The organism is Achromobacter sp. UBA4530 (assembly GCF_002388205.1).
Taxonomy (GTDB): domain Bacteria; phylum Pseudomonadota; class Gammaproteobacteria; order Burkholderiales; family Burkholderiaceae_B; genus Achromobacter; species Achromobacter animicus.
In genome coordinates this window covers 497-57813 of sequence record NZ_DGMA01000026.1, presented here as the reverse complement: position 1 = coordinate 57813, position 57317 = coordinate 497, and the positions used below count along the sequence as shown (strand labels likewise).

Genomic DNA, 57317 nt, shown 5'->3' with positions numbered 1-57317 from the left:
GGCTCCGGACCGCAATCGTGGCCCCGCGCGCCCCGGGCCGCCACCGTGCCGGACGCCTCAAGAACTCAACGCCCAGGCCCCACCGACCCAGACGCCTCACCGGCGTCAGACACCCAGCATCACCGCGCCACCGGCCGCCAAAAATCCCCCCCTCCCTTGCCCAACAAGCAACCGACCCATCCAAAAAGCCCCCCAGCATTGCCCCATACGCAAAAGAATCCTGATTCAGCAATCAACGTTTCTCTCCTTTGCTTCACGGGTCTTTCACGTTCGATCGCCACCATGTCGCCCAGCGTAAGACCCCCTTCATGAAAAAGAGAAGAGAAGCAATGCAGACATTGAATTGGAGAAGATGGTGCGCCATGTTGCTGGCGACCAGCGCGTTGGCCGGCTGTGGCGGCGGCGATGATGATGACGACGAGGCCCCAGTGGAACCTCCGACCCAGCCCCCCGTGACAACGCCCGGCGAGGCGCGCGTCGACAAAGTGCTGTTCGTCGGCGTTGACGGCCTCACTTACGACGCGCTTCGTCGCGGCGCAGCCGACAACACGCTTCCCAACCTGAGCCAACTGACCGTCACCCGCGCCTGGACCGGCGGCGTCACCGGCACCGTGACCCAACAGCCCACGCTCACCGCACCCGGCTGGGCCACCTTGCTCACCGGGCAATGGGCCGACGTCCACGGCGTGCGCTCCAACGCACAAGGCCAGGGCATGAAAGCCCCCAGCCTCTTCCAGCGCATCAAAACCGCGCAGCCAGAAGCGCGCGCCGCCGGCGCCTTCAACTCGCCGCTGCTGGCCGACCTCTTAAGCACCGACCGCGACGCCGGCTATGTCCAGACGCTGACCGACTGCGCCGGCCAAGACGACTGCGTCGCCTCCCAGGCCCGCGACCGCATCGCCGAAGGCTACGACGTCGTCGTCGCCCAATTCGCCGCGCCCGAACGCGCCGCCGCCGAAAACGGCTTCGGCACCACCTACGAAGCCGTCATCCGCCAAACCGACGCCGCCCTGGGTGTCCTGACCAAGCAACTGGCCGACCGCCGCGCCGCCCATCCCAACGAAAACTGGCTCATGGTCGTCGCGTCCAGCCACGGCCTCGACAAGACCGGCGGCAGCGACGGCCTGCCGTTCTCCTCCAACAAAACCATCCTCCTAGCCGCCAATCAACCGTCCCTGCTCGGCGGCAGCGCCGATGACGCTTCGTTTGACGGCGTCTGGGACACCATTTGGTACGCGCTGCCCAGCGCCGCCGACGTCGCGCCCACCGTCCTCTCGCACCTGGCTGCATTACCCCAAGCGGACGCCTACGACATGGCCGGCACCGCGCTCTCCGAACCGCTTGCGCTGCGCCGCGTCGCCACCCGCACCGCCATGGACAACAAGAGCGTCACCGTCAGTTGGGTGCGCGTCGGCGAACCCGCCGGCGACATCGTCGTCAGCCGCGACGGCAAAGAAGTCGCGCGCCTGCCCGGCACCGCCACCGAATACGTCGACACCGGCTTCACCTTCGACACCGAAGGCCTGCACGAGCTGGCATACAGCGTCTCCGCCGGCCGCGCTGTCAGCGCCGCGCGCGCCTCGGTCGTCTACGCCAAACCGGTCCCACTGCTCGCCTCGCTGCGCACTGGCCTGACCATGTTCTTCCCCTTCGAAGGCGACGTGACCGACAAGGCCGCGGGCGGCGGCGCAATCACCCCGTTCGACGGTGCGCAGGCCCCGGCCTACGCCGACCCCGGCGTGTACGGCAAAAGCTTCCGGAACGAACGCGGCACGGCGGCCCTGGGCGCCTTCAAGCTCGACTACCCCGCAGGCCTCATGGACAGCGTCCAGGCCTTCACCATCGGCTTCTGGTATCAGTCCGACGGCACCGCCAACGACCGATCCATCGTAGGCAACAAAGACTACAACTCCGGCGGTAACCCCGGCATCACCATCGCCCAGTGGGCCGGCCCCGAGCTGCGCTTCAACGTCGCCGGCGGCGGCAAACGCGCCGACATCAACGGCGTCAAGTTCACGGCCAACAAGCCCGTCTACATCGCCATGACCATCGACAAGACGGCCCGCACGATGACCGCCTACCGCTACGACAGCGAACTGGGTTTCGTGCGCAACGTCACGTCCACCGCCAACCCGGGCGTCGACCTGACCCAGATCGCCGGCATCTTCGGACCGCATATCGGCCTGAACGAAGACGGCAAGGGCACCTACGGCATCTGCTGCGCCGGCACCAAGGGCCCGTACACCATGATTTTTGACGACCTCGCCTTCTGGTCGCGCGCGTTGACCGAGGAAGAAGTGAAATCCCTCGCCCTGTCCGGCAAGTCCGTCTCCGAACTGTTTCCCTGATGTCCCAAGGATAGATACCCCATGAGCAAGTCCATGATTTTGCGCGGTTTCCTGCGCGCCGGCGCGGTGCTGATGCTGACCGCCACCCTGGCCGCCTGCGGTGGCGGCGACGACGATGACGACGCCGGCACCCCCACCGACCCGGGCACTCCCACCCAGCCCGAGACGCCCGCGCCGCCGCCGCCCGCCAAGCCCGAACTGCGTTGCGCGCCCTGAGCCGCGCTTCTTGTAGACCCATAGGAAAAGCATCCGTGAAGTCCGAAAAAGACACGATCCACGCCGGCAAGCGCCGGTTCCTGCGCAACGCCGCCGCCTCCACTGCCGGGCTGACCGCGCTGTCGATGTTCCCGCCCGCCATCCGCCGCGCGCTGGCCATCCCCGCCAACAACCGCACCGGCACCATCAACGACGTCGAGCACGTGGTCATCCTCATGCAGGAAAACCGCTCGTTCGACATGTACTTCGGCACGTTCAAGGGCGTGCGCGGCTTTGGTGACCGCATCACCATTCCGCTGCCGCAGAACCGCTCCGTCTGGGAACAGACCAACGGCACGCGCGTCGTCATGCCGTATCACCTGGACAGCACCCAGGGCAACGCCCAGCGCGTGGCCGGCACGCCCCACGACTATGTCGACGCCCAGATGGCCTGGGACGGCGGCCGCATGGACCAATGGCCGCGCTACAAGCAGAACCAGTCCATGGGCTACTACCGCGAAAAGGAAGTGGAGTTCCAGTTCGCGCTGGCCGACGCCTTCACCCTGTGTGATGCCTACCACTGTTCGACGCACGGCGGCACCAACACCAACCGCCTGTTCCACTGGACCGGCACCAACGACCCGCTGGCGCAGGGCAATGGCCCGTCCACCCGCAACCAGTGGGACAGCCTGGGCGCCTCGAACATCGGCTGGACCTGGAAGACGTATCCCGAACGCCTGCAGGAAAACGGCGTCACCTGGAAGGTCTACCAAAACCTGCCCGAAAACTTCGGCGACAACCCCCTGGCAGGTTTTCAGCAGTACCGCCGCGCCAACGAACTGGCCGGCAACGGCAGCAACGGTGCGCCGTACCCGGCCTGGACGCCCAGCATGGACGCGGCCAACCCGCTCTACAAGGGCACGGCCAACACCATGCCCGACGGCGGCTTCCTGCAGGCCCTGCGCGATGACGCCCTGAACGGCACGCTGCCGCAGGTCTCCTGGATCGTCGCGCCTGCCAATTATTCAGAACACCCCGGCCCGTCCAGCCCCGTCCAGGGCGCCTGGTACATCCAGGAAACGCTGAACGCGCTGACTGCCAACCCGGACGTCTGGAGCAAGACCGTTCTGCTCATCAACTTCGACGAGAACGATGGCTACTTCGACCACGTGCCGCCGCCCGCTGCGCCGTCGCTGAACGCCGACGGTTCGATGGCCGGCGCTTCCACTGTCAACACCGACCTGGAACGCCACACGCACGCGTCCGCCCAGGACGCCGCCGACAATCGCGTCTACGGCCCCGGCCCGCGCGTGCCGATGTACGTCGTGTCGCCGTGGAGCCGTGGCGGCTGGGTCAATTCCCAGGCATTCGACCACACGTCCGTGCTGCGCTTCCTGGAAGCCCGCTTCGGCGTCAAGGAAGAGAACATCAGCCCGTGGCGCCGCGCCGTGCTGGGCGACCTGACCTCGGCTTTCAACTTCGCGACGCCGAACGACGAGAAGCTGTCGGGCCTCGACATCCTGACCCGCTCGGAGGCAGACCAGGAGCGCGCCGCCCAGCAGGCGCTGACGGCCGTGCCGCTGCCGGATCCGTCCACGCAGGCCAAGGGCATCCAGGAAAAGGGCGTGCGCAACTCCCGCGCCTTGCCGTACGAACTGCACACCAGCGGCCGCAGCCAGCCGGGCACCGGCAACATGTGGCTGGTGTTCTCGAACACGGGAAAGCAGGCCGCGGTGTTCCACGTCTACGACCGCCTGCATCTGGATCGCCTGCCGCGCCGCTACACGGTGGAGCCTGACAAGCAGTTGGAAGGCAGCTGGGACACGGCGGCCGACGGCGGCAAGTACGACCTGTGGGTGTTGGGTCCCAACGGCTGGCACCGCCATTTCGCGGGGGATCTGGCGCACGACCGCACGGCGCAGCAGGATGCCGAGATCCGCGTCTGCTACGACATCGCCAACGGCGACGCCTACGTCAGCTTCATCAACGCCGGCAAGACGCCTTGCACCTTTGAGGTGACGCCCAACGCCTATTACGCCAACCACGAGCGCTGGACGTTCACGGTCCCGGCGGGCGGGCAGGTCGAGCAGCACTGGGCGCTGGCTGCCAGCCATGCCTGGTACGACTTCACGGTGCGCCTGACCGAGGATCCGTCGTGGCTGCGCCGCTTTGCAGGCCGCATCGAGACGGGCAAGGCGTCCGTCACGGACCCGGCCATGGCCGAGTAAGCCTCATGCGGCGGTCTGCGGTTCGCGTGCGCGGAAAGCCTGCGCGCACGCCTCGCAGATCGCCGCCGTGATGCCCTGGCGGGCGTGCTCGCGGCGTTCCAGCATGCCGATGGAGCGCGACAGGGGCCCGAGGTCTTCGGGCAGGTGAAAAATCCGCAGCTCCGGGCTGTGCTGCCAGTTCGCACCGTTGATCAGCGGCAGCAGCGTCACGCCGACCTCCTGGCGCACCAGTTCCACCAGTGTCTCGATCGCGTTCAGTTCCAGGAAGTCGTTGACCGGCACCGCCATGCGCCGCAGCAGGCGGTCGATCTGCAGCCCGGTGCGCTGGGTCCGGTCAAAGCGCAGGAAGGGATTGCCCGCCAGCACCTCGCGGGCATCCTTGCCGGCCGCCGAACGCGGGGCGATCACCACCATCTGTTCTTGATAAAGCGGGGTCCAGCGCGTGCTGGCCATCTTGCGGCCCGCCTCCACCAAAAACGCGGCGTCCAGCTCGCCGTCTTCCACCTTGCCCGCCAGTTCACTGGCCTTGCCCGACAGGATGCGCACGTCGAGCTTGGGATGGGCCTTCTTCAGCCCCGAGATGACCTTGGACAGCGTGCCCATGCAGGACACGATGCTGCCCACCGACACCGATCCGGCCAATTCGCCGGGCGCCGTGCTCGGGCGCCTCAGTCTGTCGTATAAATCCAGCAAGTGCTTGATTTCGGGAAGCAATTCGCGCCCGGCCGCGTTCAGGATGGCCAGGCGCCCGCTGCGGTCAAAGAGCTCCCGCCCCAGTTCGGCCTCCAGTGAGCGCATCTGAAAGCTCACGGCCGCCTGCGTCAGGGCGACCTGCTCGGCGGCCTCGGAGAAGGAACCGTGGTGCGCGATCGCCAGGAACGTGCGCAGAAATCGGATCGTACTCATAAAAAATTCTTTTATGACGGAACAAAAAATCAAATTGATTTAATTAAAGCACGAGAGTAACTTCGCCCGCTTAACCGTTAAGAGACCCGCCACATGAAAACCTTCGACTGGGCCAACCCGTATCCTTCCGTTCGCATCCCGCTGTTCGCCCGCAACGTGGTCTCCACGTCGCACCCGCTGGCGGCCCAGGCGGGGCTGCGCATGCTGCTCAAGGGCGGCAACGCCGTGGACGCCGCCATCGCGGCCGCGGCCACGATCGTCCTGGTCGAACCGGTTTCCTGCGGCCTGGGCGGTGACTGCTTTGCCATCGTGTGGGACGGCAAGGAGCTGCACGGCCTGAACTCGTCGGGCGTCGCGCCCGCCGCCTGGAACACCGAATACTTCAAGCGCAAGTACGGCACGGGCGACAACGGCCTGGCCATCCAGCCCAAGCGCGGCTGGGACTCGGTCACGGTTCCCGGCGTGGTGGCCGGCTGGGCCGCGCTGCATGAAAAGCTGGGCAAGCTTCCGTTCGAACAACTGTTCGAGCCCGCCATCGAGATCGCCGAGCGCGGCTACGCCGTGCCGCCCGTGGTGGCGCACAAGTGGGCCGCTGCCGCCGAAGAACTGAAATCGCAGCCCGGCTACGCCCAGGCCTTCCTGCCCGAGGGCCGCGCGCCCAAGGTCGGCGAGCACTTCCGTTTCCCCGACGCCGCCAACACGCTGCGCCGCATCGCCGAATCCAAGGGCCGCGACTTCTACGAAGGCGAGCTGGCCGAGCGCATCGCCGCCTTCAGCAAGGAATGCGGCGGCGCGATGACGCTGGAAGACCTGCGCGGCTACCGTCCGGAATGGGTCAAGCCCATTTCCAAGTCGTACCGTGGCTACGAGCTGCATGAAATCCCGCCGAACGGGCAGGGCATCGCCGCGCTGATCGCGCTGGGCATCGTCGAACGCTTCGATATGGCCGACATTCCCGTGGATTCGGTGCAATCGCAGCACATCCAGATCGAAGCCATGAAGCTGGCCTTCGCCGATCTGTACAAGTACGTGGCCGACCCGCGCGCCATGCAGGTCACGCCCGAACAGATGCTGTCGGACGCCTACCTGGACAGCCGCGCCAAGCTGATCCGCCTGGACCAGGCCACCCATTTCGAAGCCGGCCGTCCGCACGCGGGCGGCACCATCTACCTGACCGCCGCCGACGAAAACGGCATGATGATCTCGTTCATCCAGTCCAACTACATGGGCTTCGGATCGGGCGTGGTCGTGCCGGGCACCGGCATCAGCATGCAGAACCGCGGCGTGGGTTTCTCGATGGATCCCAAGTCGGCCAACGTGGTCGAAGGCGGCAAGCGCCCGTTCCACACCATCATCCCGGGCTTCCTGACGCGCGGCGGCAAGCCGGTCATGAGCTTTGGCGTCATGGGCGGCGACATGCAGCCCCAGGGCCACATGCAGACGGTCGTCCGCATGATCGACTACCACCAGAACCCGCAAGCCGCCTGCTGCGCCCCGCGCTGGAAGGTCAACCGCGACTTCACGCTGGATATCGAGACCAATATGAAGGCCTCGACGATTGCAGGTCTGAAGGATCTGGGCCATGCTCTGAAATCCGTTGACGATCCCTACATGGACTTCGGCGCTGGCCAGTTCATCTGGCGCATGGCCGAAAGCGACAACGAACTGGGCTACGTCGCCGCCAGCGACAGCCGTCGCGACGGCCAGGCGGTGGGTTTCTAAAGCGGTTCCTGATACCGGCAAATGCAGCAACAAGGGGAATAAACACAATGAAACGCTTGACCATGACCTTCGGCGCCAGCCTGCTGGCGCTGGCCGCCGGCGCCGCCAGCGCCCAGAACATCCGGATCGGCCTGCAAGAAGATCCCGATGTCCTGGATCCGCACCGCGCCCGCACCTACGTGGGCCGCATCGTGTTCACGTCGCTGTGCGACAAGCTGGTGGACATCGATCCCAAACTGCACTTCGTGCCGCAACTGGCCACCTCGTGGTCGTTCAGCGACGACAACAAGGTGCTGACCTTCAAGCTGCGCGACGACGCGCTGTTCCACGACGGCACCAAGTTCGACGCGGCCGCGGCCAAGGCCAACCTGGACCGCGCCATGAGCCTGCCGGACAGCCTGCGCAAGGGCGAACTGCGCTCGGTGGCCAAGGTTGACGCGCCCGACGCCACCACGCTGGTGCTGACCCTGAAGGAACCGGACGCCACGCTGCTCGCGCAACTGTCCGACCGCGCCGGCATGATGCTGTCGCCCAAGACCTTCTCGGACGACGTCGCCGCCGTGGGCCGCAAGCCCATCTGCTCGGGCCCGTACAAATTCGTCGAACGCATTCAGAACGACCGCATCGTCCTGGAAAAATTCGACCAGTACTACGGCGCCAAGGACTACGCGTTCAAGCGCGTGACCTTCCTGCCCATCCCGGACACCACCGTGCGCCTGTCCAACCTGCGCGCCGGCGACCTGGACATGCTCGAACGCCTGAATCCGTCCGACGCGCCGCAGGTCAAGAACGACGCCAGCCTGACGTTCGCGCCGGTCGCGGGCCTGGGCTTCCAGCAGTTCATGTTCAACGTGGGCAACGGCAAGCGCGCCGAAGACAACCCGTTCAAGAACAAGCTGGTGCGCCAGGCGTTCCAGTACGCCATCGACCGCAACGCCATTAACGAAGTGGCCGGCGGCGGCATCTTCGAACCGGCCCAGCAGCCGTTCCCGCCCGCCAGCCCCTATCACAGCGACAAATTCCCGGTCACCCAGCGCGACGTGGCCAAGGCCAAGAGCCTGCTCAAGCAGGCCGGCGTTGACCGCGTGAAGGCCGAGCTGGTGTTTGGCAACAACACCACCACCTCGTCCATCGCGGAAATCGTCCAGGCGATGGCTGCCGAGGCGGGCTTTGACCTGTCGCTGCGCCCGACCGAATACGCGGCGCTGCAAAAGGAAGCCTCGGGCGGCAACTTCCAGATCGTCATGCTGGGGTGGTCCGGCCGGGTCGATCCCGACGGCAACATCCACGCGTTCGTCACCTGCAAGGGCGCACTGAACGACGGCCACTACTGCAATCCGGAAGTCGACAAGCTGCTGAACCAGGCCCGCACGGTGCCGGACGAAGCCAAGCGCAAGGCCATTTACGACCAGGCGCAGGCCATCATCCAGGACGAACTGCCCGGCGTGTACAACTACTACCAGCCGTGGCCCTTCGTGATGGGCAAGAAGGTCCAGGGCTTCACGCCCTATCCGGACGGTATGATCCGGCTCAAGGGCGTGACGTTCGCGCAGAAGTAATGTTGGGGCGGCGAATGCCCGCCGCGCCCGCCGGACGCGCCTTGCGCGTCCGGTTGTCGTTTGCGGCGGACGCGCATCGGGCCCTGTCCGGCCGGCGCCGTCCGTCGTTCCTGTCTTACGGTTTTCCACATGCTTAAACTCATCTTGCGCCGCGTGATCGTCGCGATCCCGACACTGATACTGGTGTCGATGATCGTGTTCATGCTGCAGAAAATCCTGCCCGGCGATCCGGTGCTGACCCTGGCCGGCGAAGAGCGCGACCCGGCCGTCCTGGACTACCTGCGCGACAAATACCGCCTGAACGACCCGTTGCCGATGCAGTACGCGGCCTGGGCCGGGCAAGTTCTGCAAGGCGATCTGGGCAAGTCCCTGCGCACCGACGTGCCCGTCACGACGCTGATCGCGCAAAAGCTGCCCGTCACCCTGCAACTGGCGGCCATGGCGATGTTCTTCGCGCTGCTGGTGGGCATCCCCATGGGCATCATCGCCGCGGTGCGTAAAGGCAAGCCCGTCGAAATGGGCGCCAACATCGCGGCGTTATCCGGCATGTCCATTCCCAATTTCTGGCTGGGCATCATCCTCATCATGGTGGTGTCGGTGCAGTGGAAGCTGCTGCCGGCCTCGGGCTACGTGTCGCCGTCTGAAGACTTCTGGCTGTCGATCAAGACGATGCTGATGCCGTCGCTGGTGCTGTCCACGGCGATCGCGGCGTATCTGATGCGGCATACGCGGTCTTCCATGTTGGAAGCGCTGTCGGCGGATTACGTGCGCACCGCCCGCGCCAAGGGCGTGTCGCCGCGCAGCGTGGTGCTGCGCCATGCGCTGCGCAATGCGCTGATGCCGATCGTCACGCTGGTGACGCTGCTGTTCGGCGAACTGCTGGCGGGCGCCGTGCTGACTGAGCAGGTCTTCACGATCCCGGGCTTCGGCAAGCTGGTGGTCGATGCGGTGTTCACCCGCGACTACGCGGTGGTGCAGGGCGTGGTGCTCTGCGTGGCGGTGGGCTTCATCCTGATGAACCTGCTGGCCGACATCCTGTACATCCTGGTCAATCCCCGCCTGAGGCACTCATGAGCGCAATTCCTGCAACGGCCGCAGCCGTCACGCCGCCCCGCAGCCGCAATCGCGCGTGGGCCAAATTCAAACGCAACCGCATCGCGATGCTCGGCCTGGGCATCGTGCTGTTCTTCGTGCTGGTGGCCATCCTGGCACCGTTCATCGTCAGCCAGGATCCCCTGCAGACCAGCTTCACCACCATCCGCAAGGCGCCGTCCGCGGCGCATTGGCTGGGTACGGACGAGCTGGGCCGGGACATCTACAGCCGCATGGTGTACGGCGCACGCGCCTCGCTGATGGCGGGCCTGGTGTCGGTGCTGATCGCGCTGATCGTGGGCGTGCCGTTCGGCCTGGCCGCGGGCTACTTCGGCGGCTGGACGGACAGCTTCATCTCGCGCGCCACCGAGGCGCTCCTGGCCATTCCCTTCCTGATCCTCGCGATTGCGCTGGCCGCCTTTTTGGGACCCAGCCTGACCAACGCGATGATCGCCATCGGCGTGTCCGCCGCGCCCAAGTTCATCCGGCTGACGCGCGGGCAGGTGCTGGCGGTCAAGAACGAGGACTACGTGCAGAGCGCCCGCGCGCTGGGCGCGTCCGACCTGCGCATCATCGGCCGGCACGTGTTCCCCAACGTGATGCCGCCGCTGATCGTGCAGGCCACCATCACGATCGCCACGGCCATCATCGCCGAGGCCAGCCTGTCCTTCCTGGGCCTGGGCCTGCAGCCGCCGACGCCGTCGTGGGGCTCGATGTTGAACACGGCCAAGAACTTCATGACCCAGGCGCCCTGGATGTCGATCTTTCCCGGATCGGCCATTTTCCTGGTGGTGCTGGGCTTCAATCTGCTGGGTGACGGGCTGCGTGACGCGCTCGATCCGCGTCAGGAAAAGTAATCGATATGGCAACCATGGATTCCAACCGTGTCGCACAGGTCAATGACCTGACGGTGCGGTTCAAAACGCCCGAACGCACCGTGGAAGCGGTGCGCAATGTTTCCTTTCACGTGAACCGCGGCGAGACGCTGGCCATCGTGGGCGAGTCGGGCTCCGGCAAGTCGGTGACGTCGCTGGCGCTGATGCGGCTGGTCGAGTATGGCGGCGGGCACATCGCCAATGGCGGGATGCTGCTGCGCCGGCGTAGCGGCGAGGTGCTGGATCTGGTCAGCGCGCCCGATTCGACGCTGCAGCGCGTGCGCGGCGCGGACGTGGCGATGATCTTCCAGGAGCCGATGACGTCGCTGAACCCCAGCTTTACGGCGGGCAATCAGATCGCCGAGGCCCTGCAGCTGCATCAGGGGCTGGACGCGGCGGCGGCGCGGGCGGAAACGCTGCGCATGCTGGAGCGGGTGCGCATCCCGGAGGCGCGCGCCATCCTGGATCGCTATCCGCACCAGTTGTCGGGCGGGATGCGCCAGCGCGTGATGATCGCGATGGCGCTGTCGTGCAAGCCGCAATTGCTGATCGCCGACGAGCCGACGACTGCGCTCGACGTCACCATCCAGGCGCAGATCCTGCAACTGATCCGCCAGCTCCAGGAAGAAATGGACATGGGCGTGATCTTCATCACGCACGACATGGGCGTGGTGGCGGAAGTGGCGGACCGGGTGCTGGTGATGTACCGGGGCGACAAGGTGGAAGAGGGCGGTTCGGACGAGATCTTTGCGCGTCCGCAGCATGCCTACACGCGGGCGCTGCTGTCGGCGGTGCCGCGGCTGGGGGCGATGCAGGGCACGGACGAGCCGGCGCCGTTTCCGCTGTTGAAAGTGGACGAGGCGGTGCGGGTGCCGGATCCGGTCAGGCTGGTGGACACACCGGTGGCGGCGCCGTCTACGGTGCGGCGCGAGAATGGTCCTGTGCTGAAGGTGCGGGATCTGACGACGAGCTTTGACATTACCGGCGGCATTCTGGGCCGGGTGCAGAAGCGGGTGCATGCGGTCGAGAAGGTCAGCTTCGACCTGTATCCGGGCGAGACGCTGTCGCTGGTGGGCGAGTCTGGGTGCGGGAAGACGACGACTGGCCGTTCATTGCTGCAGCTGGTCAAGAGCAAGAGCGGGTCTATTGAATTCGACGGCAAGAATATCGGGGCGTTGCGGGGCAGTGCGATGCAGACGCTGCGCCAGCATATCCAGTTCATCTTCCAGGATCCGTTTGCGTCGCTGGATCCGCGGATGACGGTGGGCTATTCGATCATGGAGCCGCTGCTGATCCACAAGGTGGCGCGCGGTAAAGAGGCGCAGGAGCGGGTGCGCTGGCTGATGGATAAATGCGGGCTGCTGCCTGAGATGATCGATCGCTATCCGCACGAGTTCTCGGGTGGGCAGCGGCAGCGGATCTGCATCGCGCGGGCATTGGCGTTGAATCCGAAGGTGGTGATTGCGGATGAGTCGGTGTCGGCGCTGGATGTGTCGATTCAGGCGCAGATCGTGAATCTGCTGCTGGATTTGCAGCGTGAGTTGGGTGTTTCGTTTTTGTTTATCTCGCATGACATGGCGGTGGTGGAGCGGGTCAGCCATCGGGTCGCGGTGATGTATCTGGGGCAGATCGTGGAGATCGGGCCTCGGCGGGCTATCTTTGAAAATCCGCAGCATCCTTATACGAAGAAGCTGATGGCGGCGGTGCCGATCGCGGATCCGCAGCGGCGGCATCGGGAGCGGTCGCTGCTGGTGGATGAGATTCCTAGTCCGATGCGTCGGGTGGGGGATGAGCCGTTGGTGGAGCCGTTGGTTGCCGTGGGGGATGGGCATTTTGTGGCTCGGCATGCGATTGGGGTTTATTGAGGCGGCGGTTTTTGCTGCTGCTGCTGCTGCTGCTGCTGCTGCTGCTGCTGCTGCTGCTGTTATTGCTGTTGCTGCTTGCGGCGGTCGGGGTTCTTGAGACGCGGCCGGCGCCGGGCCGGGTGCGAGCGAGGGGCCACGATTGCGGTCCGGAGCCTTCGCTCCGGACGGCCCCTGCGTCATCCTCGTTGGCGCCCTTCGGCGCCTGCCTTCGGATTCCCTTGGGCGCATCGACGCCCCTCGCGCGCACCCGTCCCGTCACCAGCCGCTCCGTGAGTTGCCGGCGTTGGGTGGCGGGGCGGGTGGAGTTCTTGCGTTTTTGCCTCGGGCGGGGTGGGGCGAAGGTCTTGCGGGGCCGCCAAAATCGGCCGCGCGGGCGGCCTTATTTGGCGTTGGGGTGTCTTGCGTCGTGGTGATGACGCTGCGCGCTGGTGGCGGGGTGTTTGTCGTTAGACGCCTGTGCGCGCCCGCGCCGCTCTCAGGTGTCTGACACCCCTACGAGATGGGCGTGGTATTGCAGCTGGCCTTCCCGGGTGTCTCCCGCGCCGCTCTCAGGTGTCTGACACCCCTACGAGATGGGCGTGGTATTGCAGTTGGCCTTCCCGGGTGTCTGACACCCATCGAAGCGCCAGCGTCGCTTCAAGCCTTTGAATCAGCGTTTCTCCAGCGCCAACCTCAACCCAAACGCAATGAACACCGCCCCGGTCACACGGTCCAGGCCGCGGGTGACTGCGGGGCGGGAAAGCCAGCGCGCCAGAGGCCGGGTGGCGGCTACCAGAAGGACGAACCACAGCATTCCGACGATCGCGTGGACCGTGGCGAGCAGCAGGCTGAAGCGAAGGACGTCGGCGCCGGCGGGGATGAATTGCGGCAGGAACGTGATGTAGAACACGCCGACCTTGGGGTTCAGGGCGTTGGTAAGGCAGCCGCGCACGAACCAGCCGGTGGCGGATGTGCTGGGGCGGGCGGGGGTGGCCAGGATGCCGGAGGGCGACGCCGTCGCGGCTTTGCGGCGGGAGCGGGTGCTCCACAGCAGCTTGACGCCCAGATAGAACAGGTAGATCGCAGCGCAGATGCGCAAGGTGTCGTAAGCCAACGTGGACACGGCCAGCAGCGAGCCGAGGCCGAATGCCGCGATGGCGCCCCATAGCAGGCAGCCGGCGCTGATGCCCAATCCGGCCATGAGGGCGCGGCGGCTGCCTTCGACGGCGGCGGTGCGTAGCACCAGGGCGTTGTCCAGGCCGGGCGTGATGGTGAGGATGGCGGCGGCCAGGGTGAAGGCTAGGAGGGCGGCTGTGGCGGTCATGGCGGGCGGGTCTTGAGGGCGTTGCCGGCTGGGGTTGCGGGCGCCCGGCAAGTGTAATGCCGGTCGCGGCGCCTGACTGCTATGAGGTCGGGGGGATGCCGACTCGGCACAGCCGCCTTGACGCCCGCACCGCCCGGTTATCATGGCGGCCTTCCTGCAATTCGCTTTTGAACGGACCTACGCCATGGCCCTGCGCGCCACCATCTACAAGGCCGACCTGAACGTCGCCGATACCGATCGCCACTACTACGGCAGCCACGGGCTTACCGTGGCGCGTCATCCGTCCGAGACGGACGAGCGCATGATGGTGCGGCTCTTGGCGTTTGCGATGCACGCGCAGGAGGAACTGGCGTTCACGAAGGGGCTGAGCGATACCGACGAGCCGGATCTTTGGGTGAAGGATCTGACCGGGGAGATCAAGCTGTGGATCGAAGTGGGCCAGCCTGAAGAGCGGCGGATTCTGCGTGCCTGTGGCCGCGCCGATGAGGTGATCGTGTATTGCTATGGCGGGTCGGCCAGCAAGATCTGGTGGGACGGGGTGCGCAATAAGCTGGAGCGCACGCGCAATCTGAAGGTGGTGAATCTGCCTTCGGAGCAGTCGAAGGCGTTGGGCAAGCTGGCCGAGCGCACGATGCAGCTGAACGCCAATATCTCGGACGGCGTGGTGTATTTCTCGGCGGAAAAGGGCGAAGTGACCATCGAGCCGGAAGCTTGGCGCTGAAAACGGGGCCGGGGCTTGCAAGCTGGAATATTGCGAGCGTAATATGACGATCATCATATTTTGGTGTTGCGATCATGTCCGCCTCCCGCAAGGAACAATCCCACGAACGCATTGTTGATGCAGCCGCCCGCGCAATCCGGCGCGCGGGGTATTCGGGGGTGGGCGTCGCGGACGTCATGAAAGAAGCCGGGCTGACGCACGGCGGCTTCTATGCGCATTTCCCGTCGCGCGACGCGTTGCTGGCGGCGGCGATGGAGCGTGCGGGGCAGGATGGCGCGGCGCGGTTGTCTCAGAGCATGGCGCGGCGCCGCGCCGAGGGCGCCAGTCCGTTGCGCGCCTGGGTGGAAGCCTATCTCAGTGATGCGCATCTGACCGGCTGCGAACGGGGGTGCCCGGTGGCGGCGTTGGCGTCAGAGATTCCCCGCCAGTCGGACGACGTGCGCGAGGCGGCCGCCGGCCGGGTGCAGCGGTTGCTGGAAGCGGTGCAACAGGTGCTGCCGGCTCAGGCGGGTGAACACGCGGCGGCGGCGGTGCTCAGCACGTTGGTGGGCGCATTGCAGCTGGCCCGGGCGTTGGGCGATAACCCGAGCGGACGCGCAGTCCTGGCGTCTGCCCGCCACGCCGTTCTGGCGCAGTACGACCACGAGGGCGCCGCAGTCTCCCACTGAATGATTTTTTGGCCGCGTTGCGCGGCCATTTTGCTGTCCTTAAATATGATGGTCATCATATTTTAGTCGTGCCGACGCTGACTCATACCCAAACATCACTTTTAGGAATACCGATCATGGAACTCAAGAACGCCGTTGTTTTCATCACCGGGGCCAATCGCGGCCTGGGTCTGACTTTTGCCCGCGAGGCGCTGGCCCGCGGGGCCCGCAAGGTGTACGCCGCCGCGCGTGATCCGTCTTCGATCACGCTGGAAGGCGTGGTGCCGGTCAAGCTGGACGTGACGCGCGCGCAGGACGTGGCGGCTGCTGCGGAGTTGGCGAAGGACGTGACGCTGGTGATCAACAACGCGGGTATCGCGGACTTCGGCGGATTTCTGACGCCGGGCAGCGTGGAGTCGGCACGCCGGCATCTGGACGTGAATCTGTTTGGGCCGCTGCTGGTGTCGCAGGCGTTTGCACCGGCGCTGGCCGCGAATGGCGGCGGGGCGATCCTGAATGTCCTGTCGATCGCGAGCTGGGTGAACAACCCGGTGCTGGGGGTGTACGGGATGAGCAAGTCCGCAGCCTGGGCGCTGACGAACGGGCTGCGCCAGGAGCTGCGGGGCCAGAACACGCAGGTGCTTGGACTGCACATGGGGTTCGTGGACACCGACCTGACCAAGGGCATCGATGCCCCCAAGTCCACGCCACAGGCCATCGTGAGCCAGGCGTTTGATGCGCTGGAAGCCGGCGAGCAGGAAGTGCTGGCCGACGAGCGGACCCGCCAGGTCAAGCAGGGGCTGACTGCCACCCCGGCGGTCTATCTGTAAGCGCGAGGGCCAGGCCGACATGCGTAACCACTCCACTTCAGCCCGCGCTTCCGAAGCAGGCTCGGGCGCCGCATTGGGCGGTGCAGACTTGCGAGCTGACGCCGTTAACGCCGGCGCGGCTGCCGCAACCGGCCCCGTCCCGGCGACCGCGCCCGGGCACGCCGCAACCGGCCCCGGCCCGGCGGCCGCGCCCGGGCACGCCGCCAGCGCCCCGCACGCATCCCCCTGGCCCATTTTCTGGATCGCCAGCATCGCCGTCTTCCTGGTGTCGCTGGACAGCACGATGCTGTTCGCGGCGTTCGGCGCGCTGCGCGAAGGATTCCCGACGGCCTCAGCCGCGGACATGTCCTGGGTGCTCAATGCCTACACGGTGGTCTTTGCCGCCATGCTGATCCCGTCGGGCGGACTGGCAGACACGCATGGCCGCAAGCGCATGTTCATGGGCGGGGTGCTGCTGTTTCTGGCGGCGTCGGCGGCTTGCGGGCTGGCGGCGACGGAACAGTGGCTGATCGCCGCGCGGGTGCTGCAGGCGGTGGGCGCGGCACTCTTGACGCCGGCGTCGCTGTCGATCGTGTTGGCAGCCTTTCCGGCGTCGAAGCGGTCGGTCGCGGTCAGCCTGTGGGGCGCGGTGGGCGGATTGGCGGCGGCGGTGGGTCCCAGCCTGGGCGCGTTCGTGGTGGATGTGGCGGGTTGGCCATGGGCGTTCTACATCAACCTGCCGCTGGGCGCGGTGTCGCTGTGGTTCGGCGCGGGGATGCTGAAGGAGTCGGTGAAACCGGACGCGCGCCGCCGGGTGGACGGCGTGGGCATGGCGCTGCTGATGGTGGGCGTGGGGGCAGTGGCCCTGGCCATCGTGCAATCGGAATCGCCGACGTGGCAGCGCAGCGAACTGGCGATCGCGGCGGCGGTGGGCGTGATGGCGCTGATCGCCTTTGTGGCCTGGGCGCGCGTGACGCCGCATCCGCTTGTGGATCTGGCGCTGTTCAAGCACCGGACGTACCGCTACGTGAACCTGGCGACGCTGAGCTTCGGCATTGCCTTTGCCATGATGTTCTTCGCGTTCTTCTTCTACATGACGGGCGTGTGGCATTACAGCCTGCCGCGCGCCGGGCTGGCGGTAACGCCGGGTCCGCTGCTCGTGATGCCGACGGCGATCATCACCGGCCGGCTGGCGGCGCGGATGGGGCATCGGCCCTTTCTGGTGGGCGGCGCGCTGGTGTACGCGGCAAGCGGGCTGTGGTTTCTTCTGGTGCCGGGCGCGGAGCCCGCCTATCTGACTGAATGGCTGCCCGGTCTGCTGCTGAGCGGCATCGGCGTGGGCATGGTGCTGCCGTCGCTGTCGGGGGCGGCGGTGAACCGGCTGCCGGCGCAGCATTACGCGGTGGGCAGCGCGGTGAACCAGGCGACGCGCCAGGTGGGCGGCGTGCTGGGCGTGGCGATCACGGTGCTGCTGCTGGGGCACGGCGTCGCCAGTCACGCGGATTTCTCGCCGATCTACACCGCGCACGTGGGGCTGGCGCTGTTGACGGCGCTGCTGTGCCTGCCGGTGGATACCCGGCCCAGGACCGCGTAACACGCGATGGCGCCAGGCAGGCGCGGCCAGCGTTCCGTGACGGACGCTCCGCGCCTGCGGTTTACAGGCAGGCGTCCCGCGACACGTTCGCGGGGTCCGTGCATGCCCGCCACGTCGCGGCCGGCACGGCCGGCACCAGGACCAGCCGGCTCATCGGGTCGGTGTACCAGAGAATCCGCCCGGGCTCGTCCTGCATGGCCTTCCAGACCTTTTGCTGCGCGGCGGGATCGAGCGCACATTGACCCTGGTCGCCGGTCACGCCCTCGGCCAGCACCGTCTGGCTGCCTGGATCCCAAGACACCATGTCATCGTCGTCCAAAGCGATGTCTTCCTGAAGGCGCACGATGCGCCATGCACTGCCGGCCACGTCGGTCGACAACCGCGACAGCGCGTCGCGCTCGATCACGTGCAGACGGTCCCGCAGGGCCACGGGTTCCGCATACGCCCCGGGATCGTCGTGGCCATCCGGCGACGTGAATGGAGACTGCCGCCGCACATAGCGCGCGGCGGGCCGGCCTTGTTCATCATAGGTTTGCACCGCGACGGATTCGTTGGCGGCGGCGTCGATGACACGCAGCAGCCTGCCGGCTGCATCGCGCACGTAGCGCCGCCCGGGGGCCGCGTCCAACGCCTCGTTGCAGGGCCCGGCGATAAATGCCTGCAGCGCGCCGTGCGCATCGCGCCGCAGGCAGACCTGGCCGACGAGCGTGTAGGCCGCGCCCTGCGTGCGCGTGTACTCGGCCACGCGCAACAGGGACCCGTCAGCGCCGTACTCGAACGCATGGCCGCCGGATACCGTCGGCGTCCCCAAAGCCCGCGGGTCCAGGTGCTGGACCCGGCAAAGCCGGCCGTCGGCGTCGAAAAGCAGTTGCGCGTGGGCCGCACCCTCGCCGTCGCCCACGCGATAGGCGGTCCAGTCCACCTTGTCCATCCAGGTGCGCGGGTGCGGATCGCCGGACGCGGTCAGCCAGACCGGTTGCGGCTGCGTGGCGACGCGTTCGCCCTGACGGTCCAGCAGGACGCGCGATTGCGTCACATCGACGGAAACGCGAACCGCCGTCAAAGCGCCGGATTCGGAAAACCCTGCGTCCGCAGGACCGCAGGCCGCCACGGCCGGGTCGGCCTGCATGACCGAGGCCGAGGCCAACGCAGCGCCAAATGCGATGCGGCCAAGACGATCACGCATATTGCAGCGCGTCCATGAATGTCACGAGATCCCAGAATTCCCTGGATACGCCGCCCAGGCGCAGTTTTCCATCGCGTTCCTCGAACAGCAGGAACGGATACGCGTTGCGGGCGAAAACGCCCGGTGCCGGCAGCCGGTAGGGCTTGAAGACCTCGGGGTCGTTGAAGTAGCGTTCCAGGCGCCCGCCACCGTCCACATGTACGTACCGCACGCGTAGCGCAGGGTGCTGAAACGCCGGTTGCGTTTCGGGATAGATCCCGCCGTCGCCCGCCACGACGGCGTCGGACAGCGCGGCCAGGAAGACGCGCCGGATGCCCACGAAATGGATTTCGCCGGATGTCCCGCCCGGCTGGGCTGCCGCCAGTTTTTCCAGCAACGCCGCGGCGCGCGAGCCGGGCACGACCGTTCCGGCAAACAGGGCGTCGATGTCCCCCGGCTGCCCACCGGCCGATGGCCGCAGCCGGCGCAGATCTTCCCGGAAATCGCTCAGCCATTGCTGGTAGCGCACGTTTTCCGCGTGGCGATCGAAGGGCTGCGCAGCCGCGATGGCGGACTGGAAAGCCATCAGCGCCGCTGCGGCGGCAAGCCATAGCGGATACGTCAGCGCGGCCTTCCAGCGAGGCCGCCAGCACGGCAACGTTACGGAAATAAGGGGTCTCATAGGCCCGCGATCATATCTGCCGAAATGATGCATTTTTGGTGCGAACCGTGACAGAATGTCAGCCACGTTGCGCCAGGCTGTACCGATGAATGTCGTATTGATCAGGTTCTGACATGCCCGCTACCGGTGATGTGTCCCCAACCCCATCGCCGGTCGATGCCGCCGGCGTCGCGCATCGCGATCCGGACGGCCCGCTGGACAAGCTGGCGCGCCTGGCCTGCCGCATGTTTGACGTGGATTTGGCCGTCATTGTTTGCACCGATGCGGATGGCGTGTGGCAGGCGGCAGCCGGCCCGGCCTGCGCCGGTGCCCGAAGTTCGTGGTCGTTCGAACTTCCGGTGCGCGCCGCAGATGGGCGCCTCCTCGGCGTCTTCCGTCTCGGGCACGGGCAGGCGCGCGAATTCTCAGATGAAGACTGCAAGGCTCTGCAGGATCTCGCCAGCCTGGCGGCCACAGCCGTCGAAAAGCGCCACGCGCTGGCGTGCGAACGCGCCGACGAAGACACCTGGCGCGATGAGGCCCGCAAGCTGTCGCTGGCTATCGCGGGCAGCGGTACGGGGGTGTGGGACCGCAATGTGGTGACCGGGGAGATCACTTATTCGCCCGGCTGGAAGGCTTTGCTGGGCTATGGCGAATCCGAACTCACCACACGCATCGAGGACGCCTATACCCGCTTGCACCCGGACGACCTGGTCTATGTGCGGGCCGCGATGCAGGATCACTTCGACGGCAAGACCGACAGCTACGAAGTCGAACACCGCATCCGGTGCAAGGATGGCAGCTACAAATGGATCTGCAGCCGCGGCAAGGTGGTCAGCCGCGACGAATCGGGCAGGGCGCTGCGCATGATGGGCACCACGACCGACATCAGCGCCGTGCGCGCCATGTCCGAAAGGCTCCAACGCACGGCAGACCTTGTCGTCAACCTGACTGACGCGGTGCCCGGTCTGGTCTTTCAATGCCGGCCGTTGCCCGAGGGCGGATCGCGTTTCTCGTACGTCAGCGCGGGCATCTGGGACATGTTCGAACTCACCGCAGACGACGTGCGGGCCAGCACGACCGCCGTCGAACAGCGGATCCATCCGGAAGACTTGCCTGTCTACCGCGCATCCCTGCAGGCCGCGGCGGCGGCGCGAACCCCCTGGCATGTGGAGTTCCGCGTGTGCCTGCCGCTGCAGGGCGTGCGCTGGCGGCAGGGCGACGCGAGTCCTAGGCGGGACGCAGACAGCGGCGTGGTCTGGCACGGCTTCGTCACCGACATCACCGACCGCAAGCGGGCCGAGCTCGAACTGCGCGAGCTGGCCGCGACCGACGCGCTGACAACCCTGCCCAACCGCCGCCATTTCATGTCGCGCATCGCCGCGGAGCTGGCGCGGATCAAGGGTCACGGCGGGCTGGGATCGGCCGTACTGATGTGCGACCTGGATCATTTCAAGCACATCAACGACACCTGGGGCCACGCCATCGGCGATGGTGTGCTGCAGCATTTTGCGAGCATGCTGCGCACGCAGTTGCGCGAGATCGACCTGGTGGGGCGCATCGGCGGAGAAGAATTCGCCGTTGTGCTGCCCGATACCGACATCGAACGCGCCCGCGTCTTTGCCCGCAACGTGCAGCGCCGCATCGCCGATACGCCCTATCTGTCGGAAGGGCGGCACATTCCGCTGACCGTCAGCATCGGTATTTCCGCCCTCCACACCAAGGACGACGACGCCGAGCTGGCGCTCAGCCGCAGCGACCGCGCGCTGTATTACGCCAAGCAGCGGGGACGCAATCGGATCGAGTCGGTGTTTTCCCGATAGAACAACCCGTCCAGCCATTTGTTCCATTGACCGTACATTAGGACACCCCTAGAGTTCCCGTCATGGGAACCTCATTACCACTTCCGAAGTACCACCAGATCTATCTCGTCCTGCGCGAGCAATTGCAGGAGGGGCGGTTCGATCAGGATGGCGTGCCCGGAGAGCATGCGCTGGCGGACCAGTTCGACGTGGCGCGCATCACCATCCGCAAGGCAATGGAGATGCTGGTCGCGGACGGGTTGGTGACGCGCCGGCCCGGCCTGGGCACCTGGCCCCTGCGCGGCGCACCCAGCGCCCACGCCGCGGCGGCCCCCAGCGCGCAACAGAAGGCGCACCTGACCGGCCTTCTGGAAAACATCGTCAACATGGGCCTGCGCACGTCCGTGCAGGTGCTGGACAGCACGCTGGTGTTTGCGCCGCCCACGGTGGCCGAGGCGCTGCACATTCCGTCCGGCACGCCCGTGCACAAGAGCCTGCGGGTGCGCAGCACCGACGCGGGGCCGCTGTCCCACATCACCACCTACGTGCCGCAGTCCGTGGCCGATTTCACGCGTGAAGACCTCGAGCGCGAGCCGCTGCTGATGCTGCTGGAAGCGGCCGGCGTGGAGTTCGGCGGCGCCACGCAGACCATTTCCGCACGCCTGGCAGATGCGCAGGTCGCGCGCCATCTGGACGTGTCGGTGGGCTCGGCCTTGCTGGCCGTCACGCGCCTGGTGCGCGATGTCGGCGACCGGCCCGTGCAATTGCTGCAGGGCCTGTACCGGCCCGATCGCTACCAATATCAGTTGCAGCTATCGCGCGTCGGCAGCATCGACGCCAAGGTCTGGGTCAGCGAAGAACTGTCGGCCCAATTCCATTGAACCCTTCGGAGATTCGCCCCATGAATTCGCGCCGCACTTTCCTCTACCAATCCGCCGCCGCCGCGGCCCTCGTGTCCGCCCCGTGGGTGGCCCGATCGCAGGGCGCCGCGCCCATCAAGGTCGGCGTGCTGCACCCGGTGACCGGCGCGCTGGCGTATTCGGGCCAGCAATGCCGCCTGGGCGCGCTGCTGGGCATCGAGGACATCAACAAGGCGGGCGGTATCAAGTCGATGGGCGGCGCGCCGCTGCAGGCGGTGCTGGGCGATGCGCAGTCGCGTCCCGAGGCGGGTTCGGCCGAAGTCGAGAAGATGAACGAGGCAGGCGTGTCGGCCATCGTGGGCGCGTATGCATCGGCGATCTGCCTGGCGACCACGCAGACGGCCGCCAAGTACAACCTGCCGCATGTGGTGGACGTGGGCGTGGCCGACCAGATCGTCGAGCGCGGCTTGAAGAACACGTTCCGCTTTGGCCCGGGGTATCGCGCCTGTAGCGAACGCGCCATCCTGGACCTGGCCGCGCTGAACGACGCCGCCGGCAAGCCGGCCAAGACCGTCATGATCGTGCACGAGGACTCGCTGTTCGGCACGGGCACGGCGGCGCTGCTGGCCAAGTCGCTGCCGCAGCACGGCTTCGAGGTCAAAGAGATCGTCAAGCACCCGAACCCCACGCGCGACTTCAACAACATCGTGCTGCGCATGCGCTCGGTGAACCCGGACATCGTGATTCCGGCCAACTACTACAACGAATACGCCTTGCTGCTGCGCGCGATGAAGCAGCAGAAGGTGCAGCCCAAGGCCATCTACTCCGTGCTGGGCGGGGCGGCATCCAGCTACAAGTTCCTGAAGGAATTCCCGGACATCGCCAACGGCATCATCGACTGCAACCACTGGTTCAACCCCAAGGACGCGCGCGTTGCGCCTCTGAAGGCCCGCGTGGAAGAGAAGGGCGCGTACTTCAGCTACGAGGTCTTCATGACCTACACCGCGATGCTGCTGCTGGCCGACGCGCTGGAACGCGCCAAGTCCGCCGACCGCGCCGCGATCATCGACGCGCTGGCGGCCAGCACCTTCCAGGACAACCTGATGCCCTACGGCCCGACCAAGTTCGTCAACGGCCAGAACACCGGCGCGCAGCCGCTGCTGACGCAGGTGATCGGGGGCGACATCAAGGTGATCTTCCCGGCCGAATACCGCCAGGCCGACGCCGTGTTTCCGCTGAAGGCCTGACCAGACCCATGCTCGATCCCGCCATCCTCTTTTCCTCGGTGCTGAACGGCCTGACGACGGGCGCGGTCTACGCGCTCATCGCGCTGGGCCTGACCCTGATCTACGGGGTGCTGCACATCATCAACTTCGCCCACGGCGCGGCGCTCATGGTGGCGCTGTACGCCGTCTACCTGCTCAAGGACCGGCTGGGCATCGACCCCTACGCCGCCTTGCCGCTGGTGGTGGCCGGCATGTTCGTGCTGGGCTACGCCTTGCAGCGCCTCGTCATCAATCGCGCCAGCCACGGCAAGGACGAGAACATCCTGCTGGTCACGCTGGGCCTGGCGATCGTGCTGGAGAACCTGGCGCTGGTCTGGTTCAAGTCCGACACGCGCAGCATCGACACGGCGTACACGCTGTCCACGGTAGAGATTGGCCCGGCCATGATTGCGCTGCCCAAGGTCATCGCGTTCTGCGGCGCGCTGGCGGTGGCGGCGGTGCTGTTCTGGATCATCCGCAGCACCGACCTGGGCCGCGCGATCCGCGCCGTCGCCCGGGAAAAGCAGGGCGCCAAGCTCATGGGCATCGACGTTGAAAAGGTCTACGCCCTGTCGTTCGGCATCGGCATGGCGTGCCTGGGCGCGGCGGCGTGTTTCCTCTTGCCCGCTTACTACGTCAATCCGCAGGTGGGCAGCGGCTTCGTGCTGGTCGCCTTCACCATCGTGGTGCTGGGCGGCATGGGCAGTTTCGTGGGGGCGCTGGTGGGCGGACTGCTGATCGGCGTGGTGGAGTCCATCGGAGGCCTGTTCCTGGGCGACTCGCTGGGCCAGATGGGCATCTTCGCGATCTTCATCGCGGTGCTGCTGTTTCGCCCGCAGGGGCTGTTCGGGGCGAGGGGCTGACGATGAAACGGGATCTTTGCGCAATCGCGCTGTTCGGGGTGGTGCTGGTGGCCGTGGCCGCGCTGTCCCAATCGGGCGTGCTGCTGACGTTCGTGATGATGTCGCTGTACGCGGCCCTGCTGTCGCAGGCCTGGAACATTCTGGGCGGGTATGGCGGTCAGTTGTCGTTCGGCCATGCGCTGTTCTTCGGTGTCGGCGCGTATGCGCAGGCGCTGGGCCAGCTCAACCTGGGCCTGAATCCGTGGCTGGTGCTGCCCGGGGCCATCGCGCTGGGCGCGCTGGTCGGCGTGGCGGTGGGCGGGCTGACGTTCCGTTACGGGCTGAAGGGCTCGTACTTCGCGCTGGTCACGCTGGCATTCGCTGAAGTCTTCCGCATTCTGGCGCTGTCGGCGTCGTTCACGGGCGGCGGCGTGGGACTGATGGTGCCGCTGCAGGAAGGCGTGGCCAACATGCAGTTCGGTTCGCGCCGCGGCTACATCTATCTGCTGCTCGCCTTCGTGCTGCTGGCGCTGCTGGTGACCGCGTGGCTGCGCCATTCACGCTTCGGCGCCTACTTGCAGGCCGTGCGCGACAACGAGGACGCGGCGCGCGCCATCGGCGTGAATCCGCTGCGCGTGAAGCTGGGCGGCATCGCGCTGTCGGCGGCCTTCATGAGCGTGGCCGGCGCCTTCTACGTGCAGGTCTTCCAATACATCGATCCGGGCATTGCTTTCGGCTCGGCCGTGTCGGTGGAGGCGCTGGTCGGCGCCATCGTCGGGGGCATGGGCACGCTGTGGGGCCCATTGCTGGGCGCGGTGACGCTGCATGCGCTGGCCGACCTGACCCGCAACCTGTTCGGCGAGCTGCCTGGCATCAGCATGGTCATCTACGGCGTGGTGCTGATCCTGATCGTCATGTTCATGCCGCGCGGCATCACCGGCGGCGGTCAGTCGCTGGGTCGCCTGTTCAAAATGAAGGAGCGCGCCCGTGTCTGAGATCCTGCTGCAAGCGCGCAATCTGTCCATCACCTTCGGCGGCCTGAAGGCCGTGCAGGACGTCAGCCTGGACGTGCCGCAAGGTTCGCTTACCGCCCTGGTGGGTCCCAATGGCGCGGGCAAGACCACGCTGTTTGGCTTGCTGTCGGGTTTTCTGAAACCTGGTTCCGGTTCCGTGCACTTTGCTGGACAGGACATCACGGGCCAAGCGCCGCACGAATCCGCGCGGCTTGGCCTGACCCGCACTTTCCAGATCGTGCAGCCGTTCGGCGCGCAGACGGTGCGCCAGAACATCGCCGTGGGCGCGCATCTGCGCCTGGCGGATCGCGACGAGGCGCTGGCCGCAGCCGAGGCCGTGGCCGCGCGCGTCAACCTGCAGGCCTCGCTGGACAAGCCGGCGGCCGACCTGACGGTGGCCGGACGCAAGCGCCTGGAACTGGCGCGCGCGCTGGCCACCCGGCCGCGCCTCTTGCTGCTGGACGAGGTGCTGGCGGGCCTGAATCCCAGTGAGATCGACGAGATGATTCCGGTGGTGAAGAAACTGGTGGACGATGGCGTCACCGTACTGATGATCGAACACGTGATGCGCGCCGTGATGAGCCTGGCCGAGCACGTGTGGGTCCTGGCGCAGGGCCGGTTGATCGCGGCGGGCACACCCGGCGAGGTCACGCGCGATCCCAAGGTGGTCGAGGCCTATCTGGGCCACGGCGCGGCGGCCCGGCTGGCCGCGCAGGGAGCCCCGGCATGAGCGCGCTGCTGGAGGTCAAGGGCCTGCGGGCGGGCTACGGTCGCATGGAAGTGCTGCGCGGCGTGGACCTGGACGTGCAGGCGGGCGAGATCGTGGTGCTGCTGGGCAGCAATGGCGCGGGCAAATCCACGCTGAATAACACGGTATGCGGCCTGTGCAGGCCGTGGGGCGGTACGGTGCGGTTCGAGGGCCAGGATCTGACCGGCCGCCACTACCGGCAGGTGGTGCAGGCCGGCCTGATCCAGGTGCCCGAGGGCCGCCGCGTTTTCCCGAACCTGAGCGTGCGCGAAAACCTGGAGCTGGGCTCCTTCACCCGGGCGCGCGAACGCCGCGCGCAGAATCTGGACAAGGTGCTCGACATTTTCCCGCGCCTGCGGGAGCGCCTGGACCAGTTGGCCGGCACGATGTCGGGCGGGGAACAGCAAATGCTGGCAATCGGCCGCGGCCTCATGGCCGAGCCGCGCCTGTTGATCCTCGACGAACCCTCGCTTGGCCTGTCGCCGCTGATGGTCGAGGAATTGTTCGGCCTCATCAAGCGGTTGCACGGCGACGGACTGGCGATTCTGCTGGTCGAGCAGAACGTGGGTCAGTCCCTGGAAACGGGACAGCGGGCCTATGTCCTGGAAAACGGCGCCGTGCGGTACAGCGGCAGCTGTCCCGACCTGCTGGCCAGCGACGACGTGCGCCGCGCCTATCTGGGGATGTAATCATGGCCCAGCCTCAAACCCTGGCCCAGAAGCTGATCGCCGCCGCCTGCGGGCGTGAGACGGTGGCTGAGGGCGAAATCGTGACCTGTGCGGTTGATCTGGCGATGTTCCACGATTCCAGCGGCCCGCGGCGCTTGAAGCCCATGCTGGAAGAGCTGGGCGCCACGCTGTGGGATCCGTCGCGGATCGTGCTGGTCATTGACCACTACGTGCCGGAATCCGACGACGAATCGCGCCGCATCGTGCGCATTGCACGCGACTGGGCCGCGGAGCAGCAACTGCCCAACGTGTATGACTCCGTCGGCATCTGCCACGTGGTGGTGCCGCAGCACGGACACATCCGGCCCGGCATGTTCTGCGTGGGCGGCGATTCGCATTCGCCCACCGGCGGCGCGTTCGGGGCCTACATGTTCGGCATCGGCAGCACCGAGATGCTGGGCGTGGCGGTCACTGGCCAGATCTGGGTCAAGGTGCCCAAGACGCTGATGATGCATTGGCGCGGCCAGCTGGCCGCCGGCGTCACGGCCAAGGACATGATGCTGCACATGATCGGCCGCTACGGCATGAACGGCGGACGCTACCAGGCGGTGGAGTTCTGCGGCGAGGCCGTTCGCGCGCTGTCCATGCAGGAGCGCATGACGCTGTCGAACATGAGCGCGGAACTGGGTTCGCAAGTGGGGCTCATCGCGCCGGACGAGACCACCGCAGCCTGGCTGCGGGAGGCGGGCGTGACCGAGGAACTGGATCTGGCCCGCTGGCAGAGCGACCGCGACGCCGGTGCCGAGTGGCACGAGTTCGATGCCGCCGCGCTGGCCCCGCAGGTTGCCGCGCCGCACAGCCCGGCCAACGCGCGCGGCGTGGACACCTATAGCGACGTGCCGGTGCAGGTGGCCTACATCGGCGCATGCACCGGCGCCAAGCTGGAAGACCTGCGCGCCGCGGCCACCGTCCTGCGCGGTCGCCGTCTGGCGGACGGCATGCAGCTGATGGTCGCGCCGGCCAGCCGGCAGGACCAGGATCAGGCCGACCGCGAAGGCGTCATGCAGGTGCTGCGCGACGCCGGCGCCCAGGTGTTGGCCACGTCGTGCGGCGCCTGTGCGGGCTATGGCGGGTCCATTCCGGACGGCGCCAGCGTCATCGCCACCACCGCGCGCAATTTCAAGGGCCGCATGGGGTCGGAGACCGCGCAGGTCTACCTGGCCTCGCCCTACACGGTGGCGGCCTCGGCCGTGGTGGGGCGCGTGGCCGACCCCCGGGAGTTCCTGGCATGAATGCAGACACCACGACGCACCGCGTCTGGCGCGTGGGCGCGGACATCGACACCGATGCGCTCGCGCCCGGCGCCTACATGAAGTTCGGCATCGACGAAATCGCGCGCCACTGCCTGCAACGCGTCCGTCCGGACTTTGCCGGGCAGGTGCAGCCGGGCGATGTGCTGGTGGCCGGCCCCAACTTCGGTATCGGCTCGTCGCGCGAGCAGGCCGCGGCCGCCCTGGTGCGCCTGGGCGTGGCCGCGGTGATTGCGCCGTCCTTCAACGGCCTGTACTTCCGCAACGCCTTCAATGTCGGACTGTTGCTGCTGACGTGCAGCCAGGCCGAGACCCTGGCCGAGGGCGAGGGCATCACATTCGACCCCGTCGCCGGACGCATTGGCCGCCCCAGGGGCACGCCCGCCGAATTGCACTGCGAGACCGTGCCCGGCTTTCTGCTTGACATGGTGCAGGCCGGCGGACTGCTGAATCTGCTGAAACAGCGTCAAACCTCTTAGGAACAACATCATGCTTGACCCCGTTACCCTGGCGGTCCTGAAGGGCCGCCTGGAACAGATCGCCGACGAAATGGACGCGACGCTGTACCGCAGCGCGTTCAATCCCATCATTGCCGAGGCTCATGACGCCTGCCACGGCATGTACGACGCCGCCACCGGCGCCACGCTGATCCAGGGCAAGTCGGGCTTGCCCGTCTTCGTGGGCGCGATGGCGTTCGCGGTGAAGGCGGCGGCCAAGACCGCGGCCGAGCGCGGCGGCATGACGGACGGCGACGTGTGGCTGTTCAACGACCCGTACGAGGGCGGCACGCACGCCAACGACTTCAAGCTGGTCAAGCCGGTGTTCCGCGGCGGCAAGCTCTTCTGCTTCCTGGCGTCGGCCGCCCACTGGCACGACGTGGGCGGCGCGGTGCCCGGCAACTACAACCCGGCCGCCACCGAATGCTGGCAGGAAGCGGTGCAGATTCCGCCCGTGCGCATCGTGCGCGCCGGTGTGCTGGACCAGGACGTGCTGGCCATCCTGAAGGCCAATACCCGTCTGCCCGACAGCCTGTGGGGCGACCTGAACGGCCAGCTGGCCGCGCTGGAACTGGGCGCGCGGCGTCTGGACGGTTTGCTGGATGAATACGGCGACGCCACGGTGCTGGAATCGCTTGACACGCTGCGGGAACGCGCGCGCCGCCTGATGCGCGACCACATCGCCCGCCTGCCGGATGGCGCATACGCCTTTGAGGACATGCTGGACAACGACGGCGTGCGCGACGCGCCGCTGCGTATCGCGCTCAAGCTCACCATCGCCGGCGACCGGCTGGGGCTGGACTTCACCGGCACGTCGCCGGCGTGCGCGGGTCCGGTCAACATCTCGCGCGCCACGGCCATCGCGGCCTGCTACGTGGCGCTTAAACACCTGTTCCCGGACGTGCCGGCCAACGCCGGGGTGCTGGACGCGGTGGACGTGACGCTGCCAGACGGCCTGGTGATTTCGGCCGACCGCCCGCGTCCCGTGGGCGGCTACACCGAAACCATTCTGCGCATGATCGACGTGATCTTCTGCGCCATGGCCCAGGCCGCGCCAGACCGCGCCATGGCGCAGGCCTACGGCACGATCAACGCGCTGTCGATCGCCGGCTACCGCAGCGACGCCGCCCGCAAGGGCCAGCGCTGGGTCATGTTCAGCTTCTTCGGCGGCGGTCACGGCGGCCATTCGGATGGCGACGGCCTGAGCCACGGCAACGCGCCGATCTCCACCGCCACCATTCCGCCGCTGGAAATCCTGGAAGCGGCGTATCCCGTGCGTTTCACGCAATGGGCGCTGCGGCCGGACTCGGCGGGCGACGGCGCGCACCGGGGCGGCCTGGGCGCCATCTATGAAATCGAATTGCTGGAAGACAGCGCCGAAGCCTTCATCTTCGGCGAACGCGGCCGTAGCGCGCCCAAGGGCATAGCGGGCGGCGGCCAGGCAGCGCTCAACGTCTTCCGCTATCAGCAGGACGGCCAGTGGCAGTCCCCGCCCATGAGTTCGAAGATGCTGGGCATCCGGTTGCAGCGCGGTGATCGCGTGCGTCTGGAAACGCCGGGCGGAGGCGGCTACGGCGAGCCCGCGCGGCGCGATCCTGCGGCGCGCGAGCACGATCGCAAGATGGGCTATGTGAGCGACATTCAGAAGGAGCAGTCGGCATGAGCGCGGCGCAAGGTTTGGTGGTGGGCGTGGACGTGGGCGGCACGTTCACGGATCTGTTCGTGCTGGACGAGGCGGGCGGCAGCGCCCGCGTGGTCAAGGTGCCGTCGACCCGCGGCGAGGAAGCGCGCGGCTTCATGAACGGCATTGCACGGGTGGCGGACGGCGCGGGCGACATTGCGACCATCGTGCATGGCACCACGGTGGGCACCAATGCGCTGCTCGAGCGCAAGGTGGCGCGCACCGGCATCATCACGACCGAAGGTTTTCGCGACGTGCTGGAAATGCGCCGGCGCGACCGTCCACAAACGTGGGGCCTGCGCGGCAACTATGAACCCGTGGTGCCGCGCGACCTGCGGCTGGAAGTGCGCGAGCGCGTGCTGGCCGACGGCGCGCTGCACACGCCCGTCGATCTGGACCAGGTCGAGGCCGCGGCGCGCGCGCTGCTGGAGGCGGGCTGCGACGCGGTCTGCGTCTTCTTCGTCAATGCCTATGCCAATCCGGTGAATGAGGCCCAGGCCGCGGCTCGCGTGCGGTCCATCTGGCCCAACGGCAACGTCACCGCCGCGACCGAGGTGCTGCCCGAGATCCGCGAATTCGAGCGCTGCTCGACGGCCGTGCTGAACGCGGCGCTGCAGCCCGTGGTGGGCAGCTACCTGACGCGATTGGAATCGGACCTGCAGCAGCACGGCTTCGAAGGCGAGCTGCTGGTGGTGCAGAGCAATGGCGGCGTCATGTCGCGCCAGACGGCGTGCGACGTGCCCGTGCGCACGGCGTTGTCCGGTCCGGCGGCCGGCGTCATCGCCTGCGCGGCCATCGCGCGCGCCGCGGGCTTTCCCAACGTGGTCACGGGCGACATGGGCGGCACCTCGTTCGACGTGTCGCTGGTGGCCGAGGGCGAGGCCTCGCTGTCGGCGCAGACTGCCATCGACTTCGGCATGGTCGTGCGCGCCCCGATGATCCAGATCGAAACCATCGGCGCGGGCGGCGGCTCGATCGCCAGCGTGGACGCCGGCGGCCTGCTGCAGGTCGGCCCCGAATCCGCGGGCAGCATTCCCGGCCCGGCCTGCTACGGCCGCGGCAACACCCGCCCCACGGTTACCGACGCCAATGTGCTGCTGGGCCGCATCGCCGCGGAACGTCCGCTGGGTGGCGGCCTCCTGGCCAAGATGGACGTCGAGCTGGCGCGCGCCGCCATTGACGAGCACGTCGCGCGCCCGCTGGGCTTGGACGTCCACGCCGCGGCGGAGGCCATCCTGACCGTGGCCAACGCCAAGATGGCGGGCGCGATCCGCGTCGTCTCCATCGAACGCGGCCACGACCCGCGCAAGTTCGCCTACATGCCGTTCGGCGGCGGCGGCGCGCTGCATGTGTGCGCCATGATGAACGAGGTGGACGCCGCCCACGGGATCGTTCCGCGCTATCCGGGCGTGACCTCGGCGCTGGGCTGCGTCATGGCCGACATGCGCCACGACGGCGTCCAGACCCTGAACGTAGCGCTGAACGCGCTGGATGCTGCCGATCTGCTGGCCCGCATCGACGAGCTTGCGGACGCGTGCCAGGCGCGTCTGGATTCGGCGGGCGTGTCCTTCGAGGGCATCCGCGAAAGTATTGAACTCGACATGCTGTATGTAGGCCAGAGCCACACCGTGCGCGTGGAAGTGGGCCGCGCGGACCTCACCCGCGACGGCATCGCCGCCGCATTCGACCGTGCCTACCAGGCCGCCTTCGGCCGCAGCCTGACCGGCATTCCGGTCCGCATCCTGAATCTGCGCTATGCCCGCATCGGCCAGCGCCCCAAGTTCGATCTGGCCTTGCTGGCGCCGACCAGTACGGCCATGCCCGATGCGCTGGGCACCCAGCGGGTGTTTCACGCCGGGCAATGGCACGACGCCGTGCGCTACGCGCGCCTGGACCTGCCGGTCGGCGCCGAGGTGGCGGGACCCGCCATCCTCGAGCAGCCGGACACCACCATCTGGATCGAGCCTGGCTTCGCGGGCCGCGTCGATTCCCTGGGCAACATGCTCATCGCCCGCACCGCATCGTAGGAACCCGCCATGCACGCCTTCGATCCCCGCACGACCGCGCTGGTCATCATCGACCTGCAGAACGACTTCCTGGCGCCGGGCGGCGCCTATGACCGCGGCGGCGCGGTCAGCCCGCAGGCCAGAGCCTTGCCGGCGCGCGTGGCGCCCGTGGCCCGCGCGCTGAAAGGGCAGGGCGGCTTCGTGGCCGCCAGCCAGTTCACGCTGTGGCCCGACGCGCACGGCGAGCCCATGATCTCGCCGCATCTCAAGCAATTGCGCCCGTTCCTGCGCCGCGGCGACTTCGTGGCCGGTTCAACAGGGCAGGCCAACGTGGCCGAGCTGGACGGGCTGGTCGACGTGTCGGTCTGGAAGGTCGCGTATTCGGCCTTCTTCAACACGCAGCTGGACTGGGTGCTGCGGCGCGCGGACATTTCCAGCGTGGTGGTGGCGGGCATCGTCACCAACGGCGGCGTTGCCAGCACGGTGCGCGACGCCCACATGCGCGACTATCACGTGACGGTGCTGGCCGACGGCTGCGCCGCGCCCACGCCTGCGATGCACGAAGCTGCGCTGGCGGATCTGCGCACGGTGGCCGACGTGGTGACGTGCCAGGACGTGCTGGACAGGCTGAAGTCGTGAGTGCGCCAATCGTCAGACGGGACGTTGCGCCCGGCGCAGACGCCATGCACGTGCCGGTCGCGATCATCGGCGCGGGCGCCTGCGGCCTGACCGCCGCGCTGCGCCTGGCCAGCGCCGGGATCGAGACGGTGCTGATCGAACGCGATGCCGTGCCCAGCGGATCCACTGCGCTGTCGTCGGGCTTCATTCCCGCGGCCGGTTCTGCCGTGCAGCGGGCAGCGGGCATCGAGGATGACGCGGCGCGCTTTGCCGCCGACATCCAGGCCAAGGCGCACGGGACGGCCTCACCTGAATTGGTGGCTGCCTACGCCGGCGCGGCCGCCGCGGCCATGGACGGGCTTGCCGCGCACGGCCTGCGTTTCGAAGTGCTGGACGGGTTCCTGTACCCCGGCCACACCGCGCGGCGCATGCACACGCTGCCCGAGCGCACCGGCGCGGCGCTGGTCGCGGCCCTGGAACGCGCCGCCACCGAGGCCGGCGCCTATCTGCTGACCCGCGCGCTGGCGCGCGAGATCTGGACGGACGACGCCGGCCGCGTGACCGCCGTCGGCTGCGAACGCCCGGACGGCTCGGTCGACGTGATCGGCTGCGATGTCCTGCTGCTGGCCTGCAACGGCTTTGGCGGCAACGCCGCGATGGTCGGCGAGTACCTGCCCGCGATGCGCGAGGCCGTCTATGGCGGCCACGTCGGCAACGACGGCAGCGCCATCCAGTGGGGCACGCAACTGGGCGCGCGCCTTGCGGACCTGGGCGGCTACCAGGGCCACGGCTCCTGGGCCACGCCGCAGGGCGCGCTGATTTCCTGGGCGGTGATGATGGACGGCGGCGTGCAGATCAATCGCGAGGGCCGCCGCTTTCACGACGAGACGCACGGTTATTCCGAGGCCGCGGTCCACGTGCTGGCGCAGCCGGATTCGGTGGCCTGGAATGTCTTTGACGACCGCACACTCGCCCTGGCGCGCGGCTTTCCCGACTTCGTGCAGGCCGAGCAAGGCCAGGCATTGAAGACGTGCGGCGAAGTGGCGGCGCTGGCCGCGCTGATCGGTTGCGATCCGGACGTGCTGGGCCAGACGCTGGACGCGGTCCGGCCCGGCGCGCCGGACCCGCTGGGACGACGCTTCGAGCGCACGCTGCAGGCGCCGTACCACGCGATCAAGGTGACGGGCGCGCTCTTTCACACGCAAGGCGGACTGGACATCGACGCGCAATGCCGCGTCCTGGACAACGCAGGCCGGGCGCTGCCCAACCTGCTGGCTGCGGGCGGGGCCGCCCGCGGCGTATCGGGCAACGACGTGTCGGGCTATCTGTCCGGCAACGGCTTGCTCAGCGCGGTAGCCGGCGGCCATATCGCCGCGGACACCGCGGCGGCGCTGCTCGGGCGCCGCCTGGATTAGGAAACCCAAGATGCAAACACAGAACCTGAAAGCGCAATTGGCGGCCGGCACGGTGCTGGCCCCCGGCGTCTACGACGCTTTGTCGGCGCTGGTGGCCGAGCAGGCGGGCTTTACCGCGCTGTACCTGTCGGGCGCGTCCATCGCCTACACGCGGCTCGGCCGCTCGGACATCGGTCTGACCACCTATACCGAAGTCGAAGACACGCTAGCCCGTATCGCCGAACGCGTGTCGGCCGCGGTGATCGTGGACGCGGACACGGGCTTCGGCAACGCGCTGAACACCCAGCGCACCGTGCGTGGCTTCGAGCGCGCGGGCGCCGCGATGATCCAGCTTGAGGACCAGACCTTTCCCAAGCGCTGCGGCCACCTGGACGGCAAGAGCGTGATTCCCGCCGCTGAGATGTGCGGCAAGCTGCGCGCCGCCGTTGATGCGCGGGTCAACGCATCCACGCTGATCCTGGCGCGCACGGATGCGCTGGCCTCCGAAGGCCTGGACGCGGCGCTGGACCGCGCCGAAGCCTATCTTGAAGCCGGCGCGGACGCGCTCTTCATCGAGGCGCTGCGCACGCCGGAACAGATGCGCGCCGCGTGCGACCGCTTCGCAGCGCGTGTGCCGCTGCTGGCGAACATGGTGGAGGGCGGCAAGACCCCGGTGCAGGACGCGGGCGCGCTCGCCGCAGCGGGATTTCGCATCGTCATCTTCCCGGGCGGCACGGCGCGCGCGGTCGCGCACACGCTGCAGGGCTACTACGGCAGCCTGCGCGAGCACGGCACGACGGGGCCGTGGAAGGACAGGATGCTGGATTTCGATGGATTGAATGACGTGATCGGCACGCCGGAACTGCTGGAGCAGGGGCGGCGGTACGAGGGCTGAACCCGCTGGCTGCCGGGGCAGGATTCCGGTATCGGGACGGTGCGAGCGGGTGCGGCAGTAGCGGGTCGCCGCGTGGACTGAACGTCTACGCAACGGCCCGAATTCAGCAAGCCCGCCTTAACGCGGCGTGCGCTGGTGCGGCACGAGCGGCGGCACGGGCTGGCCGGCGATCAAATCCCAGAAGTCCGGCAGGAAGCACTCGGCCACGAGCAGCGGCTGGCCCTGGCGCCAGAACACCGAGCGCCGCGCCCAGATCCGGCCGGCCTGCAGCGCGCGTGCCTCCGGCGGAAGAACGTCCGAGGCGGTGGCATGAAACGGCACGGGCGAGGCCAGGCGGCGGCATGCGAAGGGTGATCGGATGACCGTGCTGTCGTGATACAGCATGTCGGCCAGCGGCCGGGTCAACAGGCGCCGCATCCCTTGCCAGGCGCCGTGCGACGCGGTCAGCGGCGTCAGGCTGCGCGCCGGCACGCTGTCCACGCCGTTCACGGACATCAACACCTCGCGGATCCACACCGGAGAGCCCGGCGCAATGCGCATCGCACGCGCCTCGTCAGCCGGCGCGCCGTCGGCGTACTCGGCCAACACCCGCAGACGCACCTGGCCGACCTGGCGGAGACCAGCGGTAAGCGCGCCCGGCCGGAACAGCCAGTGGCGTTGGGCGGGGGACAGAATGGCCGGGGCTTGCGCCAGCCAGCCAGCGGCGAGAGGGGGGCGATGGGCTGCGGGTTGCTTCGTCATGGCTGCGTATTATGCCAAGCCCCGCCCGAAGGCCGTCTGCGTCGCAATGCCGCAGGGCAGGGGACGCTGGCCGTTCCGCGCTGGACGGCCGCACCGGCCGACTGCACTGGTCCTCTGCACTGGAGATCCGCACCGGCCGACCCGCATACAATACCGCCCATGGAAAAAGTACGTATCTCCAAGCTCATGTCCGAGCGCGGACTCTGCTCACGCCGCGAGGCGGACAGCTATATCGAGCGCGGCTGGGTCCGCGTCGACGGCGTCGTCGTGTCCGAATTGGGCGCGCGGGCCTATCCCGACCAGGAAATCACGCTGGAGCGCGCCGCGCATGCGCGCCAGACTTCCCGCGTCACCATCCTCATCAACAAGCCCGTGGGCTATGTCTCCGGCCAGGCGGAAAAAGGCTACACGCCGGCCGTCGCCCTGATCGATTCCCGCTCCCGCTTCGCCAACGACCGCGCCCCGCAGCGGTTCGAACGCGCGCACCTCGAAGGCCTGGCCGTCGCTGGCCGCCTGGACATCGATTCGCAAGGACTCCTCGTCCTCACGCAGGACGGCCGCGTCGCCAAGCAGCTGATCGGCGAAGACTCCACGGTCGACAAGGAATATCTGGTCCGCGTTCAGGGCGAGCTGTCCGACAACGGCCTGGCGCTGTTGAACCACGGACTATCGCTGGACGGCAAACCGCTCAAGCGCGCGCAGGTGCGCTGGCAGAACCACGATCAACTGCGATTCGTGCTGCGCGAAGGCAAAAAACGCCAGATCCGCCGCATGTGCGAACTGGTGGGCCTGAAGGTGATCGGCCTGAAACGCGTACGCATCGGCCGCGTTGCGCTGGGCGATCTGCCGCTGGGCCAATGGCGCTATCTGCGCGACGACGAATCGTTCTGAGCTGGTGTCTGACACCCGCCGTCCACACCATCGTGAGACGGCCTCCAGCGCAGGTGTCTGACACCCTGGTGAGCGCCCCTTCATCCTGAGTTGCCCTCCAGAGGGTGTCTGACACCGACAGCGAGACACCGCTCGCAGCATTGGTCACCTGACTCGACAACACTTGTCAGCGTCCGAAGGGTTTTTCAGTCGGTTTCGATCTCAGCGGGATTTCATGAAACCGGGCGTATCCTTCGCTTGCCAGTGGCTGCCCAGGCGCTCCATCAGGAATTCGATGAAGATCCGCGTTTTGGCGGGCAGCAGCCGCGTCTCCGTGACCGCATGCACCGGAAACGGTCCCAACTGCCAATCGGGCAGTACGCGCTGCAACTGGCCTGACTGCTGTTCCGACATCTGACCACCCACCAGCACCGCGATGCCCGCGCCCAGCATGGCCAGGCGCCGGGCCATGGCGACGCCGTTGACGGAAAACCGGTTGCCCGGCGTGAACTCGATGTGCTGCTCGCCGTTCGTAAGCGGCCAGCGCGTCACGCGGCCTGCGCCTTCCGCGCGGAACTCGATGCACTCGTGCCGGGTCAGGTCGCTGGGATGCCTCGGTTCACCGTGCTTTTCCAGGTAATCGCGCGAGGCATACAGGTAGGCAGGCAGCATGCCCAGCAGTCTTGCAATCTGGGTCGAATCGGGCAGGTCGCCGATTTCGATCGACACGTCGCAGGTCTGGAACACGCGAGACGCGTGGTCCGGGTTCGCGAGGTCCAGGAAAAACGTCACATCGGGATAGCGCCGGGAGAACTCCATGAACGACTCAGCCAGGAAATCCGTGCCGAAATCCGCGGGCATGTTGACCCGCAGCGGCCCGGTGGGCGTGTCGACTAGCTTCTGCAATTCTTCATGGGCGATCTGCGCTTCGGCCACGATGCGCTGGCAGCGTTCGAAATACAGCCGGCCGGCATCGGTCAGTTCCACCTTGCGCGTGGTGCGGCTGAGCAGCCGCAACCCCACGGACCGCTCCAATTCGGCCACCTGGCGAGACAAGGTCGACTTGGGGACGCCCAGCGTTGCCGCAGCGCGGCTAAAACTGTGCGTTTTGGCGACCTCGACGAAGAGTTCCATTCCCTGTAGGCGTTTCATGGCGCGATTTTGTCACAGTGCGGATCGCACGATTGTCCCATAAATGGAATGATGTTTTCTCAACATGCCCCTTTGTTTCTAAAGCGGGATAACTCAGAATGCGAGTTCTGCAATGCAGCAATGCGATAAATGTCCAGCCTTGCGTGTTCTACGCGAATCCACCCAGGTCGAACGCCACGGACCGCGCCAAGACGGTCCGACGGGCTGATGTTCTTCGCAGAATCGCCCCAGGCAAAACGGCCTTTCACGGCTATCAGGCACGCGGCGCATGCGCGGCGTGGGGCTACCTTTATTGAAATCGGGAATGCAATCTATGAATAAGAAAAGCGCTATGTGGCGCGGTGCGGCCGTTGTCGCGCTGACGGCATCGGCCCTCACACTGGCCGCCTGCGGCAAGAAGCAAGAGGCGCCTCAGGGCGGCAAGCCGCAAGTGACGGTCGTCACATTGGCGACGCAGCCCGTTTCCCTGACTACCGAACTGCCCGGCCGCACCTCTGCGTTCCGCGTCGCCGAGGTCCGCCCGCAGGTCAACGGCATCGTCCAGAAGCGCCTCTTTACCGAGGGCGGCGAGGTCAAGGCGGGCGAACAGCTCTATCAGATCGATCCCGCTCTTTACCAAGCCAACGTCGACAGCCAGAAGGCCGCGCTGGCTCGCGCCCAGGCGCAGCAAAAGACCGCCGCCCTGCTGGCCGAGCGCTACAAGCCGCTGGTCGCCACCCGCGCGGTCAGTCAGCAGACCTACGACAATGCCGTCGCCTCGCGCGATCAGGCCGCCGCCGACGTGCTGTCGGCCAAGGCGGCGCTGGACACGGCCCGCATCAATCTCGTCTACACCAAGGTCTTGTCGCCGATCGACGGCATCATTGGCCGCTCGGCCGTGACCGAAGGCGCGCTCGTGACCGCCAACCAGACCAGCGCACTTGCCGCGGTGCAGCAGATCGACCCCATCTACGTCGACGTCACGCAGTCCAGCGTGCAGCTCCTGCGCCTGCAGGACGCGCTGGCCACCGGCCAGCTCAAGAAGCTGGACGGCGAGCAGGCCGCGCAGGTCACGCTGACGCTGGAAGACGGCTCGCAATACAAAGAGTCCGGCAAGCTGCAGTTCTCCGAAGTGACCGTGGACCCTGGCACCGGCTCGATCACGCTGCGCGCCGTGTTCCCCAACCCCGACCGCCGTCTGTTGCCCGGCATGTTCGTGCGTGCGCGCCTGGCTGACGGCGTGGCCGCCGACGGCCTGCTGGTGCCGCAACGCGGCGTGACGCGCAATCAGCGCGGCCAGCCGACGGCGCTTGTCGTCAACGCCAAGAACCAGGTTGAACTCCGCGACCTGAAGACCGACCGCGCCATCGGCGACAAGTGGCTCGTCACCGACGGCCTGGCCGCCGGCGACCGCGTGATCGTGGAAGGCCTGCAGATGGTCCGCCCCGGCGTTGAAGTGGTTGCCACCGAAGCCGGCGCCAAGGCCCAGCCGCAAGCGGCCAATGCGCAGGGGGCCGCTGCCCCCGCCGCGCCGGCCAAGCAGTAATCAGGAGCCACGCATGGCAAAGTTTTTTATCGACAGGCCGGTTTTTGCCTGGGTGATCGCGATCGTGCTGATGCTGGCCGGCGCGCTGTCCATCCTGCAGCTTCCGGTCGCCCAGTACCCCAACATCGCGCCGCCCGCCATCGGCATCGCGGTGACCTACCCGGGCGCGTCCGCGCAGACCGTGCAGGACACCGTGGTGCAGGTGATCGAGCAGCAGATGAACGGTCTTGATGGCCTGCAGTACATCTCGTCGGAAAGCAACTCCGACGGCAGCATGTCCATCACGCTGACCTTCAAGCAGGGCACCAACCCCGACACCGCGCAGGTGCAGGTCCAGAACAAGCTGGCGCTGGCGCAGCCGCTTCTGCCGCAGGAAGTGCAGCAGCAGGGCATCCGCGTCACCAAGGCCACGAAGAACTTCCTGATCGTGGCCGGCTTCGTGTCCACCGACGGCACGATGACCAAGGACGACCTGGCCGATTACGTCGCGTCGTACGTCCAGGATCCCATCAGCCGTACGCAGGGCGTGGGCGACTTCCAGCTTTTCGGCTCGCAGTACGCGATGCGGATCTGGCTGGACCCGGCCAAGCTCGTCAATTACGGGCTGACCACGGTCGACGTCACCACCGCCATCAAGGAACAGAACGTCCAGGTCTCGTCCGGGCAATTGGGCGGCCTGCCGTCCGTGCGCGGCCAGCAGCTCAACGCCACCATCATCGGACCGTCGCGCCTGCAGACGGCCGAGGACTTCGGCCAGATCCTGCTGAAGGTCAACTCCGACGGTTCGCAGGTGCGCCTGCGTGATGTCTCGCGCATCGAACTGGGCGGCCAGACCTACGCCATCGACAGCTTCTACAACGGCAATCCCGCTTCCGGCCTGGCCATCAAGCTGGCGCCGGGCGCCAACGCGCTGGACACGGCGCAGGCGGTGCGCGACACCATCAACAACCTCAAGCCGTATTTCCCGCCGGGCATGGACGTCGTCTATCCGTACGACACGACGCCGTTCGTCAGCCTGTCGATCCATGAAGTGTTCAAGACGCTGGTCGAAGCCATCATCCTGGTGTTCCTGGTGATGTATCTCTTCCTGCAGAACTTCCGCGCCACCATCATTCCCACGCTGGCCGTGCCGGTGGTGCTGCTGGGCACGTTCGGCGTGCTGGCGGCGTTCGGCTATTCCATCAACACCTTGACGATGTTCGGGATGGTGCTGGCTATCGGCCTGCTCGTTGACGACGCCATCGTGGTGGTCGAAAACGTCGAGCGGGTGATGGCCGAAGAGGGCCTCACGCCCAAGCAGGCCACCCGCAAATCCATGAGCCAGATCACCGGCGCTCTGATCGGCATCGCGATGGTGCTGGCGGCCGTGTTCGTGCCGATGGCGTTCTTCGGCGGCTCCACGGGCGTGATCTACCGTCAGTTCTCGATCACGATCGTGTCCTCGATGGTGCTGTCCGTGATCGTCGCCATCGTGTTCACGCCGGCGCTTTGCGCGACGCTGCTCAAGCCCATTCCGAAGGGCCATCACGGCGCCAAGAAGGGCTTTTTCGGCTGGTTCAACCGCACGTTCGAGCGCAGCAGCAACGGTTACGCCAATACCGTCGCCCGCGGCCTGAACCGCACCAAGCGCCTGATGGTCGTCTACCTGGCGCTGGTCATCGCGATGGGCTGGATGTTCACCCGCATCCCGACCGCGTTCCTGCCGGCCGAAGACCAGGGCATCCTGTTCGCCCAGATCCAGACGCCGGCCGGCGCCACCGCTGAAGCCACCAAGGCCGTCATCGACGACGCCACCAAGTACCTGCTGACCGAAGAAAAGGACGCCGTCACCTCGGTGTTCGCGGTCAACGGCTTCAACTTCGGCGGCCGCGGCCAGAACGCGTCCATCCTGTTCATCAAGCTGCGCGACTGGGAAGAGCGCGGCGACGCCAGCCTGAAGGCTGCCGCCGTGGCGGGGCGCGCCAACGCGCACTTCGCCAAGACGGAACGCCGCGCGCAACTGTTCGTCGTGCCGCCGCCTTCCGTCATGGAACTGGGCAACGTCACCGGCTTTGACTTCCAGCTGATGGACCGTGCCGGCGTGGGCCACGAGAAGCTGCTTGCCGCGCGCAACCAGTTGCTGGGCGAGGCCGGCAAGAGCCCGGTGCTGGCGGGCGTGCGTCCCAACGGCATCGAAGACGCGCCGCAGTACCAGCTGGACATCGACCGCGAAAAGGCCCGCGCCCTGGGCGTGGCCGTGTCGGACATCAACAGCACGCTCGCCACCGCATGGGGTTCGTCGTACGTCAACGACTTCATCGACCGTGGCCGCGTCAAGAAGGTGTTCGCGCAGGGCGAGGCATCCTCGCGCATGCTGCCGGAAGACCTGAACAAATGGTACGTGCGCAACAAGGATGGCGACATGGTCCCGTTCTCGGCGTTCTCCAGCGCAACGTGGAGCTTCGGCCCGCAGAAGCTGAACCGCTACAACGGTGTGCCGTCGTACAACATCCAGGGCCAGGCGGCGCCGGGCTACAGCTCGGGCGCAGCCATGGAAGAAATGGAACGCCTGGCGGCCAAGTTGCCGGTCGGCGTCGGCTTCGAATGGACCGGCCTGTCGTTCGAAGAACGCCTGTCCGGCGCCCAGGCGCCCGCGCTGTACGCGATCTCGCTCATCGTGGTGTTCCTGTGCCTGGCGGCGCTCTATGAAAGCTGGACCATTCCGTCCGCGGTCATGCTGGTGGTGCCGCTGGGGATCATCGGCGCGCTGCTGGCGACGCTGCTGCGTGGTCTGTCCAACGACGTGTTCTTCCAGGTGGGTCTCTTGACGACAATCGGGCTGGCGGCCAAAAACGCCATCCTGATCGTGGAGTTCGCCAAGGAGCACTATGAAGCGGGCGCCAGCCTGACCGAGTCGGCCATCCACGCCGCCCGTCAGCGTCTGCGTCCCATCCTGATGACGTCCCTGGCGTTCATCCTGGGCGTGACCCCGCTGGCGATTTCCAGCGGTGCGGGCTCGGGCAGCCAGAACGCCATCGGCACGGGCGTGATCGGCGGCATGCTGACCGGCACGTTCCTGGCCATCTTCTTCGTCCCGGCCTTCTTCGTCATCATGCTGCGCGTGTTCAAGGTCAAGCGCATGAGCGAAAACGTCGACAAGCACGACACCAGCGCCAAGGGGCCGCACGACGTGCCGGCGGAGGGTCAACCGTAATGAAACTCCAGATGAGAACCTTGCTGTCTGTATCCCTGGCGGCGGCCCTGGCGGGCTGCTCGCTGGCCCCCACGTACGAGCGTCCCGATGCGCCCATCGACGCCGCGTATCCCACGGGCGCCGCCTACAACGCGGCCCAGGCGGCCGCGCCGGGCGGCATGGCCGTGGCCGACATCGGCTGGCGCGACTTCTTCGGCGATCCGCTGCTGCAACAGCTGATCGAGCAGTCGCTCGTCAACAACCGCGACCTGCGGGTGGCGGCGCTGAACGTCGAGGCCGCGCGCGCGCAGTACCGCATCCAGCGCGCCGACCTGGCGCCCAGCATCGGCGTGGCCGGGCAGGGCTCTGCCCAGCGCACGCCGGCCGACCTGTCGCCCAGCGGCCAGGCCACCACCAGCCACAGCTATCAGGTTGGCGCTGCCATATCCGCCTGGGAACTGGACCTCTTCGGCCGCATCCGCAGCCTGAGCGATCAGGCGCTGGAATCCTACCTGGCGCTGGACGAAACGCGCACGGCGACGCAGCTCACGCTGATCGCCGAGGTGGCGAATGCTTACCTGACGCTGCGCGCGGATCAGGAGCTGCTCAGCCTGACGCGCGACACGCTCAAGAGCCAGGAAGATTCCTACAACCTGACCAAGCAGAGCTACGACCAGGGCCTGTCCACGGCGCTGGACCTGAGCCAGGCCGAAGTCTCGCTGCGCACGGCCCAACGCAACCTGTCGCAATACACGCGCCAGGCCGCGCAGGACCGCAATGCGCTCGTGCTGCTGGTCGGTCAGCCGCTGTCGCCGCAGATGGCCACGGCGTTGGACAACGCAGTCAAGCTGGACGACAGCATGCTGCCGACCACGCTGCCCGCCGGCCTGCCGTCCGACCTGCTGACCCGCCGCCCGGACATCCGCGCGGCAGAGCATCAGCTCAAGGGCGCCAACGCCAACATCGGCGCGGCGCGTGCGGCATTCTTCCCGACCATCAGCCTGACGGGTTCGGCCGGCACCGCCAGCGCCAGCCTGGGCGGCTTGTTCGACGGCGGTTCGGGGGCATGGAGCTTCGTGCCCCAGATCACCGTGCCGATCTTCGCGGGCGGCTCGCTGCTGGCGGGGCTGGACCTGGCGAAAGTGCAGAAGAACATCCAGGTGGCCCAGTACGAAAAGTCGATCCAGACGGGTTTCCGCGAAGTCGCGGATGCGCTGGCCGGCCGCGGCACGCTGGACGAGCAGATCCAGGCCCAACGCCTGCTGGTGGACGCCAATCAGCGCGCGTATGACGCGTCGGAGCAACGTTTCCGGCAGGGCATCGACGACTACCTGAGCGTGCTGGATTCGCAGCGCTCGCTCTATACCTCGCAGCAGGCGCTGGTCGACACGCGTCTGGCGCGTCTGACCAATCTGGTCACGCTGTACAAGGTGCTGGGCGGCGGGTGGACGGAACGTACGGCGGCGGCGCCTGCTGCGCCGGTCACGCCGGCGGGCTGACGCTACCAGGAGCGGCGCGCTTGGCGCCGCTTATGGGCTGCTTATAGGGCCATTCCTGGCGCCTGCAATGCAAAACGGGCCGATCTCGCGATCGGCCCGTTTTTCTTTGCATGCAGGACGCAGACGTCAGGTGCGCTTCTTGGCGATCAGGCCCACCACGAACAGCACGATGATCGCGCCGACCACGGATCCGATCCAGCCAGCGGGTTCGCCGGGCTGGTACCACCCCAGCGACTGGCCGAGGAAGCCGGCAACGACGGCGCCGATGATGCCCAGAATGGTGGTCATGATGATCCCCATGTTCTGGTCCCCGGGCATGATGGCGCGGGCGATCAGACCCACGATGAACCCGACGATGATCATGATGATGATGCTCATGCGCGTACTCCTTACTAGGGAAAAGGGGGCGAAGTGGATTGATGATACCCACGGATACCCGCACCCCGTACGCCACCGTTGTAACAACTGGTGTGCGGACCAGCGCGCCGCGTCAGGAGGTCAGGTCGATGAGCTGGCGCACGTCCTTGGTAAGCGTCTCGATGCTGTCGGTGTCTGAGGCCAGCAGGCGCGCCTTGCCGTCCTTGTCGAAGATGTACACGCCGCGGCTGTGCGTCACCTCGTACATGTCGGCGTCGTCCCCGGGGCGGGGCTTTTCTATCTGGTAGGCCACGCGATAGCGGCGCGCCAGGTCAGCCACCTGCCGTTCGTTGCCCGTCACGCCAATGGCGTTGTTGTTGAAGGCGTTGACGTAGGCCTGCAGGATGTCCGGCGTGTCGCGGTGCGGGTCCACGCTGACGAACAGGATGCGCACGTCCTTGGCCTTGTCGCCCAGGTTCTGCAGCACCGCGGTCAGCTGCGCCATGGTCGTCGGGCAGATGTCCGGGCAACTGGCGTAGCCAAAAAACAGCAGCACCGTCTTGCCCTTCAGGTCGTCGCTGCTGACCGTCTTGCCGCCCGCGCCGGGCAGCGAGAACTTCAGGTCGGGCAGGTGGCCCTTGACGTTGTAAAGCGTCCAGTCCACGTTCCTGTCGCCGCAGGCGGCAAGAAACACACACAAGCTCAACAGCAGTCCGCGAAAGAAGCGGCCGGTAATCAGGTGTCGCATGGGTCCAGTAGCCGGAAGGGGGTAAACCTTTCGGATTCTACCTGCAGGATCTGAGGAGAGTGGCATACGGCCGCCATGCCTTGTGCCCGCGCAAGTCCGGAGCAAAAAAACGGCCCGCGCGATGGCGGGCCGTCTTGGCAGGCGCGGCGTGCGACAGGCGTCAGGTGTCTGACACCGCCATCAGCTCGCCGTCATCCCGCTATGACGCAGCAGCGCGTCAATGCGCGGCGCGCGGCCGCGGAATGCGGCGAACGATTCGGCCGCCGGGCGCGAGCCGCCCACGGCCAGCACTTCGCGGCGGAAACGCGCACCCGTCTCCGGATCCAGCGTGCCCAGCGCGTTGCCGGCCTGCCTGGCGGCGGCTTCCTCGAAGGCCTCGTACGCATCCGCCGACAGCACTTCGGCCCACTTGTAGCTGTAGTAGCCCGCGCCATAACCACCCGCGAACAGGTGCGAGAAGGCGTGCGGCAGGCGATGCCATTCGGGCGGGAACAGCACGGCAACTTCCTTGCGCACTTCCTGCAACAGCGCCAGCACCTCGGAAATCGACGCGCCCTTGCTGCGATCGTGCATCAGCATGTCGAACAGCGCGAATTCAATCTGGCGCACGGTCTGCATGCCGCTCTGGTAATTGCGGGCGGCGACCAGGCGGTCGTAGAGCGCGCGCGGCAGCGGCTCGCCGGTGTCCACGTGCGCCGACAGCTTCTGCACCACGGCCCATTCCCAGCAGAAGTTCTCCATGAACTGCGAGGGCAGTTCGATGGCGTCCCATTCCACGCTGGCAAACGCCGCGGCGCCGGGCTCGTCGACTTCGGACAGCAGCGCGTGCAGCGCGTGGCCGGTTTCGTGGAAGAGGGTGATGACGTCGTCGTGCGTCAGCACGGCCGGACGGTCGCCGTTGGGACGCGAGAAATTGCAGGTCAGGTACGCGATCGGCGTCTGCACCTTGCCGGCCACGACGCGGCGCGTACGCTCGCTGTCGACCCAGGCGCCGTTCTGCTTGCCGGCGCGCGCGTACAGGTCCAGATAAAGGTGGCCGATCAGCGCGCCTTCGGGGCTTTCGACCCGCACGCCGCGCACGTCGCCGTGCCAGGACGACACGGGCGTTTCGGTCAGACGTACGCCAAACAACGTCTGGATGACGTCAAACAGGCCAGCCAGCACGCGCGGTTCGGTGAAGTATTGCTTCACCTCGTCTTCGGAATACGCGTAGCGCGATTCACGCAGGCGTTCCGAGGCGTAGGCGACGTCCCAGGGCTGCAGGCTGTCCAGCCCCAGCTCGCCGGTGGCGTAGGCGGTAAGTTCCGCCAGATCGCGCTGCGCGTACGGTTTGGCGCGGGCGGCCAGGTCGCGCAGGAACACGGTGACTTCCTGGGCGTCGCGGGCCATGCGCGTCTGCAGGCGCAGCGCGGCGAAGGTGCCCAGACCCAGCAGGCCCGATTCCTCGGCGCGCAGCGCCAGCAGTTCTTCGATCAGCGGGGAGTTGTCGAACTTGGCATCGCCCTGTTCGGACGCCACGGTGCCGTAGCCACGGTACAGCGCCTCGCGCAGCGAGCGATCATTCGCGTACTGCATGACGGGCAGGTAGCAGGGCATCTTCAGCGTGAGCTTCCAGCCGGCCTTGCCGTCTTCCTCGGCCGCGGCGCGCGCGGCGGCAATCACGTCCGCCGGAACGCCGGCCAGGCGGTTTTCGTCTTCAACGATCAGCGACCACGCATCGATGGAATCCAGCACGTTTTCAGAGAACTTCTGCGACGCCTGGGCCTCGCGGTCGGAAATCGCGGCATAGCGTTCGCGGTCGGCGCCTTGCAGTTCGACGCCGCTCAGGCGGAAATCGCGCAAGGCCATTTCGACGATGCGGCGGCGCACCGGCGACCAGGACGCGAAGTCGGGTGCGGCAGCCAGCCGCTGGTATTGCTTGTACAGGCCTTCGTGCAGGCCGACCCAGGTCGAAAACTCGGTGACCAGCGGCAGGGCGGCGTTATAGGCTTCGCGCAGTTCGGGCGTGTTGACCACGGCATTCAGGTGGCCAGCCACCGACCAGGCGCGCCACAGGCGCTCGGACGCGGTGTCCAGGGGCTCGGCCACGGCTTCCCAGGTGGGCGCGAGCGCGGGGTCGGCGGCGTGGTCGACGGCCTTGCGGGCAATGCCCAGCAGTTCCTCGACGGCGGGAACGATATGCGCGGGTTTGACGGCCGCGTAATCGACCAGTTCGGACACGGGAGCGAGCAGGGGGTTCTGGGTCATGGTGTTACCGGCTTATTGAGTGGCAGGCGGCGCGCCAGGCGCGCCGGCGAAGGCGATAAGGATCAGGTGAGGGCGATCGGCCTGAACGCAAGGGCTGACCAAGATGTGCGGAGGGTGCCTCAAGCTGCGGCAGGTGTCTGACACCCTTGAGGCATCCGTTCAATCTGAAGCGCGTCTCACACGGGTGTCAGACACCGAGTTTCATGCTTGTGCTTCAAGCTGCGGCAGGTGTCTGACACCCCTGAGACGCCCGTTCAATCTGAAGCGCATCTCACACGGGTGTCAGACACCGAGTTTCAAGCGCATGCATTCAAGTTGCGGCAGGTGTCTGACACCCTTGAGACGCCCGTTCAAGCTGAAGCGCATCTCACACGGGTGTCAGACTCCGAGATCCACGCTTCAACCCGCAGCGCGTTCGGCCGCTTCGACCGTATTGACCAGCAGCATGGCGATGGTCATCGGGCCCACGCCGCCGGGCACGGGCGTGATCGCGCCGGCCACTTCCTTGGCGGACGCAAAATCCACGTCGCCGCACAGCTTGCCGTCGGCGCCGCGGTTGATGCCCACGTCGATGACGACGGCGCCGGGCTTGATCATCGAGCCGTCGATCATGCCGGGCTTGCCGGTGGCGACAACCAGCACGTCGGCGCGGCGGGTCTGGGCCGCCAGGTCGCGCGTCTTGGAATTGCAGATCGTGATGGTGGCGCCGGCCTGCAGCAGCAGCATGGCCATGGGCTTGCCCACGATGTTGCTGGCGCCGACGATGACGGCCTCAGCGCCGCGCAGCGTCACGCCTTCCGATTCCAGCATCTTCATCACGCCGTACGGCGTGCAGGGACGGAACAGCGGCTGCCCGGTCATGAGCAGGCCCGCGTTGCTGATATGGAAGCCGTCAACGTCCTTCTCGGCCGCGATGGCCTCGATGACCTTGTGGGCGTCCATGTGCTTGGGCAGGGGCAACTGCACCAGAATGCCGTGGATGCTGGGATCCTGGTTCAGCACGTCGATGCGGGCCAGCAGTTCGGCCTCGGTCATCTCGGCCGGGTATTGCTCTTTCACGGAATGCAGTCCGGCCTTTTCGCAGGCCGCGACCTTGTTGCGCACATACACCTGCGAGGCGGGGTCCGCGCCGACCAGCACGACGGCCAGGCCGGGGCGGGTGCCTTTTTCGGCCAAAGCCGAAACACGGTGGGCGACTTCTTCGCGAATGCGCTGCGAAAGGGCCGCGCCGTCAATAATCCTTGCGGTCATGCGTGTGCCTCGGGTTTGGCCAAGGCCACTTTCATCAAATCTGCAACGGTGGTCACTTCAAGTTTTTCCATAATGTTGGCGCGGTGCGCCTCGACGGTCTTGATGCTGATGCCCAGGTCGTCGGCGATCTGCTTGTTCAAGCGGCCGGCGACGATGCGCTCCAGCACCTGTTGCTCGCGCGCGGTCAGGCGCGCCAGCATAGCTTCGTGGTCCTTCTGGGCCTGGTGCTTGCTCACGCGCTGCGTGGCCTGCTCCAGCATGCGCGCCACGATTTCGCGCAGGTCGGATTCGTTGAACGGCTTTTCCAGGAAGTCGACGGCGCCTTTCTTCATGGTGGACACCGCCATCGGCACGTCGCCGTGGCCCGTGATGAACACGATGGGCAGCGGCGCGTTGCGGATGATGAGCTGTTCCTGCAGCTCCAGGCCGCTCATGCCGGGCATGCGCACGTCGGCGATCAGCACGCCGATCTGGCTGGCGTCGTAGTCTTCCAGGAAGGACTCGCCGCTGGCGTAGGCGCGAACGCGGTATCCATTGGCTTCCAGCAGCCAGCGCAGCGAATCGCGGACCGCTTCGTCGTCATCGACAATGAATACCGTGCTCGACAGGTGGGGCGTGTTCATGCGTGCAACTCCTCGGACTGATCGTTCTGGGCCTGCGTCTGGGTCGCAGCGCAGGGCAGGGTGAAGCGGAAGATAGTACCGCCGGCGGGATTGGGGTCAGCCCACAGGCGGCCGTGATGCGATTCGATAATGGTACGGCAGATGTTCAGCCCCATGCCCAGGCCCTGCGACTTGGTGCTGAAGAACGGTTCGAACAGGCGCTCGGGTTCGGCAAGGCCGTGGCCGCGGTCCACCACGGCCACCTCGATATGCTGCTCGTGAAGAATTACGGCAACCTTAAGCTCGTCGGACTCGCTCTTTTCCATGGCTTCCAGTCCGTTCTTGAGCAGGTTCAGCAGCACCTGTTCGATCAGGATGGGGTCGGCCAGGACGTCCGGCGCGTTGGACGGCACGAAGCTGTCGATGCGGATGCGGCGCTTGCGGGCGTCGATTTCGGCAAAGCCGATGGCGTTGTCGACGATGCGGCCGATGGCGACGCGCTGGCGGCGCGGTTCACTGCGCTTCACGAATTCGCGGATGCGGCTGATGATCTTGCCGGCGCGCTCGGCCTGGGACGCCGCCTTTTCCAGCGCGGGCAGCAGCATGTTGGGACTGGTGTGGCCGGCCTTGACCAGCGCCACCGCGCCCATGCTGTAGTTGGCGATGGCCGTCAGCGGCTGGTTCAGCTCGTGCGCCAGCGACGAGGCCATTTCCCCCATCGTGGTCAGGCGGCTGGTGAGCTGGATCTTTTCCTGCTGCACGCGCGACGCTTCCTCGTGGCCGCGGCGCTCGGTGATGTCGCGCGCCACCTGCATGCGCACGCGGCGGCCGTCCGTCCAGGCCAGCATGCGGTGGTGCACTTCAAACCAGCGCTGCACCGACGGCGCAAAGACCTCGACTGATTCGTCGGTGAAGCGGCCGCGGCGGCCGGCCAGCAGTTCGTCGTGGCCGCCGGTCTGCGCGCCGAACACGCGGCGGTACGTGCGGTTGGCGAACAGCAGTTCCAGCCCGTCGTGGGTGTCGGCCGTGACCGAAATGGCGTCGTCCAGGCCTTCCAGCACGGTCATGAAGCGCTCGTGCGCGGCGGTCAGGGCCTCGCGGATGCGCTTGGGCTCGGTGATGTCCGTCATGGACGTCATCCAGCCGATCTGGTTGCCATTGGGGTCCAGCAACGGGGACACATACATGCGCGCCGTGAAGCGCGAGCCGTCACGCCGCTGCGCCTCGACTTCCAGGCCGCTGCTGGGGGTCTTGCCCGACATCAGCACGTCCAGCGTGTGCTGGTGTTGTTCGTGGCGGCCCGGCACCCAATACGGGAAGGGTGGGCTGCGGCCGATCAGGTCGGCTTCGTTCCAGCCGATCATCCGGCAGAACGCCGGGTTCACGTAGGCGATGCGGCCTTCCATGTCGAGCACGCGCATGCCCGTGGACATGGAGTTTTCCATGGCGCGCCGAAAACCCGTTTCGGCAATGAGCGCGGCCTCGGCGGTGGACCGGAAGCGGGTGTAGCGCCACAGCATGAGCAGGCTGATGACAATGACGCAGGACAGCGCCAGCACGACCCAGATCAGGCGTTGCTGACGCAGCTCCTGGTCTATCGTGACAAACATGACACTGTCGTCATGGATGCGCTGCAGCCAGAAGAACACCGCCATCACACAGATATAGAGGATCAGCACCATGGCGGGCGTGACCCAGTACACCCCGCGCCGCCGGGTGCGGGCGTGGTCGTGGAAAGGCGTGGGTATGTTGGACTTGGGCGCGCTGGACATGGAATTCGGGGCCGGTAGACCGCGCATTTTAGTGCGTGTTGGGAGGGAATTGCCGGGAATCAAGTCCACCATTCGGCGTAGACCGTAAAAAGTATGGCGTTCAGCGATTCAGCTTCTGTTCAACTTTCCGCATTATGAAATGCCGTACCGCAACATGAAATTTTCCTTGCGACCGGTTAATCTTCTTTCTTAGAATGCCGCCTGACAGGAAACCCGCCCCTGGCAGGTCCTTTGAACACCCCGACCCCATGCATTGCATGGTAGCCCGGATGATCCCGGCTACCATGCAATGTCCGCGAGTAGATCAATAAGCGGGTGTGTGGTCACGACGAACCCCAACAGGAGACACACGATGTCCTCTAACGCCCAGGCTGGCGCCGTTCAGGCCGCCAACGACGAAGACACCCTTGAAACCCAGGAGTGGCTCGAAGCCCTGGCAGCCGTCCTTGATCGCGAAGGACCGCAGCGCGCCCATTACCTGCTGGAACGCCTGATCGACGAAGCCCGTCGCTCCGGCGCTCACATCCCGTTCTCGCCCAATACCGCTTACGTCAACACGATTCCCCCCGGCCTGGAGCCGGCGCACCCGGGCAACCTGGAACTGGAAACGCGCATCCGCTCGTACGTGCGCTGGAACGCCATGGCCATGGTGGTCAAGGCCAACAAGCACAACCCGCCCGATGGCGGCGACCTGGGCGGTCACATCGCGTCGTTCGCCTCGCTGGCCACCATGATCGGCTGCGGCCAGAACCACTTCTGGCACGCTGAAGACGAAGGCCACGGCGGCGACCTGGTCTACTTCCAGGGCCACACCTCGCCCGGCATGTACGGCCGCGCCTACCTTGAAGGCCGCCTGACCGAAGACCAGCTGAACCACTTCCGCCAGGAAGTGGACGGCAAGGGCCTGTCCTCTTACCCGCATCCGAAGCTGATGCCGGACTTCTGGCAGTTCCCGACGGTGTCGATGGGCCTGGGCCCGCTGATGGCCATCTACCAGGCCCGCTTCCTGAAGTACCTGCACGCCCGCGGCATCGCCGACACCAGCAACCGCAAGGTCTGGGTGTTCTGCGGCGACGGCGAAATGGACGAACCCGAGTCGCTGGGCGCCATCGCTCTCGCGGCCCGCGAAAAGCTCGACAACCTGATCTTCGTCATCAACTGCAACCTGCAGCGCCTGGACGGCCCGGTGCGCGGCAACGGCAAGATCATCCAGGAACTGGAAGGCGACTTCCGCGGTTCGGGCTGGAACGTCATCAAGCTGATCTGGGGCGGCTACTGGGATCCGCTGCTTGCGCACGACAAGGAAGGCATCCTGCGCCAGATCATGGAAGAAACCGTCGACGGCGAGTACCAGGCGTACAAGGCCAACGACGGCAAGTTCGTCCGCGAACATTTCTTCGGCAAGCACCCCAAGCTGCTGGAAGCCGTGTCGCGCATGAGCGACGAGGACATCTGGCGCCTGAACCGTGGCGGCCATGATCCCCACAAGGTGTACGCGGCCTTCAAGTCGGCCACCGACCACACCGGCCAGCCGACCGTCATTCTGGCCAAGACCATCAAGGGTTACGGCATGGGCCACGTCGGCCAGGCCAAGAACCCGACCCACCAGCAAAAGAAGCTGGAGCTGGACTCGATCCGCGAATTCCGCGACCGCTTCGGCATCCCGATCCCGGACGACAAGCTGGCCGATCTGCCGTACTTCAAGCCGGCCGAAGATTCGCCCGAAATGAAGTACCTGCACGAGCGCCGCGCCGCGCTGGGCGGCTACCTGCCGCGCCGCCGCGCCAAGGCCGACGAGCAACTGAAGGCCCCCGCGCTGGACGCCTTCAAGGCCGTGCTGGAGCCCACCGCGGAAGGCCGCGAAATCTCGACCACCCAAGCCTTCGTGCGCATCCTGAACCAGGTGCTGCGCGACAAGGAACTGGGTCCGCGCGTCGTGCCGATCCTGGCCGACGAATCGCGCACCTTCGGCATGGAAGGCCTGTTCCGCCAGATCGGCATCTACGCGCCGGAAGGCCAGAAGTACACCCCGGTCGACAAGGACCAGGTCATGTACTACAAGGAAGCGGCTGACGGCCAGCTTCTGCAGGAAGGCATCAACGAAGCGGGCGCGATGAGCTCGTGGATTGCGGCGGCCACGTCGTACTCCTCGAACAACCGCATCATGATCCCGTTCTTCATCTACTACTCGATGTTCGGGTTCCAGCGTATCGGCGACCTGGCCTGGGCTGCCGGCGACATGCAGGCGCGCGGCTTCCTGCTGGGCGGCACTGCCGGCCGCACGACGCTGAACGGCGAAGGCCTGCAGCACGAAGACGGCCACAGCCACATCCTGGCCTCGACCATCCCGAACTGCGTGTCGTACGACCCGACGTTCGGTCATGAGCTCGCCGTGATCATCCAGCACGGTCTGAAGCGCATGGTGGAAGACCAGGAAAACGTCTACTACTACCTGACGGTGATGAACGAAAACTACCCGCAGCCCGGTCTGACCAAGGGCGACGAGGAAGGCATCATCAAGGGCATGTACAAGCTCAAGTCGCACGGCAAGGGCAAAAACCGCGTGCAGCTCATGGGTTCGGGCACCATCCTGCGCGAAGTCATGGCCGCCCAGGAACTGCTGGCTGCCGACTGGGATGTCGCTTCCGACCTCTGGAGCGTCACCAGCTTCACCGAGCTGCGCCGCAACGGCCTGGACGCCGAACGCCACAACATGCTGCACCCCGACGAGAAGAAGCCGCAGGTCGCTTACGTCACGGAACAGCTGGCCAAGACGGAAGGCCCGATCATCGCGTCGACCGACTACATGAAGCTCTTTGCGGACCAGATCCGTCCGTTCGTGCCCAAGGGCCGCGAATACAAGGTGCTGGGCACCGATGGTTTCGGCCGCTCGGATTTCCGCGCCAAGCTGCGCGAGCACTTCGAAGTGGATCGCCACTTCGTCGTCGTCGCCGCCCTGCGGGCGCTGGCCGACGAAGGCAAGGTGCCGGTTGCCAAGGTGGCCGAAGCCATCAAGAAGTACGGCATCAATCCGAACAAAGCCAACCCGCAATACGCCTGAGGGTAAAGAGACATGAGCAACATCGTGCAAATCAAGGTTCCCGACATCGGCGACTTCAAGGAAGTGGAAGTCATTGAAGTGCTGGTTGCCGTGGGCGACACGATCAAGGCGGAACAAAGCCTGATCACGGTCGAATCCGACAAGGCCTCGATGGAAATCCCCGCGTCGCAAGGCGGCGTGGTCAAGTCCATCGCCGTGAAGGTCGGCGACAAGGTCGCCGAAGGCGCGGTCGTGCTGGAAGTGGAAGCGGCCGACGCTGGCGCCGCCAAGGAAGAGGCCCCCAAGGCCGAATCCAAACCGGCCGCCAAGGAAGAACCCAAGCAGGCCGCCGCCGCTGCGCCCAAGGCCGAGGCCTCGGCGCCGGCGCCGGCTGCCTCCAGCGGCCCGGTCGATATCGAAGTGCCGGACATCGGCGACTTCAAGGAAGTCGAAGTCATCGAAGTCATGGTCGCGGTCGGCGACACCATCAAGGCCGAGCAAAGCCTGATCACCGTCGAGTCCGACAAGGCCTCGATGGAGATCCCGGCCTCGCAAGGCGGCGTGGTCAAGGAAGTGAAGGTCAAGGTTGGCGACAAGGTCGCCAAGGGCTCGATCGTGGTGGTGGTGGAAGGCGGCGCGCAAGCCGCTGCCGCCCCGGCCGCGAAGTCCGAAGCTGCGCCGGCCCCGGCTGCCAAGCCGGAAGCCAAGGCAGAATCGGCGCCCGCGCAGGCTGCCGCGCCCGCCTCGCGTCCGGCCCCCGCCGCCGCGCTGGAAGACGCCAACCTCAAGCCCGGCCAGTTGCCCCACGCGTCGCCGTCCGTGCGCAAGTTTGCGCGCGAACTGGGCGTGAACCTGTCCAAGGTCAAGGGATCGGGTCCCAAGGAACGCATTACCGCCGACGACGTGCGCGGTTTCGTCAAGCAGGCCCTGTCGGCTGCGCCGGCGGCCGCTGCTGCCGGTGGTTCGGCCGATGGCGCCGCGCTGGGCCTCTTGCCGTGGCCGAAGGTCGATTTCACCAAGTTCGGCCCGATCGAAGCCAAGCCGCTGTCGCGCATCAAGAAGATTTCCGGCGCGAACCTGCACCGCAACTGGGTCATGATCCCGCACGTCACCAACAACGACGAAGCGGACATCACCGACCTGGAAGCGCTGCGCGTCACGCTGAACAAGGAAAACGAGAAGTCGGGCATCAAGGTCACGATGCTGGCCTTCCTGATCAAGGCCGTGGTTGCGGCCCTGAAGAAATTCCCCGAGTTCAACGCCTCGCTGGACGGCGACAACCTGGTGCTCAAGCAGTACTACCACATCGGCTTTGCCGCCGACACGCCTAACGGGCTGGTGGTGCCCGTGATCCGCGATGCCGACAAGAAGGGCATCCTGCAGATCGCCCAGGAAATGACCGACCTGTCCAAGAAGGCCCGCGACGGCAAGATCTCGCCCGCCGAAATGCAGGGCGGCTGCTTCTCGATCTCGTCGCTCGGCGGCATCGGCGGCACCTCGTTCACGCCCATCATCAACGCGCCTGAAGTCGCGATCCTGGGTGTGTCGCGCTCGTCGCACAAGCCTGTGTGGGACGGCAAGCAGTTCGTGCCGCGCCTGATCGTGCCGCTGTCGCTGTCCTACGACCACCGCGTCATCGACGGCGCCGCGGCCGCGCGCTTCAACGCCTATCTGGGTGCGCTGCTGGCCGACTTCCGCCGCATCGCGCTGTAAACGGGGAGCCCTATGAGCAATACCGTTCAAATCAAAGTGCCGGACATCGGTGACTTCAAGGAAGTGGAAGTCATCGAAGTGCTGGTTGCGGTGGGCGACACGATCAAGGCGGAACAGAGCCTGATCACCGTTGAGTCCGACAAGGCCTCGATGGAAATCCCCGCGTCGCAAGGCGGCGTGGTCAAGTCCATCGCCGTGAAGGTCGGCGACAAGGTTGCTGAAGGCGCGGTCGTGCTGGAAGTGGAAGCGGCCTCGGGTGCTGACGCTGGCGCCGCCAAGTCCGACTCCAAGCCGGCTGCGAAGGACGCTTCCAAGTCCGAAGCCCCCAAGGCCGAAGCGTCCAAGGCCGAAGCCTCCAAGGCCGAAGCGCCCGCCGCCAAGGCCGCCGCGCCCGCCGCCGCCACCTACAGCGGTTCGGCCGATGGCGAATACGACATGCTGGTGCTGGGCGCGGGCCCCGGCGGCTACTCCGCCGCCTTCCGCGCCGCCGACCTGGGCCTGTCCGTGGTCCTGGTCGAACGCTACAGCACGCTGGGCGGCGTCTGCCTGAACGTGGGCTGCATCCCGTCCAAGGCGCTGCTGCACAACGCCGCCATCATCGACGAAGCCCGCGAACTGGCTGCCCACGGCATCAGCTTCGGCGAGCCCAAGATCGACCTGGACAAGCTGCGCGGCTACAAGGACAGCGTGGTCGCCAAGCTGACCGGCGGCCTGGCCGGCATGGCAAAGGCGCGCAAGGTCACCGTGGTGACGGGCGTGGGCGAATTCGCCGATGCCAACCACCTGACCGTCAAGGGCGCCGACGGCAAGACCCAGACCCTGCGTTTCAAGCAGGCCATCATCGCCGCCGGCAGCCAGTCGGTGAAGCTGCCGTTCCTGCCCCAGGACGAGCGCATCGTCGACTCCACCGGCGCCTTGCTGCTGCGTGAAGTGCCCAAGAAGATGCTGATCATTGGCGGCGGCATCATCGGCCTGGAAATGGGCACGGTGTACTCGACGCTGGGCGCGCGCCTGGATGTCGTGGAAATGCTGGACGGCCTGATGCAGGGCGCCGACCGCGACCTGGTTAAGGTGTGGCAGAAGAAGAACGCCTACCGCTTCGACAACATCATGTTGAAGACCAAGACGGTGGGCGCCGAAGCCAAGAAGGACGGCATCTACGTCACCTTCGAAGGCGAGGGCGCACCCAAGGAACCGCAACGCTACGACCTGGTGCTGCAGGCTGTCGGCCGCAGCCCCAACGGCAAGAAGATCGGCGCCGACAAGGCGGGCATCGCCGTCACCGACCGCGGTTTCATCGAGGTCGACCGCCAGATGCGCACCAACGTGCCGCACATCT

General features: G+C 66.7%; 45 protein-coding genes. 33 read left to right on the top strand and 12 right to left on the bottom strand.

Annotated features, from left to right (window positions below; genetic code table 11):
* The first annotated feature begins 362 nt into the window (after positions 1-362).
* Genes B2W22_RS19410 through B2W22_RS19400 form a run of 3 tightly spaced genes read left to right on the top strand, consistent with a single transcriptional unit; the run spans position 363 to position 4771 of the window.
* Positions 363-2348 (top strand): alkaline phosphatase family protein, encoded by a 1986-nt coding sequence (locus tag B2W22_RS19410; protein ID WP_286939267.1) that lies wholly within the window; start codon positions 363-365, stop codon positions 2346-2348.
* Between the two features lie 21 nt (positions 2349-2369).
* Positions 2370-2564, top strand: a complete 195-nt coding sequence (locus B2W22_RS19405; protein WP_175126126.1) for a hypothetical protein — start codon at positions 2370-2372, stop codon at positions 2562-2564.
* A 35-nt stretch (positions 2565-2599) separates the two neighbouring features.
* Positions 2600-4771: a phosphocholine-specific phospholipase C gene (locus B2W22_RS19400; protein ID WP_286939265.1), complete on the top strand. Its 2172-nt coding sequence runs from the start codon at positions 2600-2602 to the stop codon at positions 4769-4771.
* A 3-nt stretch (positions 4772-4774) separates the two neighbouring features.
* Here B2W22_RS19400 and B2W22_RS19395 read toward each other — a convergent pair whose 3' ends face one another.
* Entirely contained in the window at positions 4775-5677 is a 903-nt protein-coding gene (locus tag B2W22_RS19395) for a LysR substrate-binding domain-containing protein (RefSeq protein ID WP_286939263.1), read from the bottom strand.
* A 93-nt stretch (positions 5678-5770) separates the two neighbouring features.
* Here B2W22_RS19395 and ggt point away from each other — a divergent pair, with 93 nt between their 5' ends.
* From ggt to B2W22_RS19370, 5 genes are all read left to right on the top strand, one after another.
* Positions 5771-7399, top strand: a complete 1629-nt coding sequence (gene ggt / locus B2W22_RS19390) for a gamma-glutamyltransferase (RefSeq protein WP_175126129.1) — start codon at positions 5771-5773, stop codon at positions 7397-7399.
* 47 nt (positions 7400-7446) lie between these two features.
* Positions 7447-8958 carry an ABC transporter substrate-binding protein gene (locus tag B2W22_RS19385; protein ID WP_175126130.1) on the top strand — a complete coding sequence of 504 codons (1512 nt, stop codon included), beginning with the start codon at positions 7447-7449 and terminating at the stop codon, positions 8956-8958.
* A 129-nt stretch (positions 8959-9087) separates the two neighbouring features.
* Positions 9088-10032: an ABC transporter permease gene (locus B2W22_RS19380; RefSeq protein ID WP_056316436.1), complete on the top strand. Its 945-nt coding sequence runs from the start codon at positions 9088-9090 to the stop codon at positions 10030-10032.
* The gene (locus tag B2W22_RS19375) at positions 10029-10907 is read left to right on the top strand and encodes an ABC transporter permease (RefSeq protein ID WP_218343500.1); all 879 of its coding nucleotides are present in this window, start codon (positions 10029-10031) and stop codon (positions 10905-10907) included. Before B2W22_RS19380 ends, B2W22_RS19375 begins: the two co-directional genes overlap by 4 nt.
* A gap of 14 nt (positions 10908-10921) precedes the next feature.
* Entirely contained in the window at positions 10922-12790 is a 1869-nt protein-coding gene (locus tag B2W22_RS19370) for a dipeptide ABC transporter ATP-binding protein (RefSeq protein ID WP_286939321.1), read from the top strand.
* A gap of 649 nt (positions 12791-13439) precedes the next feature.
* On the opposite strand, the gene B2W22_RS19365 is transcribed toward B2W22_RS19370, so the two are convergent.
* Complete coding sequence (locus tag B2W22_RS19365) at positions 13440-14093, bottom strand: LysE family translocator (protein ID WP_175126132.1); 654 nt, start codon at positions 14091-14093, stop codon at positions 13440-13442.
* A gap of 184 nt (positions 14094-14277) precedes the next feature.
* Here B2W22_RS19365 and B2W22_RS19360 point away from each other — a divergent pair, with 184 nt between their 5' ends.
* From B2W22_RS19360 to B2W22_RS19345, 4 genes are all read left to right on the top strand, one after another.
* On the top strand, positions 14278-14814 hold the full coding sequence (locus B2W22_RS19360) for a YaeQ family protein (protein ID WP_056570589.1): 537 nt from the start codon (positions 14278-14280) through the stop codon (positions 14812-14814).
* 74 nt (positions 14815-14888) lie between these two features.
* On the top strand, positions 14889-15482 hold the full coding sequence (locus B2W22_RS19355; protein WP_175185166.1) for a TetR/AcrR family transcriptional regulator: 594 nt from the start codon (positions 14889-14891) through the stop codon (positions 15480-15482).
* Between the two features lie 116 nt (positions 15483-15598).
* On the top strand, positions 15599-16291 hold the full coding sequence (locus B2W22_RS19350) for an SDR family oxidoreductase (protein ID WP_175126135.1): 693 nt from the start codon (positions 15599-15601) through the stop codon (positions 16289-16291).
* 88 nt (positions 16292-16379) lie between these two features.
* The gene (locus tag B2W22_RS19345) at positions 16380-17864 is read left to right on the top strand and encodes a DHA2 family efflux MFS transporter permease subunit (protein ID WP_286939257.1); all 1485 of its coding nucleotides are present in this window, start codon (positions 16380-16382) and stop codon (positions 17862-17864) included.
* Positions 17865-17925: 61 nt separating this feature from the next.
* Here the strand turns inward: B2W22_RS19345 and B2W22_RS19340 are convergent, their stop codons facing one another.
* Together B2W22_RS19340 and B2W22_RS19335 are read right to left on the bottom strand one after the other, a co-directional pair.
* Positions 17926-19050, bottom strand: a complete 1125-nt coding sequence (locus B2W22_RS19340) for a hypothetical protein (RefSeq protein ID WP_286939256.1) — start codon at positions 19048-19050, stop codon at positions 17926-17928.
* Positions 19043-19711 (bottom strand): hypothetical protein, encoded by a 669-nt coding sequence (locus B2W22_RS19335; RefSeq protein WP_286939255.1) that lies wholly within the window; start codon positions 19709-19711, stop codon positions 19043-19045. Before B2W22_RS19335 ends, B2W22_RS19340 begins: the two co-directional genes overlap by 8 nt.
* Before the next feature lie 113 nt (positions 19712-19824).
* Here B2W22_RS19335 and B2W22_RS19330 point away from each other — a divergent pair, with 113 nt between their 5' ends.
* The 14 genes from B2W22_RS19330 (at position 19825) to B2W22_RS19265 (ending at position 35289) form a co-directional block, all read left to right on the top strand.
* Positions 19825-21513, top strand: coding sequence for a diguanylate cyclase (locus tag B2W22_RS19330; protein ID WP_286939253.1), 1689 nt, complete (start codon positions 19825-19827; stop codon positions 21511-21513).
* Positions 21514-21575: 62 nt separating this feature from the next.
* Positions 21576-22373 (top strand): GntR family transcriptional regulator, encoded by a 798-nt coding sequence (locus B2W22_RS19325; protein ID WP_175126063.1) that lies wholly within the window; start codon positions 21576-21578, stop codon positions 22371-22373.
* A gap of 20 nt (positions 22374-22393) precedes the next feature.
* Positions 22394-23599, top strand: a complete 1206-nt coding sequence (locus B2W22_RS19320; protein ID WP_286939252.1) for an ABC transporter substrate-binding protein — start codon at positions 22394-22396, stop codon at positions 23597-23599.
* A gap of 8 nt (positions 23600-23607) precedes the next feature.
* Positions 23608-24480: a branched-chain amino acid ABC transporter permease gene (locus B2W22_RS19315; RefSeq protein WP_175138953.1), complete on the top strand. Its 873-nt coding sequence runs from the start codon at positions 23608-23610 to the stop codon at positions 24478-24480.
* 2 nt (positions 24481-24482) lie between these two features.
* Positions 24483-25454 carry a branched-chain amino acid ABC transporter permease gene (locus B2W22_RS19310; protein ID WP_175126066.1) on the top strand — a complete coding sequence of 324 codons (972 nt, stop codon included), beginning with the start codon at positions 24483-24485 and terminating at the stop codon, positions 25452-25454.
* Positions 25447-26202: an ABC transporter ATP-binding protein gene (locus tag B2W22_RS19305; RefSeq protein ID WP_056570099.1), complete on the top strand. Its 756-nt coding sequence runs from the start codon at positions 25447-25449 to the stop codon at positions 26200-26202. The genes B2W22_RS19310 and B2W22_RS19305 overlap by 8 nt, the downstream gene beginning before the upstream one ends.
* Positions 26199-26909 (top strand): ABC transporter ATP-binding protein, encoded by a 711-nt coding sequence (locus B2W22_RS19300; protein WP_175126067.1) that lies wholly within the window; start codon positions 26199-26201, stop codon positions 26907-26909. The genes B2W22_RS19305 and B2W22_RS19300 overlap by 4 nt, the downstream gene beginning before the upstream one ends.
* A gap of 2 nt (positions 26910-26911) precedes the next feature.
* Positions 26912-28180 carry a 3-isopropylmalate dehydratase large subunit gene (locus tag B2W22_RS19295; protein WP_286939249.1) on the top strand — a complete coding sequence of 423 codons (1269 nt, stop codon included), beginning with the start codon at positions 26912-26914 and terminating at the stop codon, positions 28178-28180.
* Positions 28177-28677, top strand: coding sequence for a 3-isopropylmalate dehydratase (locus B2W22_RS19290; RefSeq protein ID WP_286939247.1), 501 nt, complete (start codon positions 28177-28179; stop codon positions 28675-28677). Before B2W22_RS19295 ends, B2W22_RS19290 begins: the two co-directional genes overlap by 4 nt.
* Positions 28678-28687: 10 nt before the next feature.
* The gene (locus B2W22_RS19285) at positions 28688-30358 is read left to right on the top strand and encodes a hydantoinase B/oxoprolinase family protein (RefSeq protein ID WP_286939245.1); all 1671 of its coding nucleotides are present in this window, start codon (positions 28688-28690) and stop codon (positions 30356-30358) included.
* On the top strand, positions 30355-32403 hold the full coding sequence (locus B2W22_RS19280) for a hydantoinase/oxoprolinase family protein (protein ID WP_286939243.1): 2049 nt from the start codon (positions 30355-30357) through the stop codon (positions 32401-32403). Before B2W22_RS19285 ends, B2W22_RS19280 begins: the two co-directional genes overlap by 4 nt.
* Before the next feature lie 9 nt (positions 32404-32412).
* Positions 32413-33021 carry a cysteine hydrolase family protein gene (locus B2W22_RS19275; RefSeq protein ID WP_286939241.1) on the top strand — a complete coding sequence of 203 codons (609 nt, stop codon included), beginning with the start codon at positions 32413-32415 and terminating at the stop codon, positions 33019-33021.
* Positions 33022-33065: 44 nt separating this feature from the next.
* Positions 33066-34415, top strand: coding sequence for an FAD-dependent oxidoreductase (locus tag B2W22_RS19270; protein ID WP_414631988.1), 1350 nt, complete (start codon positions 33066-33068; stop codon positions 34413-34415).
* Positions 34416-34425: 10 nt separating this feature from the next.
* Positions 34426-35289 carry an isocitrate lyase/PEP mutase family protein gene (locus B2W22_RS19265; RefSeq protein WP_218343511.1) on the top strand — a complete coding sequence of 288 codons (864 nt, stop codon included), beginning with the start codon at positions 34426-34428 and terminating at the stop codon, positions 35287-35289.
* A 117-nt stretch (positions 35290-35406) separates the two neighbouring features.
* Here B2W22_RS19265 and B2W22_RS19260 read toward each other — a convergent pair whose 3' ends face one another.
* Positions 35407-36030 carry a chorismate--pyruvate lyase family protein gene (locus B2W22_RS19260; protein ID WP_175138961.1) on the bottom strand — a complete coding sequence of 208 codons (624 nt, stop codon included), beginning with the start codon at positions 36028-36030 and terminating at the stop codon, positions 35407-35409.
* Between the two features lie 159 nt (positions 36031-36189).
* Between B2W22_RS19260 and B2W22_RS19255 the strand changes: the two genes are divergently transcribed.
* Positions 36190-36921 (top strand): pseudouridine synthase, encoded by a 732-nt coding sequence (locus B2W22_RS19255; protein WP_175126076.1) that lies wholly within the window; start codon positions 36190-36192, stop codon positions 36919-36921.
* A 201-nt stretch (positions 36922-37122) separates the two neighbouring features.
* On the opposite strand, the gene B2W22_RS19250 is transcribed toward B2W22_RS19255, so the two are convergent.
* The gene (locus B2W22_RS19250; RefSeq protein ID WP_175126096.1) at positions 37123-38034 is read right to left on the bottom strand and encodes a LysR family transcriptional regulator; all 912 of its coding nucleotides are present in this window, start codon (positions 38032-38034) and stop codon (positions 37123-37125) included.
* A gap of 349 nt (positions 38035-38383) precedes the next feature.
* Here B2W22_RS19250 and B2W22_RS19245 point away from each other — a divergent pair, with 349 nt between their 5' ends.
* Genes B2W22_RS19245 through adeC form a run of 3 tightly spaced genes read left to right on the top strand, consistent with a single transcriptional unit; the run spans position 38384 to position 44248 of the window.
* Positions 38384-39577: an efflux RND transporter periplasmic adaptor subunit gene (locus B2W22_RS19245; protein WP_175185213.1), complete on the top strand. Its 1194-nt coding sequence runs from the start codon at positions 38384-38386 to the stop codon at positions 39575-39577.
* Positions 39578-39590: 13 nt separating this feature from the next.
* A complete protein-coding gene (locus tag B2W22_RS19240) occupies positions 39591-42770 on the top strand; it encodes an efflux RND transporter permease subunit (protein ID WP_175185178.1) in 3180 nt (1059 codons plus the stop codon).
* Entirely contained in the window at positions 42770-44248 is a 1479-nt protein-coding gene (gene adeC, locus B2W22_RS19235; RefSeq protein ID WP_286939233.1) for an AdeC/AdeK/OprM family multidrug efflux complex outer membrane factor, read from the top strand. Before B2W22_RS19240 ends, adeC begins: the two co-directional genes overlap by 1 nt.
* Positions 44249-44374: 126 nt before the next feature.
* Here adeC and B2W22_RS19230 read toward each other — a convergent pair whose 3' ends face one another.
* From B2W22_RS19230 to B2W22_RS19205, 6 genes are all read right to left on the bottom strand, one after another.
* Positions 44375-44626, bottom strand: coding sequence for a GlsB/YeaQ/YmgE family stress response membrane protein (locus tag B2W22_RS19230; protein ID WP_008158223.1), 252 nt, complete (start codon positions 44624-44626; stop codon positions 44375-44377).
* A gap of 112 nt (positions 44627-44738) precedes the next feature.
* Positions 44739-45353 carry an SCO family protein gene (locus B2W22_RS19225; RefSeq protein WP_175126079.1) on the bottom strand — a complete coding sequence of 205 codons (615 nt, stop codon included), beginning with the start codon at positions 45351-45353 and terminating at the stop codon, positions 44739-44741.
* 180 nt (positions 45354-45533) lie between these two features.
* The gene (locus tag B2W22_RS19220) at positions 45534-47600 is read right to left on the bottom strand and encodes a M3 family metallopeptidase (RefSeq protein ID WP_286939229.1); all 2067 of its coding nucleotides are present in this window, start codon (positions 47598-47600) and stop codon (positions 45534-45536) included.
* 399 nt (positions 47601-47999) lie between these two features.
* On the bottom strand, positions 48000-48851 hold the full coding sequence (gene folD / locus B2W22_RS19215; RefSeq protein ID WP_286939227.1) for a bifunctional methylenetetrahydrofolate dehydrogenase/methenyltetrahydrofolate cyclohydrolase FolD: 852 nt from the start codon (positions 48849-48851) through the stop codon (positions 48000-48002).
* On the bottom strand, positions 48848-49474 hold the full coding sequence (locus B2W22_RS19210) for a response regulator transcription factor (protein ID WP_056570132.1): 627 nt from the start codon (positions 49472-49474) through the stop codon (positions 48848-48850). Before B2W22_RS19210 ends, folD begins: the two co-directional genes overlap by 4 nt.
* Positions 49471-51225: a PAS domain-containing sensor histidine kinase gene (locus B2W22_RS19205; RefSeq protein WP_105238467.1), complete on the bottom strand. Its 1755-nt coding sequence runs from the start codon at positions 51223-51225 to the stop codon at positions 49471-49473. The genes B2W22_RS19210 and B2W22_RS19205 overlap by 4 nt, the downstream gene beginning before the upstream one ends.
* Before the next feature lie 352 nt (positions 51226-51577).
* Between B2W22_RS19205 and aceE the strand changes: the two genes are divergently transcribed.
* The 3 genes from aceE to B2W22_RS28455 all read left to right on the top strand — a co-directional run.
* On the top strand, positions 51578-54286 hold the full coding sequence (aceE, locus tag B2W22_RS19200; protein ID WP_175138964.1) for a pyruvate dehydrogenase (acetyl-transferring), homodimeric type: 2709 nt from the start codon (positions 51578-51580) through the stop codon (positions 54284-54286).
* Positions 54287-54298: 12 nt separating this feature from the next.
* The gene (aceF, locus tag B2W22_RS19195) at positions 54299-55978 is read left to right on the top strand and encodes a dihydrolipoyllysine-residue acetyltransferase (RefSeq protein WP_286939225.1); all 1680 of its coding nucleotides are present in this window, start codon (positions 54299-54301) and stop codon (positions 55976-55978) included.
* Positions 55979-55990: 12 nt separating this feature from the next.
* Positions 55991-57317 (top strand): dihydrolipoyl dehydrogenase family protein (locus tag B2W22_RS28455; RefSeq protein ID WP_349679463.1); only part of this gene is annotated, 1327 nt, incomplete at its 3' end.

Coding starts and splice junctions, on each gene's coding strand:
- B2W22_RS19410 (WP_286939267.1), top strand. CDS start 363: ATGTTGCTGGCGACCAGCGCGTTGGCCGGCTGTGGCGGCGGCGATGAT.
- B2W22_RS19405 (WP_175126126.1), top strand. CDS start 2,370: ATGAGCAAGTCCATGATTTTGCGCGGTTTCCTGCGCGCCGGCGCGGTG.
- B2W22_RS19395 (WP_286939263.1), bottom strand. CDS start 5,677: ATGAGTACGATCCGATTTCTGCGCACGTTCCTGGCGATCGCGCACCAC.
- ggt (WP_175126129.1), top strand. CDS start 5,771: ATGAAAACCTTCGACTGGGCCAACCCGTATCCTTCCGTTCGCATCCCG.
- B2W22_RS19385 (WP_175126130.1), top strand. CDS start 7,447: ATGAAACGCTTGACCATGACCTTCGGCGCCAGCCTGCTGGCGCTGGCC.
- B2W22_RS19380 (WP_056316436.1), top strand. CDS start 9,088: ATGCTTAAACTCATCTTGCGCCGCGTGATCGTCGCGATCCCGACACTG.
- B2W22_RS19375 (WP_218343500.1), top strand. CDS start 10,029: ATGAGCGCAATTCCTGCAACGGCCGCAGCCGTCACGCCGCCCCGCAGC.
- B2W22_RS19370 (WP_286939321.1), top strand. CDS start 10,922: ATGGATTCCAACCGTGTCGCACAGGTCAATGACCTGACGGTGCGGTTC.
- B2W22_RS19365 (WP_175126132.1), bottom strand. CDS start 14,093: ATGACCGCCACAGCCGCCCTCCTAGCCTTCACCCTGGCCGCCGCCATC.
- B2W22_RS19360 (WP_056570589.1), top strand. CDS start 14,278: ATGGCCCTGCGCGCCACCATCTACAAGGCCGACCTGAACGTCGCCGAT.
- B2W22_RS19355 (WP_175185166.1), top strand. CDS start 14,889: ATGTCCGCCTCCCGCAAGGAACAATCCCACGAACGCATTGTTGATGCA.
- B2W22_RS19350 (WP_175126135.1), top strand. CDS start 15,599: ATGGAACTCAAGAACGCCGTTGTTTTCATCACCGGGGCCAATCGCGGC.
- B2W22_RS19340 (WP_286939256.1), bottom strand. CDS start 19,050: ATGCGTGATCGTCTTGGCCGCATCGCATTTGGCGCTGCGTTGGCCTCG.
- B2W22_RS19335 (WP_286939255.1), bottom strand. CDS start 19,711: ATGAGACCCCTTATTTCCGTAACGTTGCCGTGCTGGCGGCCTCGCTGG.
- B2W22_RS19330 (WP_286939253.1), top strand. CDS start 19,825: ATGCCCGCTACCGGTGATGTGTCCCCAACCCCATCGCCGGTCGATGCC.
- B2W22_RS19325 (WP_175126063.1), top strand. CDS start 21,576: ATGGGAACCTCATTACCACTTCCGAAGTACCACCAGATCTATCTCGTC.
- B2W22_RS19320 (WP_286939252.1), top strand. CDS start 22,394: ATGAATTCGCGCCGCACTTTCCTCTACCAATCCGCCGCCGCCGCGGCC.
- B2W22_RS19315 (WP_175138953.1), top strand. CDS start 23,608: ATGCTCGATCCCGCCATCCTCTTTTCCTCGGTGCTGAACGGCCTGACG.
- B2W22_RS19310 (WP_175126066.1), top strand. CDS start 24,483: ATGAAACGGGATCTTTGCGCAATCGCGCTGTTCGGGGTGGTGCTGGTG.
- B2W22_RS19300 (WP_175126067.1), top strand. CDS start 26,199: ATGAGCGCGCTGCTGGAGGTCAAGGGCCTGCGGGCGGGCTACGGTCGC.
- B2W22_RS19295 (WP_286939249.1), top strand. CDS start 26,912: ATGGCCCAGCCTCAAACCCTGGCCCAGAAGCTGATCGCCGCCGCCTGC.
- B2W22_RS19290 (WP_286939247.1), top strand. CDS start 28,177: ATGAATGCAGACACCACGACGCACCGCGTCTGGCGCGTGGGCGCGGAC.
- B2W22_RS19285 (WP_286939245.1), top strand. CDS start 28,688: ATGCTTGACCCCGTTACCCTGGCGGTCCTGAAGGGCCGCCTGGAACAG.
- B2W22_RS19280 (WP_286939243.1), top strand. CDS start 30,355: ATGAGCGCGGCGCAAGGTTTGGTGGTGGGCGTGGACGTGGGCGGCACG.
- B2W22_RS19275 (WP_286939241.1), top strand. CDS start 32,413: ATGCACGCCTTCGATCCCCGCACGACCGCGCTGGTCATCATCGACCTG.
- B2W22_RS19270 (WP_414631988.1), top strand. CDS start 33,066: ATGCACGTGCCGGTCGCGATCATCGGCGCGGGCGCCTGCGGCCTGACC.
- B2W22_RS19265 (WP_218343511.1), top strand. CDS start 34,426: ATGCAAACACAGAACCTGAAAGCGCAATTGGCGGCCGGCACGGTGCTG.
- B2W22_RS19260 (WP_175138961.1), bottom strand. CDS start 36,030: ATGACGAAGCAACCCGCAGCCCATCGCCCCCCTCTCGCCGCTGGCTGG.
- B2W22_RS19255 (WP_175126076.1), top strand. CDS start 36,190: ATGGAAAAAGTACGTATCTCCAAGCTCATGTCCGAGCGCGGACTCTGC.
- B2W22_RS19250 (WP_175126096.1), bottom strand. CDS start 38,034: ATGGAACTCTTCGTCGAGGTCGCCAAAACGCACAGTTTTAGCCGCGCT.
- B2W22_RS19245 (WP_175185213.1), top strand. CDS start 38,384: ATGTGGCGCGGTGCGGCCGTTGTCGCGCTGACGGCATCGGCCCTCACA.
- B2W22_RS19240 (WP_175185178.1), top strand. CDS start 39,591: ATGGCAAAGTTTTTTATCGACAGGCCGGTTTTTGCCTGGGTGATCGCG.
- adeC (WP_286939233.1), top strand. CDS start 42,770: ATGAAACTCCAGATGAGAACCTTGCTGTCTGTATCCCTGGCGGCGGCC.
- B2W22_RS19230 (WP_008158223.1), bottom strand. CDS start 44,626: ATGAGCATCATCATCATGATCATCGTCGGGTTCATCGTGGGTCTGATC.
- B2W22_RS19225 (WP_175126079.1), bottom strand. CDS start 45,353: ATGCGACACCTGATTACCGGCCGCTTCTTTCGCGGACTGCTGTTGAGC.
- B2W22_RS19220 (WP_286939229.1), bottom strand. CDS start 47,600: ATGACCCAGAACCCCCTGCTCGCTCCCGTGTCCGAACTGGTCGATTAC.
- folD (WP_286939227.1), bottom strand. CDS start 48,851: ATGACCGCAAGGATTATTGACGGCGCGGCCCTTTCGCAGCGCATTCGC.
- B2W22_RS19210 (WP_056570132.1), bottom strand. CDS start 49,474: ATGAACACGCCCCACCTGTCGAGCACGGTATTCATTGTCGATGACGAC.
- B2W22_RS19205 (WP_105238467.1), bottom strand. CDS start 51,225: ATGTCCAGCGCGCCCAAGTCCAACATACCCACGCCTTTCCACGACCAC.
- aceE (WP_175138964.1), top strand. CDS start 51,578: ATGTCCTCTAACGCCCAGGCTGGCGCCGTTCAGGCCGCCAACGACGAA.
- aceF (WP_286939225.1), top strand. CDS start 54,299: ATGAGCAACATCGTGCAAATCAAGGTTCCCGACATCGGCGACTTCAAG.